This window comes from Roseateles sp. P5_E8, from assembly GCF_054177665.1.
Genome location: NZ_JBGCUM010000048.1, coordinates 1 through 40,442, shown reverse-complemented (window position 1 = coordinate 40,442; position 40,442 = coordinate 1). Strand labels below are relative to the sequence as shown.

Below are 40,442 nucleotides of genomic sequence, written 5' to 3'. Positions count from 1 at the left end.
GCGCCGGGCCGCTCTCGGGCGGTGGCAGCTCGGCCGGCTTGCTCAGCTGGGCCGCGGCAACGGCCTGCGCCTCGGGCGGCGCCGGTGCGGCTTCGGGTGCCGGGCGTTCGCTTGCCACGGGCGCGTCAGGCGCAAGCACGACACGCAGATCGGGCAGTTCCAACGCCCGCAGGCCGCCGCCCCCGCCACCAAAGGTCAGGCTCAGCAGCAGCGCATGAACCAGCAGCGACACCGCCAACGCCGGCGGCATTCGCCAGCGGTGACTCAGACGCGGCGCGGCGGCGCCGGTCATGCGCACCCCGCCGCCCTCCTCTGTCCTGCGTCAATGCCCCTGTGTGTCATCGGGGCGATTGTCAGTGCCTGGCCCAGGCGGGCAGCGTGCGCCTGCCCCCTCAAGCCGAGGTCTCAGTGGTCGTCCCCGGGCCAGCAGGCCGGGGCAGCCGCAGCGTCATCGGCCTGGTAGCCCATGAGGCGCAGCAGCGCCGCCGCCGGGCTGGCCGACGGCGCGGAGCGCGGGTCCAGGGCCTTGGCGATGGTGTCGGCCAGACCCTGCAGATGGACCCGTCGCGTGCGGTCGCCACGGGCGGCGGCGGCATTGATCAGGCCCTTGAGCTCGACCAGTTCCGCCCTCACGCCGGCCTGGCCGTCGTCCTGGCCCAGCGGGTTGCCGAGGCTGAGGCGGGCAGTCAGCGTGTCGACATGGTGGCGCTGCAGGCTGCGGCGCGCCGACGTGATGGCTGCACCGCTGGCCAGCTCGGTGAACACAGCGCGGCGCAGGTCCGCCAGCAGGTCCTCCAGCCGGTAGGCCCGGGCGCCGAGTTCGGCCTCCTGGGCCATCAGGCGCTGGGTGCGCGACGGCGCCAGCAGTTGGCGCAGCAGGGTGCGTTGGTTCATGCTCAGCGACAGCGGCGCCTCCGAGGCACTCAGGCGCTGGACGATGGCCTCGTCCAGCATCCACTGCGGCGTGGCCAGCCCCTGTTCGGCCAGGAACTTCATCGCCCGCACCTGGCGGTCGCGCGACACCGGCTCAGCGATGGCACCCGGCTGGTCGTTGTGCTTGTTCTGCACGTCGTAACCACCCACGACGGCCACGACATGCGCCATCTCGCGGGCCCACTGCTGCCAGGCCCCGCGGTACAGCCGCTCCAGCAGCTGGTCGTCCTTGCCGTCCTGCGGCACGACGCCGGGCAGCATCTTCATGACACGCTGAAGGTTGAGCAGCCCCAGGCCGGTGGCCGTCACCGCGTCGGCGTCGCCCACGGCCTCGGCGTTCTCGCCAACGTCGCCGCCCTCGGCCTTGGGCGCACTGAAGCGCAACCAGGGCGTGGCCTCCTGCTCGCGTGCCCACAGGTTGAGCTGCTGGCGCTCTTCCTCGGGCGTCTTGGCGCTCGGGATGGGCATATAGCCCCAGCGGGCGGTGAAGACGTCGTACGGCCCGATCTTGGGGATGAGCAGCGCCGGGTCGACCTTGTCCTGCGGCTGCACGACGTAGTTGAAGCGGCTGTAGTCCATCAGCGACGGCGTGTGTCCCATGGTCTTGAGCCATTGCGGGTCGCGCAGCTTCGCCACGGGGTACAGGGAGCTGGCCTTCATGTTGTGCGGAAAGCCCAGCGAGTGCCCCACCTCGTGCGTGACGACCATGGCGACCAGGTCGCCCATCAGGTCGTCCGGCAGCGGCAGCTTGCGGGCGCGCGGGTCCAGCGGCCCGACCTGCGTGAGGTACCAGTCCTGCTGCAGCTGCATGATGTTGTGGAACATCACGATGTTGGCGTTCAAGATCTCGCCGCTGCGCGGGTCGGCCAGGTGGGGGCCATAGGCATTGGGGATGGGCGACGGCACCCAGCGGATGACGCTGTAGCGCACGTCCTCGGGGTCGAACTCGGGGTCTTCCTCGGCCGTCGGGTAGGGCCGGGCCTGCACGGCGTTCTTGAAGCCGGCGGCCTCGAAGGCGGGGTTCCATGCCTCGACGGCCTTCTTCACATAGGGCACCAGCGCGGTGGGCGTGGCCTTGTCGATGTACCAGACGATGGGTTTGACCGGCTCGCTGATCGCCGCGTCGGGGTCTTTCTTCTCCAGCCGCCAGCGCGTGATGAGGCGCTCGCGGCGGGCTTCCTGCAGGCCGTCGCCGAAGTCCATGCGGCTGACGCTGAAGAAGCCGACACGGTCGTCAAACAGGCGCGGCACCATGGGCTGCTGGGGCAGCTGCACGATGTTGTAGGCAAGGTTGAGCGACACGCTGCGCGAGGCCTGCATCTGCGGCACAACCGTCACACCCGGCACGGTGGCCGCGGGTGTTGGCGTGGGCGCGATGTTGTAGGTCTGCACGGCATCCACCCGAACGCTGCCCGGGAAGGCCTTGGTCTTCTCGACGTAGCTGCGGCTGCTGTCCACATTGCCGCGCACCATGGTGCGGGCACTGAAGTCGCCCACCTCCGAAGCGAACAGCCGCGTGACCTCGATGACCGGCGCACCGCCCTTGCCGTAGGCCTCCACGGGGAACACGGCCAGGATGGCATCGCGCTGGGACTGGCGAACGGCGTCGGCCAGCACGTTGCCGGGCGCCGTCACGGCGCTGTGGGATACCAGCTGCAGCAACACGCGGTTCTGATGCAGCACGAAGCGCAGCACGTCCTGGTTGAGTGCGCGCCCCACGTGATCCTGGCCCGCCGGCACGGCGGTGGCGTTGGCCACCATCAGCAGCGGCTGCTCCAGCAGCGCCTTGGGGATCTCGAAGTAGAGCTTGTTCTTGAGGGTGTGGACCGCGAACAGGCCCTGCTGCGTCTTGGCCTCGGCGGTGATGACCTTGTCGAAGGGCTTGGGCTCGCCCGGGTCCGGCAAGACCACGGCGGGCCGGGCTGCTCCCGTGGCGGCGGACGCCGACGACGCAGGCGGGGACGGTGGCGCAGGCGGCGTCTGAGCGAATGCCTGGCCGGTGGCCAGGGCGAGGGTTAACAGCGCGAGCTGGGCACGGCTGCAAATGTTGTTCTTCATGGCATCCCTGTTGAAAGCACCGCAGTGCGCGGCCGCGATGTTAGGGATGCCTGTTGCCCGCAACAGCTCACGGACGTGAGATTTTTTACGTCGGAGCCAACCGCCTCACCAGGCCTTGAAGCGCCCCGTGATGTGCAACATGCTCATGAACTGCAGTAGGCCATCGTAGTAGCGCCACTTGCCGGAGGGCGGCTCCAGCGCCCACAAGTCGTTGACGAAGCGCGTCGCCATGGGCTTGGGCACCAGCAACGCGGCGACGGCATTGCTGGCGATCAGGCCCTTGGACGGCTCGTCGTTCAGCGGCTTGCCGTCCACCGTGTAGAGGTGGGTATAGGGCTGCTTCTGCGCCGCGAAGAAGCTCAGCAGCTTGGTGCTGAGGCCGGCGACCATCGGGTTCTTGCCCCACCAGGCCTGGTCCACGCTCCAGTTCACCGCCGTGCGGAAGGCGTCGTAGCGGAAGTCCTCGTGGCCCTCCAGCACCTTGGGACGGCCGTCGAACTCGGCGTAGTCGGGCGTCAGGCCGGTCCTGGGGTGGGCGGCCTTGTTGAAATAGGCACGGCTGATGTCGGCGATCTCGCTCCAGCGCTGGCGGTCCTCGGGCTTGGCGGCGCGCCGGGCCCAGATCTCGTAGAAGGCCGGCAGGTGATAGGACGGGTCGCTGAAGTCGGCCGCATTGCCCACCGGCACGAAGACGACCTGGCCGTGCTTGGGCGAAAACATGGACCGCGCGCCTTCCTTGACGCCGCCGTTCATCGTCTCCTTGTGCAGCATGGCCGACAGGATCTCCTGCGCCTGGGCGTTGTAGTCGTAGATGCCCTGCCCATTGCCCCACCGCGCGGCGGCCATCAGCAGCGCGGTGGCCATATATTCCTCGCCGTCGGAGGCGGGCACGGCGTCTTTGTCGCAACCCTTGGGCTGGCATTGCCAGCGGAAGTAGCTCTGGCGCGGGCCGGAGCGGTAGCGCATATGCGTCCAGGTCCAGTTCCACAGCGCGTCGAACTCGGCCTTGCGGCCCATCTGCACGGTCACCATCATTCCGTAGGACATGCCTTCGCTGCGCACGTCGGCATTGCCCACGTCCAGCACGTAGGACGCCGGGCCGTCGGGCGTGGCCGCGGCGGGGAAGACGATGCGCTGCTCATTGCCGCCTTCGAACAGCGATTTCCAATAACCGTCCAGCTTGGCGGTGATGTCGGCCTCGCTGATGTCGGGGCGCAGCTCGCGCAACAGGTTGCGGTAGTTGCCGCTCTGGGCCGCGCCTGAGGTTGCGACGGTAGGCGCCACGGCGGTGATGACGGGCTCCAGCGCCAGCTTCTGCAACACGGCGTTGTCGTCCAGCCGCCAGACGCGGATGACGTTTTTGCCCGCCGGCAGAGTTACCGGGTTGGCGCGCAGCACGAAGTCGTTGTCGATGACGGCCTTGGACCAGTCCTTCTGCTCGCGCGTACCGGCCGACGTGGCGGTGGGAATGATGTTCAGCGTCAGCGTCTGCGCCGGCTGGTCGCCAATGGCCACGGCCACGCGGATGCCGCCGGCCTTGCGCACGTCGATGGTGGGTGCCATGTGCAGCAGCAGCGACCAGGTGCCGGGGTGAGCCATGTCCACCTCGTACTCCAGCCGCACGTCGTCGGCCACTGTGGTGGGCGCGCGGCCCTGCGGCAGCGCCACGACGGCGCCTCGGCCCTGGCCGAGGTTGGGGATGGCCGTCCAGGTCAGGCCCTTGGCGCTGGTGGCGCGGGCGAACTGCGTCGCCTCGATGACACGCGAATCGAAGGCGCCGGCGCGCGTGGCGGCGGTCAGCTGCCGCTCCACCAGGGCCGCATCGGCCATGCCGGCCACGCGCTTCACGGCCGGCATGATGTTCTTCTCGGGCTGCTGCCAGATGGTGTAGCCGATGTGGGTCTGCAGCATCATGCCGGCCCACTTGCCGTTGGCGAGGGCGTGGTACTGGTCGCTGATGGCCTGGTCGCGTGCGAACGCGGCCTCGGCACGGTCGGCGAACACGTTGGCCCGCACATCGCCCTTTTCGGCCAGCCGGCGGTTCCAGGCCACCGCGTAGTAGAGGCGGTAGAGGTTGGCCAGCGCCACGACCGGGTGCTCCACGAGCTGGAAGTAGGCATCGAGCTGGTCGGGCCGCAGCGCGGCCTTGACCTTGGCGACGCGCGCCTCCAGCGCCTCCCATTCGGCGACGCGCTGGGCGAAGTCGCCGCCATCCAGGCCGTCGGCCGTGGCCAGGCCCAGCCGGAAGCTGTTCGCGTCCACCAGCTCGGGCTTGCGCCGCGCCGCGTACTGGCTGTAGCGCGTGACCAGCTCGCCGATCTCGGCCGCCTGGCTCGCACCGAAGGTCGCCGCCGCCCAGTCCTTCGGGTAGGCCGCCAGCGCCGCCGGCGTCATGCCCTTGGGCGCCCAGGCCATGTCCAGGAAGAAGCTGATGGGAAACTCCATCGGCTTGATGTCGCCGACGTTGACGATCCACAGCGCGTCGGCGCCGTGCTCGCGCGCCAGGTCCATCTGCTGCCAGGTCTTCTCGATCTGGTTGGTGTTGAGCCACTTGTAGTTGCGCGGTCCGCCGACGTAGTCGAAGTGGTAGTAAACGCCGTAGCCGCCGGCGCGCTTTTTGTCCGCGTCCGGCAGGCGGCGGATCTGGCCCCAGTTGTCGTCGGCGAACAGCAGCAGTACGTCGTCGGGCACCTTCATGCCCTTGTCGTAGTAGTCCTGCACTTCCTTGTAGAGCGCCCACATCTGCGGTGTTTTCTCGGCCGGCTGTTTGGTCACGTCGGCAATGATCTGGCGCTGATCCTTGACGATGCCTTCCAGCAGTGCCGTCGCCGTGCCCTCGCTCATGGGCTCATCGCCGTCGCCGCGCATGCCCACGGTCACCAGCGTGTCGAAGGCCTTGCCGTCGGGCCGACCCATCATGCGTTGGACGCCGCCGCGCCAGAACTCGCGCAGCTGCGGCGCGTTCTTGGCGTAGTCCCAGGCGCCGCCCTTGAAGCGCGCCCATTCGTCGTGGGCACGGGTCAGCGGCTCGTGGTGGGAGGTGCCCATGACGATGCCCATCTCGTCGGCCAGCACCATGTTCTTCGGGTCGTCGGCGTTGAAGGCGCGCGGTGGCCACATGGCCGGCCACAGATAGTTGCCCTTGAGGCGCAGCAGCAGCTCGAAAACGTGTTCATACATCTTCGAATTGGCGCCGCCGAACTTCTTCTCGGCCCAGCTGCTGAGCGCCGGTGCCTCGTCATTGATGAAGATGCCGCGGTACTTCACACCCGGCTGGTCGCCGCGCGCGCCGGCCGTCACGAAGACATTGGCTTGCTTCGCAACCGGCACGTCCGCCCACCAGTGCCAGGGGCTGACGCCGATGCGGGCCGACAAGTCGTAGGCGCCGAACACCGCGCCGCGCCGGTCCGAGCCGACGATGACCAGCGCCCGGTCCACGCCCTTGAAGGGCTTGTCGACGACGACCTGGCGGTAGGCCTCCCACTGCCCCTTCAAATCCGACACCTTGAGCTTGCCAGCAGCCACGAGGCCGTCGACCAGCGGGCTGCGGCCCAGTTCGCCCACGAGCACGACCTCGTGCGGCGCGCCGGCCACGCTGTTCAGCTGCACGGCCGACCGGCCGGACACGGCCCCCAAGTCGGCGGCAAAGCTGCGGCCGACATGCTTCAGCGCCGGGTCAGCGCCAGGCTCGACGATGACGGCCGCCGGCTGGCCAGTTCGCACCAGGCCGAAACTCTGGCCCACATCGCGCGCGCAAACCGACGCCGGGGTGTCGCAGGCCACGGCGCCTGCGCCGGCCGCAGCCAGCCCCAACCCCAGGGCGAGCCGCTTGAGCCGGGACAGCAGCGGCCGGGCCCCGGCTTCTAAAATGTGAGTCATGGAATCAAATGGTTGCGCGATCATTTGCAGTCTACAGAGATATAGTCAGACGACTTCCCCAGGGAAACCACTAAGTTCAGTGGCCGAACCAATCCATATGATAGCGATACCAATTTGAAGATTCATCCTCAAAACAAGATGTCGCTGTCCCGCCGTTCCGTCACGCAAGCACTGGCCCTGGGTGCGGGCGGTGTCGCCAGCCTCGGCCTGGGCGGTTGCGCCACGATGCCGGCGAGTGAACCCACGCTGGACCAGCTGGCCCGTAGCAAAGGCATGCGCTTCGGCAGCACGCTGGGCAGCATCGGCCGCACCTCGCGCTTCCACGACGTCGCCTACCGCGAGCTCACCGGCCGCGAGTGCAGCGTCCTCGTCGCCGAGAACGAGACCAAGTGGCAGGCGCTGCGCCCGGACCCGTCAAAGCCCTATAACTTCGCCCCGGCCGACGAGATGTTCGCCTGGGCCAAAGGCCGCGGCATGGCACTGCGCGGCCACACGCTGCTCTGGCTGGAGCCCAAGTGGCTGCCAGCCTGGGTCAATGCGCTGAACTACGGTGCCAGCGACGGTGAAGCCGCCCGCCGCGTGCTGGCCGAGCACATCCGCACCACCTGTGGCCACTTCGGCGACAGCATCGAGAGCTGGGACGTCGTCAACGAAGCCATTTCGCCCGAGACCGGCGAGATGCACCGCAACGTCTTCAGCACACCACTGGGCGGCGTCGAGCAGATCGACCTCGCCTTCCGCCTCGCCCGCGAGCACGCGCCGAAGGCCCAGCTCGTCTACAACGACTACATGAGCTGGGGCCACGGCAGTGCGAAGCACCGCGCCGGCGTGCTCAAGCTGCTGGCCGAGCTGAAGCGCCGCGGCACGCCGGTGCAGGCGCTGGGCCTGCAGGCCCACATCAGCAACTGGGTCAAGCCGGGCGACCCGGTGGACGTGCCCGCGCAGCGCTCTGCCGAATGGCGCCGCTTCCTGGACGATGTGCAGGCGCTCGACCTGGACCTCCTCATCACCGAGTTCGACGTCAACGACCGCGGCATGCCGGCCGACATCGCCCAGCGCGACGCGGCCGTCGCTGCCTACGCGCGCGACTGGTTGGATGTGACACTGGCCTGCCCTCGGCTGCGCCGCTTCCTGTGCTGGGGCCTGGTGGACAAGCACAGCTGGCTGCAGGGCTTCGACCCGCGCGAGGACAAACTACCCAAACGCGCCCTGCCCTACGACGACCAACTCAACCCCAAGCCGCTGCGCACCGCGATCGCCGACGCGCTGCGCGCCATGCCTGCCCGCTGATTTCATGACCACTCTCACTGACAGCTCCCCCGAGCAGATCCGCGCCGCCTGCGCGGCCGCGGCCGTTGCCGCGCCCACTTGGGCTGCCGCCCCCATCGCCCGCCGCGCCGCGCTGCTGCACTCGCTGGCCGGCCTGCTGCTGTCCGCCCGCGAGGCCCTGGTCACGCTGGCCGACGAGGAAACCCACCTCGGCGCCGCACGCCTGAACGGCGAGCTGGACCGCACCTGCTTCCAGCTGCGCGGCTTTGCCGACCGCCTGGAGGCCGGCGCCGCCCAGCCCGTTCAGGACGACCCCGCCGTGCCCGGCGCGCCGCCCGCCGGCCGGCCGCGCCTGACGCGCGTGGCCGTGCCCATCGGCCCGGTGGCCATGTTCGCGGCCAGCAACTTCCCCTTCGCCTTCAGCGTGCTGGGTGGCGACACGGCCTCGGCGCTGGCCGCCGGCTGCACCGTCGTCGTCAAGGCCCACCCGGGCCATCCGCTGCTGTCGCGCGCCGTGTTCGAGCTGGCCACCGCCGCCATCGCCGCGCAAGGCCTGCCCGCCGGCATCCTGCAACTGGTGGAAGGCGCCGGCATCCCGGTCGGCGTGGCCCTGGTGCGCGACCCGGCGATTGCCGCCRCCGCCTTCACCGGCAGCGTGCGCGGCGGCGTGGCCTTGTGGCGCGAGGCCAATGCCCGCCCGCGCCCCATCCCCTTCTACGGCGAGCTGGGCTCCATCAACCCGGTCGTCGCCCTGCCCGGCGTGCTGGCCACGAACGGCGCAGCGCTGGCCACGCAACTGGCCGGCAGCATCGTGCAGGGCTGCGGCCAGTTCTGCACCAGCCCCGGCATCGTCCTCGTGCGCGACGACGAAGCCAGCCAGGCCTTCGTGCGCCAATTGGCCGAGGCGCTGGCCGTCGCCACGCCGCACGCGATGCTGAACGCCGGCATCCGCGCCGGCTTCAACGCCGGCGTGGCCCGCCTGCACGGCCGTAACGGCGTGAAGTCGCTGGTGGCCTTGCCCGCACGCGAGGCGGCGCCAGGCGCCCATCTCTTCGCCACCGATGCCGCCAGCTTCCTGGCCGACGAGGTGCTGCATGAAGAAGTCTTCGGCCCGAGCTGCGTCGTCATCACCGTGCGCGACGCGGCGGAGACGCTGCGCGTGCTGCAAGCCGTCGAGGGCACGCTGACCGTCACGCTGTGGGGTGCCGACGAAGACACGGCCGACAACCGCGAACTGGTTCGCGCGGCCCAGGCCATCGCCGGCCGCGTGCTGTTTGCCGGCGTGCCCACCGGCGTAGCCGTCACCGCCGCCCAGCAGCACGGCGGCCCGTGGCCGTCGACGACGAACGCCCTCAGCACCAGCGTCGGCTATGCCTCGATGGAGCGCTTCCTGCGCCCCGTCGCTTTGCAGGACGCACCGGCCTGGCTGATTGATGCGCGGGGTCAGGCATGAAGAAGGTTGAAGACCTGCGCAGCGCGCGCTGGTTCGCCAAGGACGACTTCCGCAGCTTTGGCCACCGCAGCCGTGTGCTGCAGATGGGCTACGCGGCCGAGGACTTCATCAACAAGCCGGTCATCGCCATCGTCAACACCTGGAGCGATGCCAACCAGTGCCACACCCACTTCAAGCAGCGAGTGGAGGACGTCAAGCGCGGCATCCTGCAGGCGGGCGGCTGGCCGCTGGAGCTGCCGGCCATCTCCCTGAGCGAGAGCATGGTCAAGCCGACCTCCATGCTCTACCGCAACTTCCTGGCGATGGAAACCGAGGAGCTGCTGCGCAGCCACCCGGTCGACGGCGCCGTGCTGATGGGCGGCTGCGACAAGACCACGCCGGGCTTGCTGATGGGTGCGCTCAGCATGGGCTTGCCCTGCATCTACCTGCCCGCCGGCCCCATGCTGCGCGGCAACTGGCGCGGCCAGGTGCTGGGCTCGGGGTCGGACGCCTTCAAGTACTGGGACGAGCGCCGCGCCGGGCGGCTCAGTGACCAGGCCTGGGCCGAGATGGAAGCCGGCATCGCCCGCAGCCACGGCACCTGCATGACCATGGGCACGGCGGCGACCATGATGGGCATTGCCGAAGCGCTGGGCTTCACGCTGCCCGGAGCGAGCAGCATCCCCGCGCCGGACGCCAACCACACGCGCATGTCGGCCGAATGCGGCCGCCGCATCGTGCAGATGGTGTGGGACGACCTGACGCCCGCCAAGATGCTCAGCCAGGGCAGCTTCGCCAACGGCATCGCCGTGGCCATGGCCATGGGCTGCAGCACCAACGCCATCATTCATTTGGTCGCCATCAGCCGCCGCGCGGGGCTGTCCGTCACGCTAGACGACTTCGACGCGGCCAGCCGCCATGTCGGCGTCATCGCCAACATCCGGCCCAGTGGCGACCACTACCTGATGGAAGACTTCTTCTACGCCGGCGGCCTGCCGGCCATGATGAACGTGATGCGCGACAAGCTGGACTTGTCGGCGATGACCGTCAACGGCCGCTCCGTGGCCGAGAACATCGAAGGCGCCGAGGTCTTCAACAGCGACGTCATCCGCCCGCTGGACAACCCCATCTACGCCGAGGGCGCGCTGGCCGTGCTGCGCGGCAACCTCGCGCCGGACGGCGTCGTCATCAAGCCCAGCGCCGTCGCGCCCCACCTGCTGCAGCACACCGGCCGCGCGCTGGTGTTCGACGACTACCCCAGCCTCAAGACGGCTGTCGACGACCCCGATCTGGACGTCACCGGCGATGACATCCTCGTGCTGCGCAACGCCGGCCCCAAGGGCGCCGGCATGCCCGAGTGGGGCATGCTGCCCATCCCGACCAAGCTGCTGAAAGCCGGCGTGACCGACATGCTGCGCCTGTCCGACGCGCGCATGAGCGGCACCAGCTACGGCGGCTGCCTGCTGCACTGCAGCCCCGAGGCCTTCGTCGGCGGGCCGCTGGCGCTGGTGAAGACGGGCGACCGCATCACCGTCGACGTGCCGGGCCGGACCATCCACCTCGAAGTCAGCGACAAGGAGCTGGCCGCGCGCCGCGCCGCCTGGACGCCGCCGCCCGCCCGCTACGAACGCGGCTATGGCTGGATGTTCGGCCGCCACATCCTGCAAGCCCACGAGGGCTGCGACTTCGACTTCCTTGAAACCCAGTTCGGCGCCCCCGTGCCCGAGCCGGTCATCTATTGAGCATCACGACATGAATCCAGACACCCGCAAGAAGCTGATGGGCGTCAGCACCGCCACGCTCTGCACTGCGCTGTTCAAGCGCGGCCTGAAGAACCAGTTCATCCAGGGCGTGCTGCCGCTGAACGCCGGCCTGCCCAACATGGTGGGCCCCGCCTACACGCTGCGCTACATGCCGGCGCGCGAGGACCTGAACGGCATCGAGGTCTTCAAGGACCGCGCCCACCCGCAACGCAAGGCCGTCGAGGAGATCCCTGAAGGCGCCGTGCTCGTCATCGACAGCCGCAAGGACGCCCGCGCGGCCTCGGCCGGCGGCATCCTCGTCGCGAGGCTGATGGTGCGCGGCGCGGCCGGCGTTGTCACCGACGGCGGCTTCCGCGACAGCCCCGACATCGCCAAGTACACGATGCCGGCCTACCACTCGCGCCCCAGCGCGCCGACCAACCTGACGCTGCACCAGGCCATCGCCATCAACGAGCCCATAGGCTGCGGCGACGCGCCGGTGTTCCCGGGCGATGTCATCGTCGGCGATGCCGAAGGCGTCATCGTCATCCCGGCTCACTTGGCCGACGATATCGCTAACGAAGCGGTCGAGATGACCGTCTTCGAGGACTTCGTGCAGGAGCAGGTCATGGCCGGCCGCAGCGTGCTGGGCCTTTACCCACCCACCGACCCGGACGTCGCCGGCCTCTACGCCGCCTGGCGCGCCAGCAAGGGGCGCTAAATGTTGATGAAAGCCATGCCGATGAAAGCCGAAAGCAGCAGCGGGCAGGCCCAGCTCAAGCGCGGCAACCGCATGGCGCTCATCCGCCAGCTGCGCGTGCAGCCAGGCCAGTCGCGCGTCGACCTCGCCAACGCGCTGGGCCTCACCAAGTCCACCGTCAGCGCGCTGGCGCGTGAGTTGATCGACGAGGGCTGGCTGGTGGAGCGCGAGGTGCTCGTCACCGGCGACATCGGCCGCCGCCCGACGCCGCTGTTTGTCGACCCATCGCGGCTGCTGCTGCTGGGCACCCAGGTCGGCATCGGCCACGTGCGCGTGGTGCTGACCTCGCTGACGGGCGAGGTCCTGTCGGCCCAGAGCGCCAGCTACGACACCAGCCTGGACGTCGAGGCCTGCATCCAGGAGCTGACCCACTCGATGCTGGATGTGGCGGCCCAGTGCGGCGAGGCGCAACGCATCATCGGTATCGGCGTGGGCCTGCCCGGTGGCGTGGACCAGGCCCGCGACCAGCTCGTCTTCGCACCTCATGTGCACTGGCACCAGGCGCCTTTTGGTGCCCTGCTGCGCGAGGCGCTGCACGGCACGCCGCTGTCGGGCGTGCCCGTCTTCATGCAGAACGACGCCGATGTCGCCGCTTTGGGCGAGACCGAGTTCAACCCTGGGCCCATGGCCGACCCGCTGCTGCTGGTCCTCGTCGGCGAAGGCGTCGGCGCAGGCCTGGTCGTGGGCGGCCGGCTGCTGACCGGCGCGCGCGGCCTTGCCGGCGAGGTCGGCCACATGGTGCTGCAGATCGACGGCCCGCTTTGCTCCTGTGGCCGCCGCGGCTGCGCGGAAGCGCTGATCGGCAACCGCGCACTCATGCCGCAGGATGGGGACGCGCCGCCCCCGGCTGATGTGGCCAAGGCCGGGCAGTACCTGGGTGTGCTGCTGCAGAACCTGGCCGTCGCCTACGACCCGGCCTGCATCGTGCTGGGCGGCTCAGCCGCACTGAGCGACGAGCTGCTGGCGCAGGTGCGCGCGACGTTGCGGCAGTACGCCCAGGCGGCGCGCCTTCCCGAGCCCACGCTGCGCGTGGCCCGCTTCGGCGCCGATGCCATCGCCGTGGGCGCTGCGGCGCTGGCGGGCTACCGCCTCACTCAGCCGACGCTCGCCTGAAAGGGTGAAAGGCCACGGCGGAGCGCGAGGCCGGCCAGGCCCACGCACAGCAGCAGCCACGCCTGCGGCTCCGGCACCGGCGCATTGCCGATGCCCTCGCTGAAGGCAAACGAATACGCCGTCCCCGCGCCGGCCGCGAAAGAGAACACCGGGTCGATGAAGGCGCTGGCGCCGGCATCGTGGCCGGAGCTTGCGGCGGCGAAGGCATCGGCCGTCAGCGTGACGCGGTAGATGTGGTTGGCCGTCAAGGTCAGCGGCACGCGGTGGTTGAAGCCGTCGCTGAAGCTGCCCGCCAGCGTGCCCGTTTCTATGCCTTCGCCGAAGACGGGTTGCAGGCCCAGAGTCTGGTCCTCCAGGTCCCACCGCGCCTTCATCGCAAAGCCGGCGAAGGGGTCGCCCAAGGTCGAGGAGCCGCCGACATGCCCGGCCACGTCGACGAACACCGGCACGAGGCCGTCGGGGCCGACGATCTGGACCTGGTAGGCCAGCTGGCCGACCGACCGCCCAGTGACGCCGCTGAAGACGAAGACCTCGCCCAGCAGCGATGGGCGCGGCGTGCCGGCCACGGTGAACTGCACGGACCCCAACGGTGAAACGACGAGCCCGAACTGGCCGAAACCGGTCACGGGCACCGGCGTCGGCGGGATGTGGTTGAAGGACACCTGGCCCGTCACGGCGGTCGGCGCCAGCGCCGCCTGGGCGGTGGACAGGCCCGCCAGCAGCAGCGTGCCGAAGCACAAGGATGCGATTCGCGAGGCAGGCATGGCGCCTCCTGCAGTGGTTGAAGGCAGCGACCTTATCCCCGGGTGCCGCCCCTCGGTCAGCCTGCGGTCTAGGGAGCGAGACCTGGCACGTCCTACCGGCAGAGGATCAGCCAGCGTCGCCACCAACGGCGGCCACGCGCTCCTGTCAGCGGCCCGACCGCTTCCTGATGCGCTCGATGCCGGCCTTGGCCAGGCCCAGCGTGCGCTTCGCGGCGTCCTCGACCTGCTCGGCGGCGGGGAGCTTGTCCTGAGCCCATGAGGCCGCCTTCTGCACGGACTGCTGAACCTGGGTCGCGGCCGTGCTCGTCGCCGCCTGCAGCTGTTCGGGCGACGGCAGGCGCTCGCGCGTCCAGTCGGCGGCCTCCTTGGCCGACGTGCCCAGTTGCTCGGCGCCCGACCTGGCGCCCTGCCATGCCTTGCTCGCCACGCTGCCGGCTGCGGCCTGCAGTTCCTCCGGCGAGGGCAGGCGCTCGCGCGTCCAATCGGCCGCCTCCTTGGCCGTGGCGCCCACCTGCTCGGCCGCCTTGCCCGCCCCCGACCGGGCAGTGACCCACGCCTTGGCGAGCGGGCCGTCCGGCTCTTGCATCAGCAGCGTCAGGCTGGCCGCCAGCGCGGCCTCCTCGGCCTCGGACAGCGGCCCGCCGGCCTCCAGCAGCCGGCGCAGGAACTCGCCAAGATCCGTGGCGATGGCCTTGTGATTGCAGTCGGGGTTGGCATGCAGGAAGGCCGACAGCTCGGCCGCCATCTCCTCGACCGAGCCCTGCATGACGCCCGGCTCGATCTGCACGATGGCCTGCGTGACGAAGGCGGCGTCCAGGCCCCAGTCATCCACCAGATGCTGCACCAGCGCCTGCCGCTCGGCAGGCTCGATGGCGCCGTCCACGGCGGCCAGCCGCAGCGCCAGCGGCGCGATGAGGTCGAAGAGTGCCAGGCCCAGCGTGTCCAGCGGCGTGTTCAGGAACCTGGGGATCTCGATGATGCGCGAGCCCTTGGTGTCGCCCAGCCACCGGTACAGGCCATAGCAGGCGCCGCCCGAAGCGACTGCGGCCAGCGCCACCCAGCCAATGGGCGTGGTGGCGGCCCCGATGCCCAGCACACCCGACTTCACGAGGGCTGCGCCCGCGCCTGCGGAGCCCAGCACGTCCCAGACCTCGCGCGTGCGGTTGATCATGCGCAGGGAGGCATAGGCGTTCTCGCCGATGGCCAGCCTGGCCTTGAAGCGCAGGGGTTCGGCGACGACTTGCGTGACGCCGTCGAGCGCTGTTCCGGGTTGGGTTGGGTCTACTGTCGGCGGCTGCTGGGTGTCCATGGCGCCCGAGCATAGAGCCAGGGGCGGTAGGGCTCGACATCCCGAAAGACGAAGCCCATATCGCCACCCTGAACTGCTACGCAGCGATCAAGGTACAACTGGCCATTGAGAACCTGCTACGGTCGGCTAGAAGCCTGATCAGCAAGAACCTTAAGCGCCATGCCAGCATCTCTACGTCTTGTGTGAGCATCCGCTGCGGAAACCCATCAGCGGATGCGTCACACAAGTAGATCAGACGGCCTAGAGGCTGACCTATAGCGACCGGAGATACTCCTAGTCAGTCAGCATGGAGCCTACTCTAGCGCAAAGCTAGATGACGTCCAATCGATCCCCCCGACATGCCTATTGCGCAGAAGCCTTTGAGGACGCTGTTCGATGCCACGTTTCATGGCAAGCGTGACTTTGCGGACTTTCTTCAACCCGTAACTCCGAGCGACGTAACCCGCTCGCACATACAGCAGGGCGACAGGCAGCGTGAACTTGTGAGCGCGAGCCAGCGTCTGCGTCACTACCACCGCTTTCTGAGGCTGTTCTTGGTGGACTTTCTTCCGGTCCACCAAGCGGTGTTCTCGTACCGAAAGGGCGTCAGCGCGCGCGATGCGGTGGCTCAGCATGCGCAAGGCCGCCATTTCTTCGTCACCGACATTAAGGCGTTCTTCTCCAGCCTCACGCGTGACCTCGTCCGCCGGACCATCATCAACGCGATGACGGAGATCCCAATCTCCGACTTGGCTGACTATCTGGAGCATGTGCTCGACCTGCTATGCGTCGACGGCGCGTTGCCCATGGGCTTCTCGACCTCGCCAGGTATCAGCAACGCAGCGCTGTACCCGTTCGACGTCGACTTCCAGGCACGCTGTCAGCAACTCGGCATCACCTACACGCGCTATGCCGATGACATCGTGCTGTCGGCAGGCGAGCGCGCGACCGTGGAGTCCGGCGAGTTGGCATTGCAGCAGTTGCTTGACGAGATGTTCGGCGCGACGTTGCGCTTGCACCCCGGCAAGTCGAAGTACCTGCAGGTGGGCAACAAGATCAAGCTGCTCGGCATGGTGCTGCTGCCCAACGGTGTCATTTCCGTAGACGCAACGGTCAGGCATGAGATCGAGACCATGCTGCACCTCTATCTGAAGGACAGACAGGAGTTCAACGTGCGCCAGGAGATCGGCCCGGCCAAGGCCGAGGCTCGGCTCGCGGGCATGTTGAATTACGTCAACACGGTGGATAAGGCTTATCTGGACAAGCTACGTCGCAAGTACGGCACTGCCGTGGTCGACCTGTTCTTGCACAGGTCCTTCGGTTAAGCACTCATGTTGTTCCAGGTCCAGCTCGAGAATGTCCGGCCGATCCACGCGTTGACATTCAGCGTGGACCTCGCCCGCAATGCGCCACTGTGCATCGTCGGACGGAACGGCGCCGGCAAAACGACGCTGGCGAAGGCCATCATGAACTTCGCCTTGGCTGACACATTCAGTCGGACGACGTCCGAAGGTGCACTGCGCGACAACAGCGTCGTCCACTACACCATCGGCAACAGCTCTTTCGCATTCACGTTCGACCCGGCCGTAGGCACGTTGAGCACGCGGCAGCCTGTGCCGGAGTCGCTGCGGCAGTTGATCTCCGTCGAGCTGCCGATTCCCCATGGGCAGCGATTCAGCTACTTCCGTACGCTCGCCGAGGCGGATGGTGACATCCGTACCAAGATCACCCTCGAACAGGAGAGCCGACCACAGGATCTGATCGATTTCCTCACGCGAATCTACAGTCACTCGCGTTTCGAAGACTTGCGAGAGGTGAGCTTCTCCCGGGGCGTCTGCAGCTTCTATCGCACTGATGCTGGCCGATATGTTCGCGAGGACTACTTCAGCTCGGGCGAGTTCTTCCTCGTGAACCTGTACCGGCGCCTGCAGTCCGGCACCAAGCTCATCTTCATCGACGAGATCGACATATCGTTGGACGCGGCGGCGCAGGCTCGCCTAGTTCAGGAACTGCGCACGCTGTGCACTAGGTTCTCGGTCAACGTGGTGTTCACCAGCCACTCGCTCGCACTGATGCAAACCCTGCGGGCCGGTGAGCTGCGATATCTGGAACCCATCGGTGATCGGTCACTGCTAGAAGAACGGTCGTTCTCGTTCGTCAAGAGCGTCATGTTCGGCTTCCAAGGATATGACCGCTACATCCTGGTTGAGGACGATGCTGCCAAGCAAGTCGTCGAGCACTTTATCGAAACGCACTGCACGCATGCCTTCTATCGACATCTCATCATCGAAGTGGGTKGAGCTGGCCAAGTCATTAGCCTCCTGCGGCGCAACCGAGCGCAAGGTTTTCTCGGGCCGGCGGACGCTGTCATTGCAATCTTGGACGGAGATCAGGCCGGAACCGGTCACGCCAACGAGCCCGACACCCATTGCATGCCGGTGTCGTCGCTTGAGCGTGCCTTTGAGGCCGCATACAACCAACCCACATTCACGCAGAGGCTGCCGCCGAACGTTGAAGCAAACCTTCCGCAGGAGGGGCGTCACAAAGCCCTCTACAGCAAATATCGGCGCTATGCGATTCAATCAGACAGACGCATCGTCGAACTGGCCTGCGAGTCCCAGGCTGCAGACATCCAAGCCTTCTCAGAACAGGTTCTCGTCCCTTTTCTGACTTTCCAGCCTGGCAGGGGGCAACCGGCCCAAGCGGCCGCCGAGTGAACCTAGATAGTCACCCGAGCTGGTCAGGGGCCATAGCGCTCGCCTGGTCATCGGCACGGGTAGGCGTAGGCCGCGCTCACCGTTGCACCCTTCGGCTTGCGGCCTGCCTCACCGAGCAGGAGCGAGCTTGCTCGGGGCGGTCCGGCGCGGCGTCCAAGCGCCGTCGCCAGCAGCCAACGCGTCAAGTCACCGGCGCCGGATTGAACAGCACCAGGCTGTTATGCAGCTTCCAATGCTCGGCCCAGGTCTTCTTCCGTCCGCTGGCGACGTCGAGCAGCAGGCGGAACATCTCCCAGCCGGTCTCTTCAATCGTCGCCTCGCCGTCGGCGATGCGGCCGGCGTTGATGTCCATCAGGTCGTGCCAGCGGCGGGCCAGGTCCGTGCGCGTGGCGACCTTGACGACCGGGCATTCGGCCAGGCCGTAGGGGGTGCCGCGGCCGGTGGTGAAGATGTGCAGGTTCATGCCGGCGGCCAGCTGCAGCGTGCCGCAGATGAAGTCGCTGGCCGGCGTGGCGGCGTAGACGAGGCCGCGCTGGTCTTGCCGCAGCTTCTCGCCCGGCGACAGCACATGCGAGATGGCCGAGCTGCCGCTCTTGATGATGGAGCCCATGGCCTTTTCGGCGATGTTGCTCAGGCCACCGGCCTTGTTGCCGGGCGTGGTGTTGGCCGAGCGGTCGACGCGGCCACGGTCCAGGTAGCGGTCGTACCAGCCGAGTTCGCGAATGATGGCGTCGGCGACCTCGGGCGTGGCCGCGCGGCTGGTGAGCTGCTCGACGGCGTCCCGCACCTCGGTGTTCTCGCTGAACATGATGGTGGCGCCGGCGCGCACCAGCAGGTCGGCGCAGTAGCCCACGGCCGGGTTGGCCGTTACGCCGGAGAAGGCGTCGCTGCCGCCGCACTGCACGCCGACGACCAGCTCACTGGCCGGCACGGTCTCGCGCTTGCGGGCGTTCAGGCGCTCGAGGTGCGGCCTGGCGCTGTTGAGGATGTCGTCCAGCATGGACATGAAGCCCACGTGCGCGTCGTCCTGCAGGCAGATGGTCTCGGGGCCGCTGGCCGGGTCGCGTTCATCGGTGATGGGGAACGAACCTGGCGGCAGCAGGCGCGCCGGCTGCAGCTTCTCGCAGCCCAGGCTCACCACCATCACCTCGCCGCCGAAGTTGGGGTTCAGCGAGATGTTCTTCAGCGTGCGGATGGGAATGATGGCGTCCGGCGCGTCGATGGCCACGCCACAGCCATAGCTGTGCTCCAGGCCGATGACGTCGTCGACGTTGGGGTAGCGCGGCAGCAGCTCGGCCTTGATGCGCGCCACGGCTTGGGCGACGACGCCGGCCACGCACTGCACGGTGGTCGTGATGGCGAGGATGTTGCGCGTGCCGACCGAGCCGTCCTTGTTGCGGTAACCCTCGAAGGTGTAGCCCGCCAGCGGCTCGGCCACCGGCGGCTTGACGGTGGCGATGGGCAGGCCCTCCAGCGCACGGGCGGCAGGCATCTGCAACAGGCGCTCATGCACCCAACTGCCGGCCGGGATGGGCTTGAGCGCGTAGCCGATGGGCACCGCGTAGCGCAGCACCACCTCGCCCTGGGCGATGTCGCGCAGAGCAACCTTATGGCCTTGCGGCACCTTGTCCCGCAACGCCAGGCCCGCGCCGGGGATGCCGTCCGGCAGCACGGTGCCTTCGGCCAGGCCGCCGTCGTTGGCGACGATGGCGACGTTGTCGGCCTCGCTCATGCGGAGGGTCAGCGGCGGACGGGGGGAAACAGCAGTCATGGCGGGCTGAGGCGGAGCTACAGTTGATGTCGTACGTCGTCTAGTTGTCGTACAACTTACGTCACTTTAGACGCCGCGACCGTTTCAAAACTCCGGGAAAACCCGCGAATGCACGCCCCCATCACCCGCCGCCGGCCGCGCACGCTGGCCCTTGAACTGGTCGATTCGCTAGGCGACCGCATCCGCGCCGGCCAGTTGCAGACGGGCGACAAGCTGCCGACCGAGGCGGCCATCATGGGTGAGTTCGAGGTCAGCCGCACCGTCGTTCGCGAGGCCATCTCCAAGCTGCAGGCGGCCGGCCTGGTCGAGACGCGGCACGGCATCGGCACCTTCGTGCTGGGTGCCGGCGACGCGCCCTCCTTCAAGATCACGCCGGAGCAGTTCAGCACGCTGCAGGACGTCATCGCCGTGCTGGAGTTGCGCATCGGCCTGGAGACCGAGGCCGCCGGCCTGGCCGCCCAGCGGCGCACGCCGGACAACCTCGTTGCGTTGCGCAAGGCGCTGGACGCCGTCATCGCCGCCGTCGAGTCAGGCCAGGATTCGGTCGCCGCCGACTTCCAGTTCCACCTCGAGATTGCCCGCGCGACGCAGAACGGCCACTTCGCCGAGCTGATGGCCACACTGGGCAGCCAGATCATCCCGCGCGCCCGGCTGGAGCCGGCGGTGGACATGAGCGCCGAGCGCCAGGCCTATATGCGCCGCGTGAACGCCGAGCACGAGAGCATCCTGGACGCGATCTCCAGCCAGGACGCAGAATCGGCCCGCGCGGCGATGCGCACCCATCTGTCGAACAGCCGCGAACGCCGCCGCAGAGCCCAGGCCGAATCCACCTGAGATCGGCAAAGCAGGCCGATTGCGGGTTATCCCTAGGATTTATGGATTTGAATGTAGTTGTACGATGACCTACAACTTGTTCATTCCCACACCGACGGAGACCCGCCCATGTCGCCCCAAGAACTCAAAGCCGTCCTCGAAGCCGGCCTGCTGTCCTTCCCGCTGACCGACTTCGACGCGCAGCTCAATTTCGCGCCCAAGCCCTATGCCGACCGGCTGGAGTGGCTGCAACCCTACGGCGCCTCGGCGCTGTTCGCGGCGGGCGGCACGGGTGAGTTCTTCTCGCTGGAGCCGGGCGAGTACAGCGACATCATCAAGGTGGCTCTCGACACCTGCCGCGGCCGCACGCCCATCCTGGCCGGCGCCGGTGGTGGCACCCGCGTCGCCATCCAGTACGCGCAGGAGGCCGAGCGCCTGGGCGCACAGGGCGTGCTGCTGCTGCCGCACTACCTGACCGAAGCCAGCCAGGAAGGCCTGATCGCCCACGTCGAGGCCGTCTGCAAGAGCGTCAAGTTCGGCGTCGTCGTCTACAACCGCGGCGCCTGCAAGCTGACGCCCGCCTCGCTGCTGGTGCTGGCCGACCGCTGCCCCAACCTGATCGGCTTCAAGGACGGCCTGGGCGACATCGAGAAGTTCGTCTCCATCCGCCAGACCCTGGGCGACCGCTTCGCCTACCTGGGCGGCCTGCCCACGGCCGAGCTGTTCGCCGGTGCCTACAAGGCCATGGGCTGCCCGGTCTACTCGTCGGCCGTCTTCAACTTCATCCCCAAGACGGCGATGGAGTTCTACAACGCCCACGCGGCCAATGACACCGCCACCTGCGACCGCCTGATCCGCGACTTCTTCATCCCCTACGTGGCCCTGCGCAACAAGGGCGAGGGCTATGCCGTGTCCATCGTGAAGGCCGGCGCCACGCTCATCGGCCACACGGCCGGCCCGGTGCGCCCGCCGCTGTCGGACATGCTGCCGGCAGAGGTCGACCAGCTCAGCGCGCTGATCTCCAAGCTCGGCCCGCAATAAACCGCCCCCAGAACATCTCCAGGAGAAAAGACATGAAGCGACTGCTGAACTCCGTGCTGCTGAGCCTCGGCGCCCTCACCCTGGCCGGCTCCGCGCTGGCCCAGGCCTGGCCCGCCAAGCCCGTCACGCTGCTCGTGCCCTTCCCGCCGGGCGGCTCCACCGACGCCATCGCGCGCATGCTGAGCGTCAAGCTGCAGCAGAGCCTGGGCGGCAGCTTCGTCGTCGACAACCGCGGTGGTGCGGGCGGCACCATCGGCACCGTGGCTGTCAAGCGCGCGGCGCCGGATGGCTACACCGTCCTCGTCACGTCCCTGGGCCCGCTGGTCATCGGCCCGCACCTGATGAAGAACATCGGCTACGACCCGACCAAGGACCTGGACTTCATCAGCGTCGCCGTGCAGGCGCCCAACGTGCTGGTCGTGCCGGCTGCGTCGCCGCACAAGACCATGGCCGACGTGCTGGCCTTCATGAAGGCCAACCCCGACAAGATGAGCTTCGGCACCTCGGGCAACGGCAGCAGCGACCACATCACGGCCGAGCTGTTCTGGCAGCAGACGGGCACGAGCGGCCTGCACATTCCCTACAAGGGCGGTGGCCCGGTCATGACCGACCTGCTGGGCAACCAGGTGGACTCCAGCTTCATGAACATCAACACCGCGCTGCCGCAGATCAAGGCTGGCAAGCTGCGCGCTTTAGGCATCACGAGCGCCAAGCGCTCGCCGGTGCAGCCCGATGTGCCGACGCTGGACGAACTGGGCATCAAGGGCGTGCAGGTCTATTCGTGGCAGGCCGTGGCGGCCCCCAAGGGCGTGCCGGCGGACATCAAGGCCAAGCTGCAAGGCGCCATCGTCGCCGCGCTGAATGCGCCGGACGTGAAGCCGAAGCTGCTGGAGCAGGGCTTCGAAATCGTCGCCAACACGCCCGAGCAGTTCACCGCCTTCCAGGCCGCCGAGTTCGAGCGCTGGAAGAAGGTGATTACGGACCGCAAGATCACCGCAGATTGATTGAGCCCACCCCCGAGGCGCTCACGCGCCTCCCCCTCAAGGGGGCGCACCCGATGGCCTGGCAAAGCGCTCGCGCTTCGGTGAAGGCTCATATCGCGCAGCGATGTGATGCCGGAGCCAAAGCCAGTTCCATGGGTGCCACTTGGTGGGGCACTACATCTTTGAAGTACTGACATGACCTCGACCCCCGTCATCACAGAGCTGCGTGTCATCCCCGTCGCCGGGCGCGACAGCATGCTGCTCAACCTCAGCGGCGCACATGCGCCCTTCTTCACCCGCAACATCCTGATCCTGACCGACAGCGCCGGCCACACCGGAGTGGGCGAAGTGCCCGGTGGCGAGAAGATCCGCCAGACGCTGGAAGACGCGCGCCAGCTGGTCGTCGGCCAGCCCATCGGTGGCCACCAGAAGGTGCTGCAACAGGTCAGCCAAAGCTTCGCCGACCGCGACGCCGGTGGCCGCGGTCTGCAGACCTTCGACCTGCGCACCACCATCCACGCCGCCACGGCCATCGAATCGGCCTTCCTGGACCTGCTGGGCCAGCACCTCGGCGTGCCGGTCGCGGCGCTGCTCGGCGAAGGCCAGCAGCGCGACGCGGTCGAGATGCTGGGCTACCTGTTCTATGTCGGCGACCGCAAGAAAACCGACCTGCCCTACCACTCGGAGCCCGACGCCGACAACGCCTGGAGCCGCCTGCGCCACGAGACGGCGCTGACGCCCGAGGCCGTCGTCAAGCTCGCCGAAGCGGCGCGCGAGCGCTACGGCTTCAACGACTTCAAGCTCAAGGGCGGCGTGCTGCGCGGCGACGAGGAGGTCGAGGCCATCCGCGCGCTGCACGAGCGCTTCCCCGACGCGCGTGTGACGCTGGACCCCAACGGTGGCTGGCTGCTGAAGGACGCGATCCGCCTGATGCGCGACATGAAGGACGTGCTCGCCTACGCCGAGGACCCCTGCGGTGCCGAGGACGGTTTCTCGGGCCGCGAGGTCATGGCCGAGTTCCGCCGCGCCACCGGCCTGCTCACGGCCACCAATATGGTCGCCACCGACTGGCGCCAGTTGAGCCACGCGCTGTCACTGCAGAGCGTGGACATCCCGCTGGCCGACCCGCACTTCTGGACCATGGCCGGCTCCGTTCGCGTGGCCCAGACCTGCCGCGACTGGGGCCTGACCTGGGGCTCGCACTCCAACAACCATTTCGACATCTCGCTGGCCATGTTCACCCACGTCGGCGCCGCCGCGCCCGGCAAGGTCACGGCCATAGACACTCACTGGATCTGGCAGGACGGCCAGCGCCTGACCAAGGAGCCGCTGCAGATCGTCGGCGGCCACGTCAAGGTGCCGGCCAAGCCGGGCCTGGGCGTCGAGCTCGACATGGTCGAGGTCGAGAAGGCGAATGCGCTCTACAAGCAACATGGTCTTGGCGCCCGCGACGATGCGATCGCGATGCAATACCTGATCCCGAACTGGACCTTCAACCCCAAGCGGCCCGCACTGGACCGTTGAACTGAAAGCAGTACCGATGTTCAAGAACCTCATTGGCGGTGAATGGCTGGACGGCGCCGCCGTCTCGCGCAACATCAACCCTTCCGATACGCGCGACCTGATCGGCGAATACGCGCAGGCCGATGCCGCACAGGCCGACCTGGCCATCGCCGCCGCCACGGCCGCCTTCCCGTCGTGGAGCTTGTCCACCCCGCAGCAGCGCTTCGACATCCTCGACGCCGTCGGCACCGAGATCCTGGCCCGCCGCGCCGAGCTGGGCGACCTGCTGGCCCGCGAGGAAGGCAAGACGCTGCCCGAGGCGATTGGCGAAGTCGCCCGCGCCGGCAACATCTTCAAGTTCTTTGCCGGCGAGGCGCTGCGTCCCGGTGGCGAAAGCCTGCCCTCCGTGCGCCCCGGCGTCGGCGTGGAAGTGACGCGCGAAGCCATCGGCGTCGTCGGCCTCATCACGCCGTGGAACTTCCCCATCGCCATCCCGGCGTGGAAGATCGCGCCGGCMCTGGCCTGGGGCAACTGCGTCGTCTTCAAGCCGGCCGACCTGGTGCCCGGCTCGGCCTGGGCGCTGGCCGAGATCCTGTCGCGCTCGGGCCTGCCGGCCGGCGTGTTCAACCTCGTCATGGGCCGCGGCTCGGTGGTCGGCGAGAAGCTGCTGAACGACCCGCGCGTGGCGGCCATCAGCTTCACCGGCTCGGTCGGCACCGGCCAGAAGGTCGCGGCCGCCGCCGTGGCGCGCCTGGCCAAGTTCCAGTTGGAGATGGGCGGCAAGAACCCGATGATCGTGCTGGACGACGCCGACCTTGGCGTGGCCGTGAACGCGGCCGTCAACAGCGGCTTCTTCTCGACCGGCCAGCGCTGCACGGCCTCGTCGCGGCTGATCGTCACCGAGGGCATCCATGACCGCTTCATCGCTGCGATGGTCGAGAAGATGAAGGCGCTGAAGGTGGACGACGCCCGCAAGGCCGGCACCGACATCGGCCCGGTGGTGGACGCCGGCCAGCTCGGCCAGGACACCGACTACATCGGCATCGCCAAGAGCGAGGGCGGCAAGCTGGCGCAAGGTGGCGACCGCGTCGAGCGCAACGCCGACGGCGCGCCGGGCTTCTACCTGACGCCGGCGCTGATCACCGACACGACGCCCGACATGCGCATCAACCGCGAAGAGGTCTTCGGCCCGGTGGTGAGCGTGCTGCGCGCCCGCGACTACGAGCATGCGCTGGCGCTGAGCAACGACACGCCCTTCGGCCTGGCCGCCGGCATCGCGACGACGTCGCTGAAGTACGCCACGCACTTCAAGCGCCACTCGCAGGCCGGCATGGTCATGGTCAACCTGCCGACGGCGGGCGTGGACTATCACGTGCCTTTCGGCGGCCGCAAGGGGTCAAGCTACGGCCCGCGCGAACAAGGCCGCCACGCGGCCGAGTTCTATACGACGGTCAAGACTGCCTACACCCAGGCTTGATCAACGGCCCGCCGCCCAGGCGTCGTAGGCGGCGAGCGTCTTCACCGGCCAGTTGCCCCACCAGGCATAGCCGCGGCGGCGCTCGGCGCTGATGTCGTGCACGTCGTCGTGCAGGGTCTTGTCACGGTCGCCGAACACGGGCTTGAGCGAGGTCGCGTCGTAATAGCGTGACCACAGCGGCCCGGCACCGGGCTGCGTGATCAGCCGCTTGCCCTGCACCGCGTCCACCATCACCCAGGCGCGGTCTTGCACGGCCAGTTGCTTCAGCATCGCCACGCCCCCCTTCACGGCCTCGACGACGGCCGGGGACGGATTCGGCAGGCTCATCAGGTAGGCCAGCGCGCGGGCGCTCTCGCCGCTGCTCAGCGCGGGCGGCTCGTAGTTGCGCGCCGAGGCCGGCGCCAGCGTCAGCGCGTCATGCTGCTGGGCCCACAGCGTGGGCTTGCCGGCGATGCGGATCTGCATCCTCAGCAGCAACTGCACGGCCCGCGCCTCGGCCGCAGCGGCCGCCGTGCGCAGCGAGGCCGGCAGCGCACCCAGGCCGGCCTCGCCGCGCGCGACGGCACCCATCAGCTCGGCCACGTCAATGAGCGAGTTGTCGTTGAGCGTGATGCCGTCGTGATAGCCGCCCTGCAGCGGCCACACCTGCGGCCAGCCGCCGTTGGGGAACTGGGCGGCCAGCAGATAGCTCACGCCACGCTGGGCGCCCTGGCGGAAGGCCTCGCCGGCTTCACCGGGCCGCGCCGCCGCCGCCAGCGCCAGGAAACGGATCTCCGTCACCGTCGCATCGTTGTCGATGGTGCCGACATAGCTCCACTGCGCGTCCTCGGCCTTGTCGAAGTCGCCGGCCACCGCCGGCCTGGCCGGGCTGTTGTCGGCCACGAAGGACTGGCCGGGCTGGCGCGGTGCCACGTTGCGCGGCTGGTTCTTGCCCCAGCCGCCGGCTGGCGTCTGGTAGCTCAGGATGTTGCGGGCCACGAGCAGGGCCGCGTCGCCGGCGTACCAGTCGGCCGGCTTGTCCAGCGGCATGGTGGCCGCACCGTTGCCGGTGGCAGGCGCTGCAGGCCAGGCCGTCAGTGCCTTGCGCTCGGCGGCCAGCGCGGCGCGGTCGGCGGCGCGCCGGGCGTCGGAACGGGCCAGGTAGTCGACCCAGGCCGCGCGCTCGGCCGCCGGCAGGGCCGCGACGCGCTCGGCCGTCAGCGGCTGGGCGGGCGGGATGGTGCCGATCTGCGCCGCATGGAGGGTCGGCACAAACAGCGACGACGAGAGGGCGAGGGCAAGCGCGGCAACACGGTGGACAACGGGCATGACGGGCAGCGAAGTTGGGGGTGGCGGCAATCTACAGGCTTGAGGCCGCCGCCGCGGCGCTAATCTCCCGCCGCTCACACAGTTGATCGACACATGATTCATTGCGCGCGTTTCACCCGGCTGATCACGCTGGCCGCCCTGCTGACGCTGGCCGGCTGTGCCACCCCGCCACTGCCGCCCGCACCCGCAGCCACGCCGGTCGGCCTGCAGCAGGCCTGGGTGCAAGCCGTCGCCGGCCCCGGTTGGGCGGTGCGCGCACTGACCGACCAGGCCTGCCCGACGCTGCGCTGGGCCGGCGGCGGCGGCGCCATGCAGGAGCGCAGCACCCCGGGCGACGAGCCCCCACCGCCCGGCAACAGCCAGCCCGAGAACAAGCCGACGAGCTTCACGCTGCGCGCCTGTGAGGCACCCTGGCCGGCGGGTGCCGCCAGCGTGCAGGTGGGCGCCATCACACTGCGCGCGCCCGCCGCCGAGTTGCACCGCATCGTCGTCATCGGCGACACCGGCTGCCGCCTGAAGGCCTCGGACCGCGACTTCCAGCCCTGCAACGACCCGGCCGGTTGGCCCTTCCCGAGCGTGCTGGCCCGCGCGCTGGCGCTCAAGCCCGATCTGGTCATCCACGTCGGCGACTACCACTACCGCGAAAGCCCCTGCCCCGCGGGCATGGCCGCCTGCGCCGACAGCCCCTGGGGCTATGGCGACGACACCTGGCAGGCTGATTTCTTCCAGCCGGCCCAAGCGCTGCTGGCAGCGGCGCCCTGGGTGTTCGTGCGCGGCAACCACGAGGCCTGCTCGCGCGCCGGCCAGGGTTGGCTGCGCTACCTGGACGCTGAGACCGGCATGGCGCGTGCCTGTGCGCCGGCCGGGCCGGGCGTGAACGACGGCGACTTCACGGCGCCCTTCGCCGTGCCGCTGTCGTCGCGCAGCCAGCTCATCGTCTTCGACTCCGCCGAGGTCGGCAGCCGGACGCCACCCGTGGGCTCACCCGCCTGGGCGCGCTGGCGCGAACAGCTGGACCGCGTCGCCGAGCTGGCCGGCAACCGCGCCCAGAGCCTGTTCCTGAGCCACCACCCCAGCCTGGCCTTCAGCCCCAGCGCCAGCGGCCAGCCGGGCCAGGCCCGCTCCGGCCTGACGGCGCTGCTGCAGGACTCGTTCGGCGCTCGCCTGTTGCCGCCCGGCGTGCAGGCTTCGATCCACGGCCACCTGCACATCCACCAGGTGCTGGGCTTCTCGACCAACCAGCCGGCCAGCCTCGTCATCGGCAACGGCGGCTCGGCGGCGTCCGGTCGCATCGCCTCTGCCGCCGCGCTGGCGGCCGAGCCTTTGCCCGGCGCCCGGCTCGAAACCTTCCAGAGCCACACCGACTTCGGCCTCACGCTGCTGACTGCCACGCCGCAAGGCTGGCTGCTGCAGGCGTTCAACACGCTGGGCCAGCCGCTGGCCACCTGCTCGCTCGCCGGCCAGAAGCTGCGCTGCTGAGGTGAAAGTGAGCCCCTCGCCCGGCCTGGCGCCGCTGGACGCGGGCCAGCCCTGTCGGTCCCCCGCGGGGACGGCGATGCCCACCGGCTCGACCGGCAGGCACATCGCCCAACGGGCCGGCTTGGGGGCGGGCCCGGTGCTCGGCCCGCAAGTTGCACGCGCTGCGGCGCCGCGAATGCGCAATGAGCGATTGATATGCAGGGCGCCCACCATGACTTTCGGCGGCGTTTTCCGCCTCGGTCACGAGATCAGGCACGAGACGTAACGCCCGCGTAATTCATCACTCCGGCCCTCGATTTGAAGGGTTTCTGGCGGGTAAATCGACCTTCGCCTACACACCCCGCCGCTACACTGGCCGCACCTGTCAAGCTGTTTTTGCAGGACTACGTTGATAGAGGACTCTGCCTGATGAGCTCCAAGTTGAAAGTCGCCGGTTGGGTTGCCCTCGGTGCCGTCGCAGGTGCATTGACCACGATGCAGCTGCAAGCCAATGCGCGCAGCAGCCTCTCCCCGCTGCCGCTGGACGAGATGCAGCAGCTCGCTGCCGTCTTCGGCCTGGTCAAGGCGGAGTACGTCGAGCAGGTCGACGAGAAGAAACTCATCAACGACGCCATCGGCGGCATGGTGGCCGGACTTGACCCCCACTCCCAGTTCTTCGACAAGAAGACCTTCAAGGAATTCCGTGAAGGCACGTCCGGCAAGTTCATCGGTGTCGGCATCGAGATCGGCATGGAAGACGGCCTGGTCAAGATCGTCTCCCCCATCGAAGGCTCGCCCGCCTTCCGCGCCGGCCTGAAGAGCGGCGACCTGATCAGCCGCATCGACGACACCGCTGTGCGCGGCCTGTCCATCGACCAGGCCGTCAAGAAGATGCGCGGCGAACCGTCCACCAAGGTCAGTCTCACCATCTACCGCAAGCTCGAGAACCGCAGCTTCCCCGTGACGATCACTCGCGAGGAGATCAAGGTCCAGAGCGTGCGCGCCAAGGTCATCGAGCCCGGCTATGCCTGGCTGCGCGTCAGCCAGTTCCAGGACCGCACGGTCGACGACTTCGCCAAGAAGCTCGAAGAGATCTACAAGCAGGAGCCCCACCTGAAGGGCCTGGTGCTGGACCTGCGCAACGACCCGGGCGGCCTGCTCGACGGCGCCGTGGCCGTCTCCGCCGCCTTCCTGCCCAAGGACGTCGAGGTCGTGTCGACCAACGGCCAGATTGCCGAGTCCAAGGCCAGCTACAAGGCCAGCCCCGAAGACTACCGCCGCCGCGGCGGTGACGACCCGCTCAAGCGCCTGCCCGCCGCGTTGAAGAACGTGCCGCTGGTGGTGCTGGTGAACGAAGGCTCGGCCAGTGCCAGCGAGATCGTCGCCGGCGCCTTGCAGGACCACCACCGCGCCGTCGTCATGGGCGCGCAGACTTTCGGCAAGGGCTCGGTGCAGACCGTGCGTCAGCTCGGTCCGGAAACGGCGATCAAGATCACCACGGCGCGCTACTACACGCCGAGCGGCCGCTCCATCCAGGCCAAGGGCATCGTCCCCGACGTTGCGCTGGACGAAACCGCCGAAGGCAACGTCTTCGCCGCGCTGCGCACCCGCGAGGCCGACCTCGAGAAGCACCTGAACAACGGCCCCGAGGAAGACAACGAAGCCCGCCAGAAGGCCCGCGAAGAAGCGCGCGCCAAGCTGGAAGCCGAGTACGCCAAGCGCGCCGAGCCGCCCAAGCCGCTGCCCGAGTTCGGTTCGGCCGAAGACTTCCCGCTGGTCCAGGCGCTCAACAAGCTCAAGGGTCAGCCGGTGATTGCCTCCAAGGCGCCGCTGGAGCGCAAGGCGGAAGCCAAGACCGAGTAACGGTAGCCGCCGGCTCCCAGCCAACGGGCCCTTCGGGGCCCGTTTTCATTGCCCCGGCCACTCAGCCGGCGGGCGTCAGGTGCGTCAGCACACAGCGCCACTGGCCCTGGGCCAGGCGATAGACATCGGTGATCCATTCATCGGCGCTGATGGGCGCGCCCCTGAAGCTGCCGGTGTTGCTGCCCCGCCCGGTGACGACCGCCACGTCGCCATAGACCTCGGCGCGCACCACCTGTTTGGTCATCGAGTCGTGCGCCAGCATGCCGCTGGCGATGGCATGGAGGATGGCTTCACGCTTGATCGGGCCCTTCTCCGGCGTGACGAGGGTCCAGTCGTCCGAGATGCATTGCGCGATGCGCTGCACGTCGTTGCTGACCATGGCTTCGTTGAAGCGGTCCTCGATGGCCTGGAAGGCCTTCAGCACGTCGTCGCTCACGATGGGCTCCCGGCGGTCATCGCATCCCAGCGCCGCTGCATCTCCTCGGCGCTGACGTCCTCCACCTTGCTGGCGACGAACCAGCTGTAGCCGAACGGGTCGGCGATCAGGCCGCTGCGATGGCCGTGGAACTCCAGCTTGACGGCGCGCAGCACGCTGGCGCCATGCCGCACGGCGTTGGCGACGAAGGCGTCGGCATCGGCCACGTCAAGATGGAATTTGACGGGCGACCCGCCGAGCGTCTCAGGCCCGACGGCGCCGAAATCCGGATACTCGTCGGCGATGAAGACCCGCGTGGCGCCGAACAGCAGCTCGGCATGGCCGATGCGGCCGTCGGACGGGTCGACCAGCTTGAAGTCCAGCGTGGCGCCCAAGGCCTGGACGTAGAAATCGATGGCCGCCTGGGCGCCACGTACCGCGAGGTAGGGCGACAGGCTGGCGGGTGACTGACCGACTGCGGGCATGATGAATCTCCGTTGCTGCTGAATTAGATTACGATACGTCACGTAATGAGTCAAGCCACCGATCCAGCCACCCCGCGCCGCCCCGGCCGCCCGCCCAGCGAGGAAGCGCGCCGCCTGGCGCTGGCGACCGCTTACCGCATCCTCATCGAGGAGGGCCTGGGCCGGCTGACGATAGAGCGGGTGGCGGCCGAGTCGGGCGTCAGCAAGCCGACGATCTACCGCACCTGGACCAATGCCCAGGACCTGGCCATGGCAGCGTTCATGGCGAACCCGCCTTCGGACGAGCCGGTCCTGCGGGCGAACTCCGTGCGGGCCGCGCTGCGGGCGCATCTGAGGGATGTGATCGGCACCTTCGCCACCGCGCGCGGGCGCCAGATCACGTTGACCATGGCCTCCGCCGACCCCGACAGCGAACTGGCCAAGGCCTTTCGCAATCAGGTGATCCTGAAGAGCCGGGAGGCCGGCCGCCAGCTGATCGAGCGGGCCATGGCCGACGGCGAGATCCGGGCCGACATCGACATCGACGTGGCGCTCGACATGATCTACGGGCCGCTGTTCTTCCGTCTGCTGGCGGGCCACCGGCCGCTGTCGCTGCAACTGGCAGAGCAGTTGGTCGAGACGCTCTTCAACGGCGTGAGGCCCTAGCCCCGCCGCGCAAGCGCCAACGCGCCCAGCGCCGCCACGGCGCCCAGCATAGGCACCGCGCGCCAGCCGAAGCTCGCCAGCAACATCGACCCCAGCGCCGCACCGCTCGCCATGCCGACGAACATCACGCTCACCAGCACCGCATTCAAGCGGCTGCGCGCGCCCGCATCCAGCCCGTAGACCACGCTCTGGTGCGACACCAGCGCCGCCTGCACGCCCAGGTCGAAGACGACGGCCACACCCACCAGCAGCCACAGCGATGCCGGCGCCACGGCCTGCACGGCAAAGGCGACGAACACCAGCAGCGCGCCCACGCGGATGACCGCCTGCGGCCCGCGCCGGTCCGCCAGCCCGCCGGCCAGCGGCGCGATCAAGGCCCCGGCCGCACCCGCCAGGCCAAACGCACCGGCCACCGCGCTGCCCTGGCCAAACTCCGGCCCGGCGAGCACCAGCGCCAACGTCGACCAGAACGCGCTGAACGCGACCGACAACAACCCCTGCGCCAGCGCCGCGCGCCGCAGCGGCGGATGCTTCATCCACAGCGCGGCCATCGACGCGAGCAGCGAGCCATAGCCCGCCTGCGTCGCCGGCACGAAGCGCGGCAGGCTGCGCCACAGCAGCGGCACCAGCAAGGCCACGACAACGGCCGCGACCGCGTAGACGGCCCGCCAGCCCGCCACCGCCGCCAGCGAGCCGGCCGCCACGCGCGACAGCAGGATGCCCAGCAGCAGCCCGGTCATGACCTGGCCCACGCGCCGGMCGCGCTCGGCCTCGGGCGCCAGCGTGGCCACTGCGGGCACGATGTCCTGGGCCAGCGTCGCCATCAGGCCGATGACGACGCTGGCCACGCAAAGCGCCGCAAACCCCGGCGCCAGGGCCGCACAGGCCAGCGCCGCCACCAGCGCCGCGGCCTTGATGACGATGATGCGGCGGCGGTCGTAGCGGTCGCCCAACGGCGACAGCAGCAGGATGGCCGCGGCATAGCCCAGTTGCGTCAACGTGGGCAGCAGGCCTATTGCCGCGCTGCCGACGCCGAACTGCACGGACAGCAGGCCCAGCAGTGGCTGCACGTAGTAAATGGACGCGACGGCCAGGCCTGTCGCGGTGGCAAGCAGCAGCGTCAGCGCGGGGCCGAGCGGGGTGATGGTGGGCATGGACTTCATCGGCGCCAGTGTCGTGGCGCGGCCCAAGACCTTGCCGGGGACAGGTTGAGTATCCTGACGCCATGACCGATGACGACCTGCTGCGCTACGCCCGCCACCTGATGCTCGACGAGATCGGCATCGAGGGCCAGCAGCGCCTGCTCAACGCCAGCGCCCTCGTCATCGGTGCGGGCGGCCTTGGCTCGCCGGTGGCGCTTTACCTCGCCTCGGCCGGCGTTGGCCGCATCACCCTCGTCGACCACGACACCGTGTCGCTGACCAACCTGCAGCGCCAGATCGCCCACGACATGGCCAGCCTGCACCGGCCCAAGGTCTTGTCCGCCGCCGAGCGCATGGTGGCGCTGAACCCCGGCGTGACCGTGCGCGCCCTGCCCGAGAAGGCCGATGCCGAGTTGCTGGACCTCGAAGTGCCCGAGGCCGACGTCGTCATCGACTGCACCGACAACTTCGCCACCCGTCACCTCGTCAACGCCGCCTGCGTACGACACGGCAAGCCGCTGGTCTCGGGCGCGGCCATCGCCTTCGACGGCCAGATCAGCGTCTATGACAGTCGGTCACGCACACAGCCCTGCTACGCCTGCCTGTTCCCGCCCGAGTCCGGCTTCGAGGACGTGGCCTGCTCGACCATGGGCGTGTTCGCGCCGCTGGTGGGCATCGTCGGCAGCATGCAGGCGGCCGAGGCGCTCAAGCTGCTGGCCGGCATCGGCGAGTCGCTCGCCGGGCGGCTGCTGATGCTGGACGGCCGGCGCATGCAGTGGAGCGAGATTGCCATGCAGCGCGACCCCGAATGCTCGGTTTGCAGTGGATGAAATCCCGCGACCACCTCGCTTTGCGCCACAAAATCCAGCGTTGACCTGCCCACAATTTCCCCGCCTATGAAGCCCACAGAAGTCCCGACGCGCAACTTCCCGACTGCCAAGGAAGAAGTCCGCACGCTGCAACCCCATCCCGACTACGACGGCCCGGGCAGCGCCTATGAACTGGCCTTCAAGGACGAGAGCTTCCTGCTGCGCCAGGACATGCGCGCCGTGCGCATGCAGCTGGAGCTGATGAAGCCCGAGCTGATGCTCAACGAGCAAGGCGTCAAGTCCACCATCGTCATCTTCGGCAGCGCGCGCATCCTGTCGGCCGACGCGGCGCAGGACCTGATGACGGCGGCCGAGGCCAGCGGCGACGAGACCGCCCTGCGCATCGCGCGCAGCAAGCTGGCCATGAGCCACTACTACGAGGAGGCGCGACGCTTCGCCCAAATCGCGACGGCCGCCTGCGCCGAGCGCGGCCGGCCGGTCGTCATCGCCACCGGCGGCGGCCCCGGCATCATGGAAGCCGGCAACCGCGGCGCCTATGAGGCGGGCGGCAAGAGCGTCGGCCTGAACATCGTGTTGCAGCACGAGCAGTACCCCAACCCCTACATCACGCCGGAGCTGTGCTTTCGCTTCCACTACTTCGGCCTGCGCAAGATGCATTTCCTGATGCGCGCCGTGGCCCTGGTGTGCTTCCCCGGCGGCTTCGGCACGCTGGACGAACTCTTCGAGACGCTGACGCTGATCCAGACCCGCAAGAGCCGCCGCCGCCCCATCCTGCTGTTCGGCCGCGAGTTCTGGACCAAGCTGCTCAACATCGAGCTGCTGATCGAGACCGGCATGATCAACGCGGGCGACGAACAGCTCTTCCACTACGTCGAGACGGCCGAGGAAGCCTGGGCCGTGCTCGAAGCCGAACCCGAACTTTCAAGCATCAACGCACCCTGACGCCATGACCAAACTGCGCAACGTCTCCCTCATCGGCGCGCCCACCGACATCGGCGCCGGCGCGCGCGGCGCCAGCATGGGCCCCGAGGCCATGCGCGTGGCCGGCCTGGCCGAGGCGCTGCGCGCTCGCGGTGTCGACGTCATCGATCGCGGCAACCTCGTCGGCCCGGCCAACCCCTGGCTGCCGCCGACAGAAGGCTACCGCCACCTCGACGAGGTCGTGGCCTGGAACCAGGCCGTGCATGACGCCGTCTACAACGAACTCAAGACCGGCCGCATGCCCATCCTGCTGGGCGGCGACCACTGCCTGGGCCTGGGCTCCATCGCCGCCGTGGCCCACCACTGCCGCGACACCGGCAAGAAGCTGCGCGTGCTGTGGCTGGACGCGCACGCCGACTTCAACACCAGCGAGCTGACCCCCAGCGGCAACATCCACGGCATGCCCGTGGCCTGCCTGTGCGGCTTCGGCCCCAAGGAGCTGATTGAGATTGGCGGCCATGTGCCCGCCATCAGCCCCAAGTGGATCCGCCAGATCGGCATCCGCAGCGTCGACGAGGGCGAGCGCGCCTTCGTGCACAAGCACGACCTCGAAGTCTTCGACATGCGCTTCATCGACGAAGTGGGCATGCGCCACACCATGGAGCTGGCGCTGGCCACGCTGGACGACAACACCCACCTGCACGTCAGCTTCGACGTCGACTTCCTCGACCCCGTCATGGCACCCGGCGTGGGCACCACGGTCGGCGGCGGCCCGACCTACCGCGAGGCCCACCTCTGCATGGAGATGATTGCCGACACCGGCCGCATGGCGTCCATGGACCTGATGGAGCTGAACCCGGCGCTGGAYGAGMRSAACCGCACGGCGGTGRTYGCGGTGGACCTSATCGAAAGCCTGTTYGGCAAAAGCACSTTGATGAGGAAGTGAGTTTGCCCTGCTGCGTAGACGGCAAGAGCACTTTGATGAGGAAATGAGCTCGCCCTAGCCCGCCGAACTGCCCTCATAGCGCCGCGGCAGCAGGATGCGGAACGTGGTGCCGACACCCATCTCGGACTGCAGCTCGGTGGTCGCGTCGAGCAGGTCGCACAGCCGTTTGACGATGGACAGGCCGATGCCTTCGCCGGGTTGCTGCTGGACGGGCCGCGGGTCGTCCTGCGAAGGGTGCGCCTCGGCCAGGTCCACATTGACATGCGTGACCGCGCCGCTGGCGTGGTCGGCGGCGATCTGCTTGGCCTGGTCGGTCGCCTCTTCGAGCGCGCCTGCCAGCTGCGAGCCCGGCCCGGCGTGGAAGCCGGGCCCGGTGTCGCTGACCTCGAAGAACCAGCGCTCCCGGTCGCCCGACGCGCAGTTGCCGCAACTGACCGTGACGCCGCCTTGGCGCGTGTACTTGATCGCGTTGATGATGAGGTTCTGGGCAATGCGCCGGGTCTTGACCGCGTCCCCCTCCACGGGCAGGGCCGCAGTGCCATTGAACTTCAGGTAGAGGCCGCGCTCCTGCGCATGCGGCTGCAGGTCTTCGCACAGCGTGACCAGCACCGCAGCCGCGTCGATGGGCGCCAGCTTGCGGTGCTCGAAGCCGCCCTGCAAACGGGCCAGGCTGGTCACGTCGTTGAGCAGATGGCTGAGCGAGCCGACATTGCGGTCGAGCAGGCGCAGGAAGCGGTCGCGCATCGGCTCGGACGCCTTGGGCGAGGCGAGGCCCGCCGTGACGGTGGCGACGACGCCGAGGCCRCCGCGCAGGTCATGCGCCGCCTGCTGCCACAGGTGGGCGCGCTCCTGCTCGAGCTCGCGCAGGGACTGCAGGGCCTGCTCCAGGTCGCGGATGTGGCTGCTGGCCTCCATCTGCTGCAGCTGGAAGTACTGCGACACGCTGGCGCTGATGGCGTCGCCGCACTGCTGGGCCCAGATCCGGCGCGCCTGCGCCATCGCTGCGGGCTCGGGCGCGGGCTGGCCGGCGGCATAGGCCTCCAGTTCCACCACGACGCATTCGTTCAGCCGGCCGAGCTCCCGCGTCACCTCGCCCAGGTCGAAGCCCTGCTGCCAGCGGTGCAGGCCATGGGCCGCAGCGTCGCCCTGGTGGGGTTCGACGTCGCCGTCGCCCGCAGCGAGCGCGCCGCCGGTGAGCCTGCGCTCGAAGTCGACCAACAGCGCGGGAATGTGGTCGTGAAGCTGGGCTCGTGGCAGCGCTGCGCCACTCGTCAGCGTGGGGTCGGACGTTACCGCCGTGCGCCACGCCTGCAAGATGGCGCCGCGCCGGCGCTTCAAATAGGCACCCAATGCCGCGTGTTCCAGGGTGTGCATCGATGCATCCTCTGTTTGCCCGAAGCGGGCAAGAGCCGCCATTCTGGGTGAAGGCGCGTCAGGCGCTGGCAATCCACCCTTCCAGCGGGTCCACGCCGGCCGGCCAGCCCCAGCCCCGCCGCTGCGCTGCCCAGGCCGCCTGCAGCATCGCCAGCACCGCATCCAGGCTGTCGCCGCTGGCATCCGCCACCAGCTCGTCGCGCTGTGCATGGCTGAGCTTGAGGCGCAGGCCCAGCCTGGAGCGCCCCTGCTCCAGCGCCTCGACGATGTCCTTGCGCGCGATCAGCCGCTCGGGCGTCTGCATGGGCTTGCTGTCGCTCTTGTACGAGCGCCGGGCGATCAGCTCGCGCGCCAGCAGGCCGGGATAGGCCTCCAGCGCGACCCGGCTTTCGTCGCCGGCCAGCAAGCCGGGCAGGTGCACGCCCGCCGCGATCAGGCGCGGCACGCCGGCATGCAGCATCCAGGCCACCGGCGGGTTGACCCATTTCATGCTGGGGCTGGCGCCGGCCGGCCCATCGCAGGCGCGGTGGGCAAACTTGGCGCCCGCCGGCCGCGCGTCGCAGAAGGCGGCAAAGCGGTCGCGGATGTCGGCGCGGCTCAGGCCGGCGTAGTGCGCCATCAGCGCGGCGTAGTCGGTCGGCCAGCCCAGGTGCTCGACCAGCTCGCGCGGCAGGCCGAAAGGCAGGTCCAGGCCGGCCACCCAGGGCCCGGGCCGGGCCAGCCAGGTGGAGAAGGCGTCCAGGCTGGCTAGCGCTGTCAGCCGCTCCAGGCGCATGACGGCGCCGTGGCGGCGGCCCTCCGCGACCCGTATCGGCTTGGCTGCCCGGGGCGCACTCGTGAAGTCGACCCCGAAAACGCTGTTGTCGTGCATGGCCGGCATTCTGGGGCTGGGCAGAATGGCCGGCCCCCATGTCAGACCTGCTCGATCTCCCCAGCCTCCCCGCCGACGATGCCGGCTTTGACGCTGCGGCATTCGACGCCGCCTTCGCCTCGCAGCGCCAGCTCGCGGCGGCCGGCGCCTACCAGGCCTCTAACGACGTGCTGGAACTGCTGCTGCAGGCCTGCCCGCCCACGGACCTGCGCCGGCGTGGCGACGCCCTGGCCCTGCTGGCTCACCAATACCCGCGCACCGGCCGGCTGACGGCCAGCGCCCGCTGCGCCACCGAGGCCCTGGCCCTGGCCGAGCGCCTGGGCGACGACCTGATGCTGGCCGACGCGCTGACAGCGCAGGCCTATGTCTACGGCCAGCTGCTGATGGGCCGCGAGGCGCTGCAGTCCGGCATGCGGGCCCTGGGCGCGGCGCGGCGTGTGGGTGATGCCGTGCGCGAGGCCTGGGCGCTGTGCCGCGTCGGCATCGGCTACTCGGCCCTGGACAACCAGGCCCAGGCCTGCACCTCCGTCGAGCAGGGGCTGGAGATCGCCACCGGCGCCGGCTCAGCCGAGGTGCGCTTCTCCTGCCTCAACAACCTCGCCTACTTCTGGCTGCGCCGCGTCGAGGAGGCCAAGAGCGGGGGCGACACCGCCGCACTGGCCGAGGCGCTGGCCCAGGCCCGCCTCACGGCCGAGCGAGCGACGGAGCTGGCGCGCGACTCGGGCAGCCCCTTCCAGGTCGCCGTGGCCGTGTCCAACCTCGTCAACGCGCTGCTGGCCGGCGGCCTGCTGGACGAAGCCCTGCCCCTGCTCAACGAGTTTGGCCACCTCGCCCATGACCACGGCTACCGCACGCTGGCCATCGAGGCCGACGCGCAACGCGCCGTCTTCATGCGCCTGAAGGGCGAGCCGCTGCAGGCCGCGCGCGTCATGGAGGCACTGCTGAAAGCCGCCAGCGCGCCGCCGCCCAAGCTGCGCCGGCTGCTGGTGCGCTCGCTGTACGAGACCCACAAGGCCTGCGGCCAGTACCGCGAGGCGCTGGCCTGGCTGGAAGAACTCGTCGGCCTGGACCGCCAGATCAGCCGCGACAACCTCGTGCTGCAGACCGAGGTCATCCTCATCCGCGACCAGGTCGAGCAGGCCCAGGCCCGCGCCGACAGTGCCACCGCCGACGCCCGCCGCGAGCGCGCCCGCGCGACTCATCTCGAAACCGAGCAGCAGCGCCTGCGCGAACACGCCAACGCGCTGGACCGCGCCGCCCACGAGGACGTGCTGACCGGCCTGCACAACCGGCGGCACGCCGAGTTCGCGCTGCCGCTGCTGGTGGAAGGCGCGCGCATGGCCGGCCAGGTCATCAGCGTCGCCTCGCTGGACATGGACCACTTCAAGCGCATCAACGACACCCACGGCCATGCGGTGGGCGACGCAGTGCTGCAGCAGCTCGCGCAGCTGCTGCGCCACCGCCTGCGCAGCGCCGACCTGCTCGCCCGCATCGGCGGCGAGGAGTTCCTGGCCGTGCTGGTGGGCATYGCGCCGCAGCAGGCCGCGGAGATCTGCGAGCGCCTGCGCCTGGCCGTGGCAGAGCACGACTGGGCCGCCACCGCGCAGGGGCTGATGGTGCGCATCAGCGTCGGCATTGCCGGCGGCATGCCGCCGCTGCAGGCCGACCAGTTGCTCAAGCGGGCAGACCAGGCGCTGTATGCGGCCAAGCACGGCGGGCGCAATCGGGTGCATGTGGACTGAGCCTAGTTCGGCATCACCCATTCCGGTTGGGTGATGCCGTATGCCTCTTCTGCACAGGCAAGCGCTTCTTCCACGGTTTCATGCCACGAGTCCGCGGCATAACGTCCATCCAAGGACTGGTAGACAAGCAAGAAGTTCTTGTTTCCGTCGTCAGTGATCTCAAACCGAAACTCAATCTCAAGTGCATTGTCATCATCGAGGTCGGCCGGCGACCAGCCGCTGTTAGGGTGACCGAGGACGCGGACGACCCGGCGCGCGATGGTTGCGTAGGACTTCACGTGCTGTGCTCTAGCGTTTGAATTCAGCCGACCTTGGTCGGCCGCAATGAAAGGTTGGACGTCATTCGCTCAGCTCAGTTCATTTCACAGTGCGGCGAAGGATTTGATTGAGCAACGGAAGGTGCATCTCAGTGATATTGGGATTGCGCCTGAATTCTTCGATTTGCCGCAGCTCCGCCAAATATCTATTCTAGAAGGAGTCCCACTTCTTGACCTTTCGAGGAGCAGGCACGTGGAGCTTCCAATGAACTCGAATACTCTCTTTCCGGCAAAGCGGGCAATGGAAGTTCGGCACATTCCGATCTTTGCGCTGCAACTTCCGGCATTGCAGGCAGGCAAACGTACGGTTGCTCATGACGTTCAACGTTCGAGGCAAGGGGCTTTTCGCAAGAAATCCCCTTGACCGAGTGGTTAGGCCGCATTGCTGCGGGGACATCGAACATGAGGCATGGTCTTGGACTCTGCCCGGAGGTAGGCAGGCTTGCCCGCAAACTGCGGCGGCTCTGGGCTTACTTCAACTTGGTATTCAAGCATTCGGTCTAAAATGCAATTAGAGCATTCTCGTACGGCGAGCACACGAAGCTTTGTACCTGGTTTTAGAACCACCAAGAAGGTCATTTC

31 protein-coding genes and 1 pseudogene are annotated in these 40,442 nt (G+C 68.7%); 19 read left to right on the top strand and 13 right to left on the bottom strand.

Annotated elements, in window-relative coordinates; genetic code table 11:
• The 3 genes and pseudogenes from ACXRVZ_RS21810 to ACXRVZ_RS21800 all read right to left on the bottom strand — a co-directional run.
• Nucleotides 1-292, bottom strand: a pseudogene (locus tag ACXRVZ_RS21810) (hypothetical protein); the annotation flags it as partial.
• A gap of 113 nt (nucleotides 293-405) precedes the next feature.
• On the bottom strand, nucleotides 406-2,991 hold the full coding sequence (locus ACXRVZ_RS21805) for a zinc-dependent metalloprotease (RefSeq protein WP_457425769.1): 2,586 nt from the start codon (nucleotides 2,989-2,991) through the stop codon (nucleotides 406-408).
• A 105-nt stretch (nucleotides 2,992-3,096) separates the two neighbouring features.
• Nucleotides 3,097-6,870, bottom strand: coding sequence for a glycosyl hydrolase family 8 (locus tag ACXRVZ_RS21800; RefSeq protein WP_457425767.1), 3,774 nt, complete (start codon nucleotides 6,868-6,870; stop codon nucleotides 3,097-3,099).
• Nucleotides 6,871-7,008: 138 nt separating this feature from the next.
• Here ACXRVZ_RS21800 and ACXRVZ_RS21795 point away from each other — a divergent pair, with 138 nt between their 5' ends.
• The 5 genes from ACXRVZ_RS21795 to ACXRVZ_RS21775 are packed head-to-tail and all read left to right on the top strand — an operon-like array spanning nucleotide 7,009 to nucleotide 13,186.
• Nucleotides 7,009-8,160 (top strand): endo-1,4-beta-xylanase, encoded by a 1,152-nt coding sequence (locus tag ACXRVZ_RS21795; RefSeq protein WP_457425765.1) that lies wholly within the window; start codon nucleotides 7,009-7,011, stop codon nucleotides 8,158-8,160.
• Between the two features lie 4 nt (nucleotides 8,161-8,164).
• Entirely contained in the window at nucleotides 8,165-9,592 is a 1,428-nt protein-coding gene (locus tag ACXRVZ_RS21790; protein ID WP_458232816.1) for an aldehyde dehydrogenase (NADP(+)), read from the top strand.
• On the top strand, nucleotides 9,589-11,313 hold the full coding sequence (araD, locus tag ACXRVZ_RS21785) for an L-arabinonate dehydratase (protein ID WP_457425762.1): 1,725 nt from the start codon (nucleotides 9,589-9,591) through the stop codon (nucleotides 11,311-11,313). The genes ACXRVZ_RS21790 and araD overlap by 4 nt, the downstream gene beginning before the upstream one ends.
• A 10-nt stretch (nucleotides 11,314-11,323) precedes the next feature.
• On the top strand, nucleotides 11,324-12,034 hold the full coding sequence (locus ACXRVZ_RS21780) for a ribonuclease activity regulator RraA (RefSeq protein WP_457425760.1): 711 nt from the start codon (nucleotides 11,324-11,326) through the stop codon (nucleotides 12,032-12,034).
• A gap of 15 nt (nucleotides 12,035-12,049) precedes the next feature.
• Nucleotides 12,050-13,186, top strand: coding sequence for an ROK family protein (locus tag ACXRVZ_RS21775; RefSeq protein ID WP_457425758.1), 1,137 nt, complete (start codon nucleotides 12,050-12,052; stop codon nucleotides 13,184-13,186).
• Here the strand turns inward: ACXRVZ_RS21775 and ACXRVZ_RS21770 are convergent.
• Together ACXRVZ_RS21770 and ACXRVZ_RS21765 are read right to left on the bottom strand one after the other, a co-directional pair.
• The gene (locus tag ACXRVZ_RS21770) at nucleotides 13,168-13,950 is read right to left on the bottom strand and encodes a PEP-CTERM sorting domain-containing protein (protein ID WP_458232815.1); all 783 of its coding nucleotides are present in this window, start codon (nucleotides 13,948-13,950) and stop codon (nucleotides 13,168-13,170) included. The genes ACXRVZ_RS21775 and ACXRVZ_RS21770 overlap by 19 nt on opposite strands.
• Nucleotides 13,951-14,095: 145 nt before the next feature.
• A complete protein-coding gene (locus ACXRVZ_RS21765) occupies nucleotides 14,096-15,259 on the bottom strand; it encodes a hypothetical protein (protein ID WP_457425754.1) in 1,164 nt (387 codons plus the stop codon).
• Between the two features lie 338 nt (nucleotides 15,260-15,597).
• On the opposite strand from ACXRVZ_RS21765, the gene ACXRVZ_RS21760 reads away from it, so the two are divergent.
• Nucleotides 15,598-16,563: a reverse transcriptase family protein gene (locus ACXRVZ_RS21760; RefSeq protein ID WP_457425752.1), complete on the top strand. Its 966-nt coding sequence runs from the start codon at nucleotides 15,598-15,600 to the stop codon at nucleotides 16,561-16,563.
• Between the two features lie 6 nt (nucleotides 16,564-16,569).
• On the top strand, nucleotides 16,570-17,955 hold the full coding sequence (locus ACXRVZ_RS21755; protein WP_458232814.1) for an AAA family ATPase: 1,386 nt from the start codon (nucleotides 16,570-16,572) through the stop codon (nucleotides 17,953-17,955).
• 181 nt (nucleotides 17,956-18,136) lie between these two features.
• Here ACXRVZ_RS21755 and garD read toward each other — a convergent pair whose 3' ends face one another.
• A complete protein-coding gene (gene garD / locus ACXRVZ_RS21750; RefSeq protein ID WP_457425748.1) occupies nucleotides 18,137-19,726 on the bottom strand; it encodes a galactarate dehydratase in 1,590 nt (529 codons plus the stop codon).
• A 108-nt stretch (nucleotides 19,727-19,834) separates the two neighbouring features.
• On the opposite strand from garD, the gene ACXRVZ_RS21745 reads away from it, so the two are divergent.
• The 5 genes from ACXRVZ_RS21745 (at nucleotide 19,835) to ACXRVZ_RS21725 (ending at nucleotide 25,543) form a co-directional block, all read left to right on the top strand.
• Nucleotides 19,835-20,560, top strand: coding sequence for a FadR/GntR family transcriptional regulator (locus ACXRVZ_RS21745; protein WP_457425746.1), 726 nt, complete (start codon nucleotides 19,835-19,837; stop codon nucleotides 20,558-20,560).
• A 108-nt stretch (nucleotides 20,561-20,668) separates the two neighbouring features.
• Nucleotides 20,669-21,580, top strand: a complete 912-nt coding sequence (gene kdgD / locus ACXRVZ_RS21740) for a 5-dehydro-4-deoxyglucarate dehydratase (RefSeq protein ID WP_458232813.1) — start codon at nucleotides 20,669-20,671, stop codon at nucleotides 21,578-21,580.
• Nucleotides 21,581-21,612: 32 nt separating this feature from the next.
• Nucleotides 21,613-22,584, top strand: a complete 972-nt coding sequence (locus ACXRVZ_RS21735) for a Bug family tripartite tricarboxylate transporter substrate binding protein (RefSeq protein WP_457425742.1) — start codon at nucleotides 21,613-21,615, stop codon at nucleotides 22,582-22,584.
• Nucleotides 22,585-22,758: 174 nt separating this feature from the next.
• Entirely contained in the window at nucleotides 22,759-24,087 is a 1,329-nt protein-coding gene (gene gudD / locus ACXRVZ_RS21730) for a glucarate dehydratase (protein WP_458232812.1), read from the top strand.
• A 16-nt stretch (nucleotides 24,088-24,103) separates the two neighbouring features.
• Nucleotides 24,104-25,543 (top strand): aldehyde dehydrogenase family protein, encoded by a 1,440-nt coding sequence (locus tag ACXRVZ_RS21725; protein ID WP_457425738.1) that lies wholly within the window; start codon nucleotides 24,104-24,106, stop codon nucleotides 25,541-25,543.
• Here ACXRVZ_RS21725 and pelA read toward each other — a convergent pair whose 3' ends face one another.
• Nucleotides 25,544-26,851 (bottom strand): pectate lyase, encoded by a 1,308-nt coding sequence (pelA, locus tag ACXRVZ_RS21720; protein ID WP_457425736.1) that lies wholly within the window; start codon nucleotides 26,849-26,851, stop codon nucleotides 25,544-25,546.
• 93 nt (nucleotides 26,852-26,944) lie between these two features.
• Here pelA and ACXRVZ_RS21715 point away from each other — a divergent pair, with 93 nt between their 5' ends.
• A complete protein-coding gene (locus ACXRVZ_RS21715) occupies nucleotides 26,945-28,330 on the top strand; it encodes a metallophosphoesterase (protein ID WP_457425734.1) in 1,386 nt (461 codons plus the stop codon).
• A 408-nt stretch (nucleotides 28,331-28,738) separates the two neighbouring features.
• Nucleotides 28,739-30,172, top strand: a complete 1,434-nt coding sequence (locus ACXRVZ_RS21710; RefSeq protein WP_457425732.1) for a S41 family peptidase — start codon at nucleotides 28,739-28,741, stop codon at nucleotides 30,170-30,172.
• 61 nt (nucleotides 30,173-30,233) lie between these two features.
• On the opposite strand, the gene ACXRVZ_RS21705 is transcribed toward ACXRVZ_RS21710, so the two are convergent.
• Nucleotides 30,234-30,608 (bottom strand): nuclear transport factor 2 family protein, encoded by a 375-nt coding sequence (locus ACXRVZ_RS21705; RefSeq protein WP_457425730.1) that lies wholly within the window; start codon nucleotides 30,606-30,608, stop codon nucleotides 30,234-30,236.
• On the bottom strand, nucleotides 30,605-31,072 hold the full coding sequence (locus ACXRVZ_RS21700; RefSeq protein WP_457425728.1) for a VOC family protein: 468 nt from the start codon (nucleotides 31,070-31,072) through the stop codon (nucleotides 30,605-30,607). Before ACXRVZ_RS21700 ends, ACXRVZ_RS21705 begins: the two co-directional genes overlap by 4 nt.
• A gap of 45 nt (nucleotides 31,073-31,117) precedes the next feature.
• Here ACXRVZ_RS21700 and ACXRVZ_RS21695 point away from each other — a divergent pair, with 45 nt between their 5' ends.
• Nucleotides 31,118-31,717 (top strand): TetR/AcrR family transcriptional regulator, encoded by a 600-nt coding sequence (locus ACXRVZ_RS21695; RefSeq protein WP_457425726.1) that lies wholly within the window; start codon nucleotides 31,118-31,120, stop codon nucleotides 31,715-31,717.
• Here ACXRVZ_RS21695 and ACXRVZ_RS21690 read toward each other — a convergent pair.
• Nucleotides 31,714-32,871, bottom strand: coding sequence for an MFS transporter (locus tag ACXRVZ_RS21690; RefSeq protein ID WP_458232811.1), 1,158 nt, complete (start codon nucleotides 32,869-32,871; stop codon nucleotides 31,714-31,716). The genes ACXRVZ_RS21695 and ACXRVZ_RS21690 overlap by 4 nt on opposite strands.
• A 71-nt stretch (nucleotides 32,872-32,942) precedes the next feature.
• Between ACXRVZ_RS21690 and ACXRVZ_RS21685 the strand changes: the two genes are divergently transcribed.
• From ACXRVZ_RS21685 to rocF, 3 genes are all read left to right on the top strand, one after another.
• The gene (locus ACXRVZ_RS21685) at nucleotides 32,943-33,689 is read left to right on the top strand and encodes a HesA/MoeB/ThiF family protein (RefSeq protein ID WP_457425722.1); all 747 of its coding nucleotides are present in this window, start codon (nucleotides 32,943-32,945) and stop codon (nucleotides 33,687-33,689) included.
• Nucleotides 33,690-33,755: 66 nt separating this feature from the next.
• Entirely contained in the window at nucleotides 33,756-34,631 is an 876-nt protein-coding gene (locus ACXRVZ_RS21680; protein ID WP_457425720.1) for an LOG family protein, read from the top strand.
• 4 nt (nucleotides 34,632-34,635) lie between these two features.
• A complete protein-coding gene (rocF, locus tag ACXRVZ_RS21675) occupies nucleotides 34,636-35,556 on the top strand; it encodes an arginase (protein WP_458232810.1) in 921 nt (306 codons plus the stop codon).
• A gap of 54 nt (nucleotides 35,557-35,610) precedes the next feature.
• Here the strand turns inward: rocF and ACXRVZ_RS21670 are convergent, their stop codons facing one another.
• Both ACXRVZ_RS21670 and ACXRVZ_RS21665 read right to left on the bottom strand, forming a co-directional pair.
• A complete protein-coding gene (locus tag ACXRVZ_RS21670) occupies nucleotides 35,611-36,930 on the bottom strand; it encodes an ATP-binding protein (protein WP_457425716.1) in 1,320 nt (439 codons plus the stop codon).
• Nucleotides 36,931-36,988: 58 nt separating this feature from the next.
• Nucleotides 36,989-37,801, bottom strand: a complete 813-nt coding sequence (locus tag ACXRVZ_RS21665; protein ID WP_457425714.1) for a DUF429 domain-containing protein — start codon at nucleotides 37,799-37,801, stop codon at nucleotides 36,989-36,991.
• A gap of 38 nt (nucleotides 37,802-37,839) precedes the next feature.
• Between ACXRVZ_RS21665 and ACXRVZ_RS21660 the strand changes: the two genes are divergently transcribed.
• A complete protein-coding gene (locus ACXRVZ_RS21660) occupies nucleotides 37,840-39,543 on the top strand; it encodes a diguanylate cyclase (RefSeq protein WP_457425712.1) in 1,704 nt (567 codons plus the stop codon).
• Between the two features lie 2 nt (nucleotides 39,544-39,545).
• Here ACXRVZ_RS21660 and ACXRVZ_RS21655 read toward each other — a convergent pair whose 3' ends face one another.
• Entirely contained in the window at nucleotides 39,546-39,821 is a 276-nt protein-coding gene (locus tag ACXRVZ_RS21655) for a hypothetical protein (RefSeq protein WP_457425710.1), read from the bottom strand.
• Nucleotides 39,822-40,442 lie beyond the last annotated feature (621 nt).

Coding starts and splice junctions, on each gene's coding strand:
- ACXRVZ_RS21695 (WP_457425726.1), top strand. CDS start 31,118: ATGAGTCAAGCCACCGATCCAGCCACCCCGCGCCGCCCCGGCCGCCCG.
- ACXRVZ_RS21765 (WP_457425754.1), bottom strand. CDS start 15,259: ATGGACACCCAGCAGCCGCCGACAGTAGACCCAACCCAACCCGGAACA.
- ACXRVZ_RS21665 (WP_457425714.1), bottom strand. CDS start 37,801: ATGCACGACAACAGCGTTTTCGGGGTCGACTTCACGAGTGCGCCCCGG.
- ACXRVZ_RS21760 (WP_457425752.1), top strand. CDS start 15,598: ATGCCTATTGCGCAGAAGCCTTTGAGGACGCTGTTCGATGCCACGTTT.
- ACXRVZ_RS21685 (WP_457425722.1), top strand. CDS start 32,943: ATGACCGATGACGACCTGCTGCGCTACGCCCGCCACCTGATGCTCGAC.
- ACXRVZ_RS21800 (WP_457425767.1), bottom strand. CDS start 6,870: ATGACTCACATTTTAGAAGCCGGGGCCCGGCCGCTGCTGTCCCGGCTC.
- ACXRVZ_RS21780 (WP_457425760.1), top strand. CDS start 11,324: ATGAATCCAGACACCCGCAAGAAGCTGATGGGCGTCAGCACCGCCACG.
- ACXRVZ_RS21680 (WP_457425720.1), top strand. CDS start 33,756: ATGAAGCCCACAGAAGTCCCGACGCGCAACTTCCCGACTGCCAAGGAA.
- ACXRVZ_RS21735 (WP_457425742.1), top strand. CDS start 21,613: ATGAAGCGACTGCTGAACTCCGTGCTGCTGAGCCTCGGCGCCCTCACC.
- gudD (WP_458232812.1), top strand. CDS start 22,759: ATGACCTCGACCCCCGTCATCACAGAGCTGCGTGTCATCCCCGTCGCC.
- ACXRVZ_RS21775 (WP_457425758.1), top strand. CDS start 12,050: ATGCCGATGAAAGCCGAAAGCAGCAGCGGGCAGGCCCAGCTCAAGCGC.
- ACXRVZ_RS21700 (WP_457425728.1), bottom strand. CDS start 31,072: ATGCCCGCAGTCGGTCAGTCACCCGCCAGCCTGTCGCCCTACCTCGCG.
- ACXRVZ_RS21770 (WP_458232815.1), bottom strand. CDS start 13,950: ATGCCTGCCTCGCGAATCGCATCCTTGTGCTTCGGCACGCTGCTGCTG.
- ACXRVZ_RS21710 (WP_457425732.1), top strand. CDS start 28,739: ATGAGCTCCAAGTTGAAAGTCGCCGGTTGGGTTGCCCTCGGTGCCGTC.
- ACXRVZ_RS21805 (WP_457425769.1), bottom strand. CDS start 2,991: ATGAAGAACAACATTTGCAGCCGTGCCCAGCTCGCGCTGTTAACCCTC.
- pelA (WP_457425736.1), bottom strand. CDS start 26,851: ATGCCCGTTGTCCACCGTGTTGCCGCGCTTGCCCTCGCCCTCTCGTCG.
- ACXRVZ_RS21795 (WP_457425765.1), top strand. CDS start 7,009: ATGTCGCTGTCCCGCCGTTCCGTCACGCAAGCACTGGCCCTGGGTGCG.
- garD (WP_457425748.1), bottom strand. CDS start 19,726: ATGACTGCTGTTTCCCCCCGTCCGCCGCTGACCCTCCGCATGAGCGAG.
- ACXRVZ_RS21745 (WP_457425746.1), top strand. CDS start 19,835: ATGCACGCCCCCATCACCCGCCGCCGGCCGCGCACGCTGGCCCTTGAA.
- araD (WP_457425762.1), top strand. CDS start 9,589: ATGAAGAAGGTTGAAGACCTGCGCAGCGCGCGCTGGTTCGCCAAGGAC.
- ACXRVZ_RS21715 (WP_457425734.1), top strand. CDS start 26,945: ATGATTCATTGCGCGCGTTTCACCCGGCTGATCACGCTGGCCGCCCTG.
- kdgD (WP_458232813.1), top strand. CDS start 20,669: ATGTCGCCCCAAGAACTCAAAGCCGTCCTCGAAGCCGGCCTGCTGTCC.